Raw genomic sequence first — 56,212 nt, forward strand, 5'->3', positions numbered from 1 at the left:
GCCCCAGCTGCAGGGTGTTCTGCAGCGCAGCCGCGCGGCCTGTCGCCTGCGGGAACGGACGCAGTGCCTGGGCTACAACGATAGGGTAGATCGCCCCGTTGGCGATGGCCATCACGCAGAATGGAATCAATATTTCGGCCAGACCCGCGCCCGGAATAAAGCCAACGGCCCAGGTGCCGATGACGCTCAGCGCATAGAGCACCAGCAGCCACGGCAGCATCTGCTGGCCTTCCCATTTTTGCAGCGCCGCGCGACAGCCGTACCCGCCCACCAGGAACGCGATGGTCTGCGGAACGTAGCTCAGGCCAATGGCCGCCGGGCTATAGCCCATATCGTGCAGAATAAACGGCGAGCCGGTCAGCCACGCGAAGAAGCTTGCCGAGCAGGCGGCATAGATCAGGACATTCCCGCGATACGCTTTGGCGCTGAGCAGGGAAGTAAAGGTAATCGGCTTCGCGTCAGTATGCGCTTCTTTTTTATGCGCGGGCTTGAGGGCGAACGCCGGCAGCATCAGTACCAGAGTAATGGCAAACAGCGTGGCGAAAATGGCCTGCCAGTCGAAATGCGCGAGGATCCAGCTGCCCAGCAGGGGAGCGAGGGCAGGTGAGAGACCCACCAGCGGCATAATGGTGGCGAAAATACGGTTTGTGCGGTTAGCCGGGTAATAGTCGGTGACCAGCGCCTGCCAGGTCACGGCCGCGGCACAGACGCCCACGGCCTGAATAAACCGCAGCACCAGCAGCCAGGTGGCATCGCGTACCCATAACATTCCCAGGCAGCCTACCGCAAAAATGGCCAGGCCCAGCAACAGTACCGGTTTACGACCAAAGCGATCCGAGAGCGGTCCCCAGAGCAGCTGAGCGAAGGCAAAGCCGGCGAGGAATAAACTCAGGCTGGCGCTGATGGCGGCAGCAGGCGTTTGTAAATCTTCCTGCATGGCGGCAAACGCCGGCAGGTACATATCGGTGGCCAAAAAGCCCAGCACGCTCAAGCCGCCGAGCCAGACTAAAAAACCTTTCCTGGGTTGCATTATTTTATTCTCCTGAGGAGGCAGGTATACATTGGCGCTGAGTGTAGGGAGTGCAAAGCCGCTTGTGAAACGCTAATATTTGGCGGATGCATTCAAAAATTTTGCAGGCAGAAAATGTGGTCAGATTATTCTCTTGAAGTGGTCGATGCTGTTGCGCGTAACGGCAGCTTTAGCGGTGCGGCGCAGGAGCTGCACCGCGTCCCTTCGGCCATCAGCTACACGGTGCGCCAGCTGGAGGAGTGGCTGGCGGTTCCGCTGTTTGAACGGCGGCATCGTGATGTGGAATTAACGCCCGCAGGCGCGTGGTTTTTGAAAGAAGGGCGTTCTGTTATCAAAAAAATGCAGATCACCCGCGAACAGTGTCAGCAGATCGCTAACGGCTGGCGGGGACATCTTTCCATCGCGGTGGATAACATTGTTAAACCCGAGCGCACCCGGCAGATGATCGTCGATTTCTACCGTCATTTTTCTGACGTCGAGTTGCGGGTCTCGCAGGAGGTGTTTAACGGCGTCTGGGATGCGCTGGCGGACGGCAGGGCAGAGATGGCGATTGGGGCCACGCAGGCGATCCCGGTCGGGGGACGTTACGCTTTTCGCGATATGGGAATGCTGAGCTGGAAATGCGTGGTGGCAAGCGATCATCCGCTGGCGGCGATGGAAGGGCCGCTGAGCGATGACACGCTGCGCAACTGGCCGTCGCTGGTGCTGGAGGATACGTCCCGTTCATTGCCCAAGCGTATCACCTGGCTTCTCGACAACCAGCGGCGGGTGGTGGCCCCTGACTGGGAATCGTCGGCGACGTGCCTCAGCGCCGGGCTGTGCGTCGCGATGGTGCCCGTTCATTTCGCGCGTCCGCGCATCGATACCGGAGAGTGGGTTGAGCTGACGCTGGAGAATCCGTTCCCGGATGCGGCCTGCTGCCTCACATGGCAGCAAAATGATGTCTCGCCTGCGATGGCCTGGCTGCTGGATTATCTAGGAGACAGCGAAACGCTGAACCGGGAATGGTTACGGGAGCCAGCGTAGCTGGCCCCCGTAAAGCGATTAACGACGGTAGTCGCGGAACGGACCATCCGCAACGGAACGGCGTTCGATAAGACGCGGGTGAACTTCAATGGACTGCGACTCTTCACGCTTGTTGACGATTCTGTCCATCAGCATGTTAAAAGCCGTTTCGCCCAGCGAGTCTTTTGGCTGGTGAATGGTGGTCAGCGCCGGGGTGAAGAAGCGCGCGTTACGCACGTTGTCATACCCGATCACGGAAATATCCTGCGGTACGCGCAGGCCCAGCTCGTCGGCAGCGCAGAGCGCGCCCATGGCCATGATGTCGCCTCCGCAGAACACGGCGGTCGGACGGTGCGGCTGGGAGACGATCTGCTGCATCGCGCGGTAGCCCGATTCCGGCTCAAAGTCGCCCTGCACAATCCAGTTTTCCGGCACGTTGATCAACGCTTCTTCCATCGCTTTCATAAAACCGGCCAGACGGCCCGCGCCGGTGTTGCGCTCCAGCGGACCGGGGATCACGCCAATCTCGCGGTGACCGCGTTCGATCAAATAACGACCGGCCATATAGCCGCCTTCAAAGGCGTTATCGATAACGGAATCGGTGAAGTCTGCGCGCGCTTCGCCCCAGTCCATCACCACCATCGGAATATGGCGATACTCTTCCAGCATCGACAGCACTGACTCCGGATACTCGGAGCACATTACCAGCAGGCCATCAACGCGCTTTTGCGCCATCATCGACAGGTAGGCACGCTGTTTTTCAATGCTGTTCCACGCGTTGCCCAGAATCAGGGTATAGCCTTTCTGGAAGCAGTTCTTTTCGACCGCTTCAATGATCTCGGCAAAATAGGCCGCTTCACTGCTGGTTGCCAGCAATCCAATGGACTTGGTGTGATTAACCTTGAGGCTACGTGCAACCGCACTTGGCGAATAGTGCAGCTCTTTGATCGCTGCCCAGACGGCGTTGCGCGTCTCTTCCGCCACAAAGCGGGTTTTGTTAATTACATGTGATACGGTTGTAGTGGAAACGTTTGCGCGTTTTGCTACGTCTTTAATTGTTGCCATTAAATGTCACTCCAGACCATATCCTAAGCTCCTGAAAAACTTGAAGGTAAACGTTTGCCTTCTCTCACCCTTATCTCGCAATGTTGAATTGCGGCACGCCGGGAAAACGACACGGGACGTCAGGAGGGGGTCAATGGCCGGTACGCTAATAAATTTAGCGTGGAATTTTGTCCTATCTTGATGAAAAGGGGAAGAGGTAAAGTGGTTATCAGTATAAATCCAGGAAGATTTTTGACGTAATCTGTGCAAAAATGAGCAAGCTCACTTTTCGTGTGGGGATTAAAAGGAGAAAAATTGATGAGTTCCGATCTTAAGTTTTCGCTGTTCACCACCGTTGTTGTGCTGGCTCTGATTGTTGCGGCCGGTCTGACGGCTGCGCTGCACTGATTTACGCGGAGGGAGAGCCTTCTCCCTCCCGACTCCCCGGATTGTTACTTCTCTGGCAAAAATCTTTTGCCATTTTGTTAACTTCTCATTTTTTGTGATTGATGTCATGCTTTCCGCTTCTTTGTTCTGTGTCACCACATGACACGGCATTCGGAGTTGACGCATGAAAATCAATTTTCCCCTGCTGGCCCTGGCGATTGGCGCTTTTGGGATTGGCACCACTGAATTCTCCCCGATGGGGTTACTGCCTGTTATTGCCCGGGGCGTAGATGTCTCTATCCCTGCGGCAGGGATGTTAATTAGCGCCTACGCTATCGGCGTGATGGTCGGGGCGCCGCTGATGACGCTTCTGCTTTCGCACCGCGCGCGCCGCAATGCGCTGATTTTCCTGATGGCGATTTTCACCCTGGGCAACGTGCTTTCGGCCATTTCGCCAGATTACACCACTCTGATGCTATCGCGTATTCTGACCAGCCTTAATCACGGCGCATTCTTCGGGCTGGGATCGGTCGTGGCAGCCAGCGTGGTGCCAAAACACAAGCAGGCGAGCGCCGTGGCGACCATGTTTATGGGGCTAACGATTGCCAACATCGGCGGGGTGCCTGCGGCAACCTGGCTGGGGGAAGCGATCGGCTGGCGTATGTCCTTCCTGGCGACGGCCGGACTGGGCGTGATTGCGATGGTGGCGCTGTTCTTCTCCCTGCCGAAAGGAAGCGCCGGAGAACGTCCGGAAGTGCGTAAAGAGCTGGCTGTGCTGATGCGCCCGCAGGTGCTCTCCGCGCTGCTCACAACCGTGCTGGGGGCAGGGGCGATGTTTACCCTCTACACCTATATTTCTCCCGTCCTGCATGACATCACCCACGCAACGCCTCTCTTTGTGACCGCGATGCTGGTGCTGATTGGCGTGGGCTTCTCGATCGGCAACTATCTCGGCGGGAAATTTGCCGACCGTTCCGTGAGCGGGACGCTTAAGGGCTTCTTAACCCTGCTGATTGTCATCATGGTTGCCATTCCGTGGCTGGCGCGCAATGAGTTTGGGGCCGCGATTGCGATGGTCGTCTGGGGAGCCGCCACTTTCGCCGTGGTGCCGCCGCTGCAGATGCGCGTGATGCGTGTCGCGCACGAGGCGCCGGGACTTTCATCTTCCGTGAATATCGGTGCGTTTAACCTGGGTAATGCCCTGGGCGCCGCGGCCGGTGGGGCCGTGATTTCAGGTGGTCTGGGATACAGCTTTGTGCCGGTGATGGGGGCGATTATTGCCGCGCTCGGCCTGCTGCTGGTGATGATGTCGGGTCGTAAACAGCCTGAAGCAGCCTGCGCTGCGGAATAAACCAAAAACGCAGAAGGGCGAACCCTTCTGCGTGTCTCTTACGCGGCGAAGTTCTTCGCGACAAAGTCCCAGTTAACCAGTGCCCAGAAGTGCTCCAGGTAGTTCGGACGCGCGTTGCGGTAGTCAATGTAGTAAGCGTGTTCCCATACGTCCACTGTCATCAGCGGCTTAGCGCTGGTAGTCAGCGGGGTACCCGCGTTTGAAGTGGACACGATAGCCAGTTTGCCATCCGCCTCTTTAACCAGCCACGTCCAGCCAGAACCGAAGTTCTTGATGGCTGCATCGGTAAATTTCGCTTTGAAATCCGCGAAGCTGCCAAATGCGGCGTTGATAGCGGTAGCCAGTTCACCGGCAGGTTCACCGCCGGCATTCGGCGCCAGGCAGTGCCAGTAGAAGGTGTGGTTCCACACCTGAGCCGCGTTGTTAAAGACGCCACCCTCTGAGCTGCGGACGATCTCTTCCAGCGTTTTGCCTTCAAAATCGGTGCCCTTGATCAGATTGTTCAGGTTGGTGACGTACGTCTGGTGATGTTTGCCGTAATGATATTCCAGGGTTTCCGCAGAAATGTGCGGTGCCAGGGCGTCTTTTGCATATGGTAGTGCAGGTAATTCGAACGACATTGCTTCTCTCCTTATTGTATTTTGTGTTGCCAATAACCACACAGACAACATGGACAGGATAGCAAATTGAAAGGGTATGCAAAAGAGGAACTTACCCTGCCACGGATGTGGCAGGGCAGGGGTTAGCGAATGGTTTTCGGCGTCATCACGCGACGCGCGCCGACGTAGTGGCGTACCCAGTAGTCTTCACTGAGAGAGGTGATCTGAATATCCTGGCCGCTACGTGGAGACTGGATGAACTTCCCGTTGCCGACATACACGCCAACGTGGTCAGCCGTGCCGCGACCCTGAGTGCGGAAGAACACCAGATCGCCGTTTTCCAGCTCACCGCGGTCAACCGGTGAGGCATCGCGCAGGTGGTACATCTCATTGGCGGTACGAGGGATGCGGAATTTGACAAGATCTTTATAGGCGTAATAGACGAGGCCGCTGCAGTCAAACCCGGTACGCGGCGAACTGCCACCCCAGTGATAAGGTTTGCCAATCTGGCCCATCAGTTTGTTCATCGCGGTTTTTTGCGCTTTCTGTACACGCACTTTATGCACTTCAGCTATTTTCGTGACCTTCGTGCATTTCGCCTTGTGGCCTTTACGCGTGATGCATTTTTCAGTAACGAGGTTAGCAGCGGTTTGCGAAGCTTTACTTTTAGCGGAGTGGGCAGTGCGGGAAGGTTTTGTTTTCGTCTTGCTGGAAGCGGTCTGTTTCGTCTGAGCCGGTGTTTTTTTCTTGTCGTTCTTAGCGGTGGTTTTTTTCTTACGTTCTGTGGCTTTCACCAGATGGTTTTTTTGTACAGCAGAATGCCGCGCCTGCTGAGAGGCGTTTGCCACTGGCGTGAAAGTGAGTGAAGTAAACAGTAAAGCACAGAGCGTGATCGAGATTTTATTTATCCGCGCCACTGGGCAGTCCCCTGATAAATGCAGGTCATCAATAATACCCGCGTGTGATTTACAAAGCCCGTCGATTCTAATCTATAAAAACCCAGAAAGTTAATAGCATTTTTCAATCTACAATCGTGTTTCGTTAGCAAGTGCAAAAAAATTCATCGTTCTGTCGCACATTTGCCCACTCCCTAAGCAAAACCCTGACCGCCGCAGGGGTAAACACCATTTGCAATGCAACTTTTCGTGACTCGGGGTAGAATGTATAAACGTGACAAAAATGTTATTTTCCGATGCCAGTCTGAACCGCTACAATGTCAGACGAATGCCGTAACAGAAGTTAAAGGAAGCAAGACATGAGCACCACTATTGAAAAAATCCAGCGCCAGATCGCTGAAAACCCAATTCTGCTGTATATGAAAGGTTCTCCGAAGCTGCCAAGCTGCGGCTTCTCCGCACAAGCGGTTCAGGCGCTGTCAGCCTGTGGTGAGCGTTTTGCTTACGTTGATATCCTGCAGAATCCGGACATCCGCGCTGAGCTGCCTAAGTACGCTAACTGGCCGACTTTCCCACAGCTGTGGGTTGACGGTGAGCTGGTTGGCGGCTGCGATATCCTGATTGAAATGTATCAGCGCGGCGAACTGCAGCAGCTGATCAAAGAGACGGCGGCGAAGTACAAAACCGAAGAGCCGGACGCAGAGTAATTTTCTGCGCAAATAAAAAAGCGACCTGATAAGGTCGCTTTTTTTTATTCTTCGCTGTCGCCCATCGGCAGCGGCCAGCCGCCCAGACGCTTCCAGCGGTTGACGATCTCACAGAACAGCTCTGCGGTGCGCTCCGTGTCGTATAAAGCGGAATGCGCCTGCGTACCGTCAAAAGGTATACCCGCCGTGATGCAGGCTTTTGATAACACCGTTTGTCCCAGGGCCAGGCCGCTCAGCGCGGCGGTGTCGAAGGTCACAAAAGGATGGAAGGGGTTGCGTTTAAGCGCGGCGCGCTCGGCGGCGGCCATGGTAAAGCTGTGATCGAAGGTGGCGTTATGGGCCACCATAATGGCGCGGCTGCAGTTACTCTCTTTCATGCCTTTACGCACCATTTTGAAAATGGCGTGCAGCGCATCATATTCACTGACTGCACCACGCAGCGGGTTATGCGGATCGATACCGTTAAACGCCAGCGCTTCCGGCTGTAAGTTTGCCCCTTCGAAAGGTTCAACGTGGAAATGCAGCGTGGTGTCCGGTGTAAGCCAGCCCTGTTCATCCATCTTCAGCGTGATGGCGGCAATTTCGAGCAGCGCATCGGTTTTAGCGTTAAATCCGGCTGTTTCTACATCAATGACAACGGGATAAAAACCACGAAAACGGTCGCACAGACCGCTAAATTGAGCGTTATCGGACATCAGGGTCTCTTACCAGGGGAAAAAAGCAGAGCGCATTATGGCAAATTTTGCAGGGTGATGCAGTAAAACTACGGGCGCATGTTGCGCCCTGAGGGATCAGTTGCCCAGACCGCGACCCGCGTCTTTGGCTTCAATCAGCTCGATTTTGTAACCGTCCGGGTCTTCCACGAACGCAATCACGGTGGTGCCACCTTTTACCGGGCCCGCTTCGCGCGTAACGTTACCGCCGTTGCTGCGAATGCGCTCACACGCTTCGGCCGCGTTGTCCACTTCCAGCGCGATGTGGCCGTAGGCGGTGCCCAGCTCATAGCTGTCTACGCCCCAGTTGTAGGTCAGCTCGATCACCGCTTCATCCGTTTCCGGACCGTAACCCACAAACGCCAGCGAGTATTTGTATTCCGGGTTTTCGCTGGTGCGCAGCAGCTTCATGCCCAGGACGTTAGTGTAGAAATCAATGGAACGTTGCAGGTCGCCAACGCGCAGCATGGTGTGAAGTAGGCGCATAATTTCCTCATTAACCAATGGAATAGACTGTCTTTTTGAACAGAAACGATGTTTTAGTATAGCGGCGAAGTATCGCCGCTATCAATGAACAACGGCGAGATTACAGAGAAGGGTAGTCGGTGTAGCCTTCCGCGCCGCCGCCGTAGAAGCTTTCCGGGCGCTGCGGGTTCAGGGCCGCTTTTTTCTGCAGACGGGCAACCAGATCCGGGTTGGCGATATAGTCGCGGCCAAACGCGACGGCATCGATCAGCCCTTTGCCGATCAGATCTTCGGCTTTCTCCGGGGTATAAGCCCCCGCACCGATGATCACCCCGTGGAAACGCTCGCGCACTTTCTGACGGAAAGCGTCCGTGTAAGGCTTACCGCCAGCCCAGTCCGGCTCGGACATGTGCAGATAGGCGATGCCGCGTTTAGCCAGTTCTTCGATCAGGTACAGGGCATCGGCTTCTTCGTTCGGACCGTTGTCGACGTTCTGGAAAGAACCGATTGGAGAGACGCGGATCCCGATACGATCCGGGCTCCACTCCTGGCATACGGCGTCAACCACTTCCAGCACCAGTCGAGCGCGGTTTTCAACGCTGCCGCCGTACTGGTCGGTGCGGTGGTTAGACGACGGTGACAGGAACTGGTGCAGCAGGTAGCCATGCGCGGAGTGCAGCTCAATCAGGTCAAAACCGGCTTCACGGGCGTTGGCCACGGCCTGGCGGAAGTCGTTCACGATACCCGGAATTTCATCCAGCTCAAGCGCGCGCGGCATAGAGGTATCCACGCGGATCGCATTGCCGTTTTCATCACGCAGGGACGTACGGGTATTTGCGCTCAGGGCCGAAGCGGAGACCGGAGCCTGGCCGCCAGGCTGAATGCTGCTGTGGGAGATACGACCGGTATGCCACAGCTGGACCGCAATGCGACCCTCTTCAGCGTGAACGCCCGCGGTGATTTTCTGCCATGCGGCGATCTGTTCCGGGCTGTGAAGACCTGGCGCACCCGCATAGCCTTTAGCCTGAGCGGAAATCTGCGTGGCTTCCGTGATGATCAGGCCAGAGCTTGCGCGCTGACGATAGTATTCACCCATCAGTGGGGTTGGGATGTCGCCCGGCTCAATGCTGCGCAGACGGGTAAGCGGAGCCATAAACACGCGGTTTGGCGCAGTGACGGCACCCACTTTCAGTGGGGTAAATAATTTTTCAGCTGACATAAAGACTCCTGAGTAGACCAGTCGACTAGTAGTTGGGTAAATAAAAACGCCTGCTAAATGCCAGGCGCAGTAATGCTGTTTTTCACATGTGCCAGCGCGCTTTCCAGCGGCACGGCATTGCGCGAAATTTTTGCCTGCAGGTTAGCGCCTAGCCAGAGCGCATATAATACCTGCGCCTGGGTTAACGGTTCGCCGGAAAAGGCCAGCGTTTTTTCATCGCGGCCTTTCTCCAGCGCCTTGGCCAGCAGGGCGATAACGCCGCGGGCACCTTTATCCATCGCCGTGCGCATATCTTCAGAAAGATCGCACACTTCTGCAGACAGTTTAACGGTCAGGCATCCGCTAATAATGCCCTGCTGACAGAACTGGTTCAGCGTTTCCTGATAGTAGTTCAGAACACGATCCCGGTAGTTACCTTCACCCGACGCAAAGTGGGTCGCCAGACGCTGGTGGTAGCCAGCATAATGACGTTCCAGCATCGCTACGCCAAAAGCCTCTTTGGACCGGAAGTAGTGATAAAACGACCCCTTCGGGACCTCAGCGGTTTTTAATAGCTCGCTCAACCCCATACCGGTAAACCCGCGATGCATGCAAAGTCGCTCGCCGGTTGCCAGTAAATGTTCGCGGGTATCGTGTTCAGTATTTCTGCTCATGGCCGCACTCTAATAGACCGTTCGGTCTAATGCAAGCGAGTTTACTGACGACATGCGCTCAGTATATCCAGCTGCGGTTGATAAACCGTTGATTTCACGTCCATCATACCCAATACGGTTGAGAATAAATTGTCCTGGGAAACCGCATTTTTTGCTGCATGGTCACGCAAACACTGTTCGTTGATGCCAAAGTTTTTCGCGTAATCCGGTGACAGCCAGAACATAAACGGAATATGCGTTTGCTGCTCCGGCGCCAGCATATAAGGCGTACCGTGCAGATAAATACCGCTTTCGCCCAGCGATTCACCGTGATCTGAGAGATAAATCAGCGCGCTGTTCATGCTAGACTGGCGCGCTTTCAGCGCATCAATGGTTTTGCTGACCATGCTGTCGGTATAGAGGATGGTGTTGTCATAGGTATTGATCAGCGCCTGATGATCGCAATCCTGAATTTCATTGGTGTCGCAGGTTGGGGTGAATTTACGGAAGTTGTCCGGGTAACGGCGATAGTATGCCGGACCGTGGCTCCCCATCAGGTGGATAACCAGCACCGTATCTTGCTTCACGCCATCCAGCACGTTATCCAGACGGTAGAAGTTCACATCGTCAATACAGGATTTGTCTTTGCAGAACTGATCCAGCTGCCACTGCGTCATATCGGTATGTGGCACGCGATCGCAGGCACCTTTACAGCCGCCGTCGTTGTCGCGCCACAGCAGGTTGATACCCGCATGCTTCAGCACATCGAGCAGACCTTCCTGATGGTGAGCCAGGTCGGCATCGTATTTGCTGCGCGTCATGCCGGAGAACATGCAGGGAACGGAAACCGCGGTTTCGGTACCACACGAGGAGGCCTGCGGGAAGTTAATCACGTCCTGCTTTTTCAGTTCCGGGTTGGTTTCGCGCCCGTAACCGTTCAGGGAGTAGTTTGCCGCGCGCGAGGCTTCGCCGACGACAAGCACCAGAACGGTTTTCTTCTGTTGACCGGTAATCAGTGGCCCTTTATGGGCATCTTCACCAATGCGCACCAGCGTTTGATCGCCGGCAAACCAGCGCATCTTGCTGTACTTCACCACGGCGCTGACATAGTTCGCCGGGGTGACCATTTTGACGATGCTTTTGTTATTGCGGAACAGCGATGCGTAATCTTTATAAAACAGCGCGGCAATCAGGATAATCACCAGCAGAGCACCGAGCATCGCGGCAACGCGCGTCAGCAGCGCGTACCACCATTTACCGGTACGAATGCGGGTCAGAGCCAGCACCACGGAAGGCACAAGGCCAGCAATAACAATCCACAGAATCATCTGCGGCGTCACCAGGGCTGTCGCTTCCTGAGAGTTGGTTTCGAACACGTTCACTATCATGTTCTGATCGATCACCGCGCCATAGGTGTACATAAAGTAGGTTGCCGCAGCGCATCCGATCGTCAATACAATCAGCAGCGGCTTACGGATATAGGGGATATTCAGCAGGCTAAAGACAATCACCCAGCCGCAAAACAGCACCAGCGGTACGGACGCGGCAAAGAGGATGTCGTGCAGGTGCGAAGGGGCAATAATGGCCCAGCTGCGCTGGATAAACAGCCCGTTGATTAGCGTAAAAAAGAGTGCACAGCTCAGAGTAAATTTAATATCGTTACATTGTAACTTTTTGATTAACCACATCGATCGGTAAACCCGTTATTGTCATGATGGGCCGAGTATAGAGAGGGAAGATTAGTGAAACCTTAATGCCACAAATCTGTGATATAGGCCTTGCACGTGGTGCGATTAACGTCTTCACTGTAGGTGAGAGGAGCTTTCGGGAGGTGAGTGTGGCAGAGCAGCTGGAGTTTTTCCCCATCCAGAGCCCGTGCCGGGGTATTTGTCAGGTCGATGAACGCGGATATTGCCGCGGGTGCATGCGTACCCGCGATGAGCGTTTTAACTGGCAAAACTTTAGCGACACGCAAAAGCAGGAGGTGTTACGCCTCTGCCGACAGCGTCTTCTGCGCAAAATACGCGCAAACAAAGCGGGTGAAACCGAAGAACCCCAGCAACCTTCACTTTTTTAACACGGTAATTGCGTATACTCATGACATTACGTCCTTGAGGAAAATGTTATGGTTCAGCGAATTACTCTTGCCCCGCAGGGGCCAGAATTCTCCCGTTTTGTTATGGGCTACTGGCGCCTGATGGACTGGAATATGTCCCCCCTCCAGCTGGCGAGCTTTATTGAAGAGCACCTTGATTTAGGCATCACCACAGTCGATCATGCGGATATTTACGGTGGCTACCAGTGCGAGGCCACGTTCGGCGAGGCGCTTAAGCTGGTTCCAGCCCTGCGCGATCGCATGGAGATCGTCACGAAGTGTGGGATTGCCACCACGGCAAAACCTGAACACGCCCTCGGTCATTACATCACCGACAGCGCACATATCATCAAGAGCGCCGAGCAGTCGCTGGTCAATCTGGCGACCGATCGTATCGACCTGCTGTTAATCCACCGCCCAGACCCGCTGATGGATGCTGATGAGGTAGCGGAAGCCTTCCTGAACCTGCATCAGAGTGGGAAAGTGCGTCACTTCGGCGTTTCTAACTTTACCCCAGCACAGTTTGCGCTGCTTCAGTCTCGTCTGCCGTTTACTCTGGCCACCAACCAGGTTGAGATCTCCCCGGTACACCAGCCGCTGCTGCTGGATGGCACGCTCGATCAGCTGCAGCAGCTGCGCATTCGCCCGATGGCGTGGTCCTGCCTGGGGGGCGGACGTTTGTTTAATGATGATGAGTTCCAGCCGCTGCGCAACGAGCTTGAAACCATCGCCCGCGAACTGAACGCGGAGAGCATCGAACAGGTGGTTTACGCATGGATCCTGCGCCTGCCGTCAAAACCTCTGCCTATTATTGGCTCCGGCAAAATAGAACGCGTGCGTTCTGCGCTGGCCGCTGAAGAGCTGCAGATGACCCGTCAGCAGTGGTTCCGCATCCGTAAGGCCGCGCTGGGTTACGACGTACCATAAACCGCCTGAAGGTGACTTTCCGGTGAAATCTTTGCCCCTGGTATACACTTAAGGGGCAAAAAATAACCCGCGGAGGTCATATGAAGCGTTTTGCTCTGGCACTGGTCACGCTGGTTGTTTGCGCAGGGGCGCAGGCAGCCAGCGACGAAGTTGAAATGAATCTCGTCACCCCACAGGGTGTGGGTCAGTCCATCGGAACGGTGAAAATCACCGAAACCGATAAAGGACTGGAGTTTGCCCCCAACCTCAAAGCCCTCCCTCCCGGTGAACATGGTTTCCATGTTCATGCCAAAGGCAGCTGTCAGCCCGCTTTAAAAGAAGGTAAACCGTCTGCGGCGGAAGCGGCAGGAGGGCACCTCGATCCTCAGCATTCCGGCAAGCATGAAGGCCCGGATGGAATGGGGCATTTAGGCGATCTGCCAGTGCTGGTGGTGAATAACGACGGTAAAGCCACAGACCCCGTCGTCGCACCGCGACTGAAAAAGCTGGATGAGGTGAAAGGCAGAGCGCTGATGATCCATGTCGGCGGCGACAATATGTCCGATCGGCCTAAACCGCTTGGCGGCGGCGGGGCACGCTATGCGTGCGGCGTGATCTGATCCCCAATCGTTCCCGGTGGCGGTGCCTGTTCCAGCTGCGACAGCGAGCAGTGCAGGCGCCAGATTATCGAGGCCAAATCACGGGCTGCGGGCAGATGATGCTGTGCCAGCGTATCGCAGATCCGCTGCAGTTCATTCAGCGTGGCTTCGAGTGGCCGCTGCTGGACACCGCGCTCGCTCATTACATCGCGCAGCAGGGAGATGCAAACATCACGAACCTGCGACAGTGGATCGGAGCGCGTTTCCCACGCGCGAAGCTGCCAGACCACGTGCGAGCAGTTCAACAGCACCACGCCCCAGCGCAGCAGCCAGCGTCGGGACAGCGCGTCCTGGCTGTTATTCAGCTGGCTGACGTGATGATAGACCAGCGATTCATACTCGTTTTCACCCAGATGCGGTTTACGGCTGAGCTGGTCGACAAAACCTCTGCGTAACTCCCGAATATGCCTGCGGCTCTTGCGTGCATCGGAGCCGGGACGTAACACCGCAAAAGCCAGCCACGCTAGCCCCACGCCCAGGATCTTCGCCAGGTTGTCATTGAGAAAATCGGCGTAATCATAAACCGGGGGATTCGTCACGGAGATAAACGAGCCCATAAAGACAATCAGCTGTCCCCAGAGGCCCGCCAGCTTAGGCATTTGCAGCTTCAGAAGCTGCATGGTGGTCAACAGGGGAAACAGGAACAGCAGGAACTGCCACAGATCGCTTATCTGCACCATCAGGCCAAACTTCACCACAAAGCTGAACAGCGACAGCAGCACCAGCGTGCGCAGCAGGAGCGTAAGCGAGTTGAACGGCGAGGCCGCGACGGAGTAAAGCACGCAGCTGATGGCGGCAAGCGTCAGGGCCGCCGTACCGGACTCCCACTGCGTGGTAATACTCCACGCCCCCACCAGCATCAGCGCACAGAAGGTGCGAAAACCGCTCCACAGCGCTTCCAGATAGTCGGTATGGCGCGCGAGTGCCGGGCTGCCGGGGACGTTGAACTCCGTCAATGGGGTCGCGTTTTCGATGGCCGTAATCCAGCGGCTGCTGCGCAGGTACAGACGGCAGAAGTAATTCAGGCGCTGCCAGAAGGCGCGATGGCGGTAGTCGTACTCATCAGCCGGGGCGAGCGGAGCGATAATCCGCGCTACGGTGTAAATGTCCGCATCCGGGCGCGCAAGGGCCGCGAGCAGCGTTTCAATCACGGCACGGGTGTTTTCAGGCGGCGTTGGCCAGTTGAGCAGCATCCGGCGAAGGCTGGAGATGGCGCTGGTCATGCGCAGCTGCTGGTGCAGCAGATAGTTAAGAAGTGTGTTCTGGCGGCGAAAGCGGTAGTGGCTCCAGAACGCCTGAATGCGCAACAGATTCATCGTCAGGATCTGTCCGATAACCTTTTCATGCGCGAGGCGGATATTGTCGCTGGTATCCGGTTGCCACAGCAGGCTCGCGTGTTCCAGTAACCGGGTATGCATGGTTTTCAGCGCGGTGATGAGCGCGGTGCCGTCGGATGTGCTGGGGAGGATCATCATCATGAAGCCACCGCTGAGGATCCCGACAATCACTTCACAAACGCGCGCCTGGGCAATATCCCACAGCTCGGTGGTGTCGAGCACGTTAACCACCGGAAAGGCGATAATGGCGGCGGTATAGCCCGCCAGCTGAAACGCGTAGGCGACGTTATTGGTAAAATGGGCGCAGGCCCAGGTACAGCAGCCCAGCCATGCGGCCATGCTCAGCAGGAACAGCCACGGATCGTTCAGCGTATGGCCGGCGATAATTAACGCCGCGGTGGCGCCCAGCAGGCTGCCTGCGATGCGCCCAAGGCTTTTACTGATCACCCCGCCGACCGTCGGAAAACTGACCACCGCCGCAGACGTCATCGCCCAGTAGGGCTCATCCAGGTTCAGGTAATAAGCCACAGTTAGCGCAAGACACATGGCAATGCCGTTACGCAGCGCGTAGCGCCACTGGGGACGCGTCGCTTTCATCCACGGCGTGTTTTGCCAGGAGAGCCCCTGCAGCTTCATTAGCGGGTTCCGATAGAGACAGTGCAGGTGGTGCCAGACACCAGGGTAATGTCCTGCGGTAAACGGTCAAACTCAACGCGAACCGGAACGCGCTGGGCCAGACGCACCCACGGCACGTTCGGCTTTATGTCCGGCACCAGACCGGAATCCGTTTCGACGCTTTGATCGTAAATAGCGCGGCCAATGCTGGATACGTGACCCTGTAACTTCTGCGAGCCGCTGTAAAGCGTAATGGCGGCAGGCGATCCCTCGCGAATATGGCGAAGCTTGGTCTCTTCAAAATAGCCCACCACGTAGAAGGAGTGGCTGTCGACGAGGGCAAAAACGGGTTGTCCCGTGGTGGCATAATTCCCCACGCGAGCGGAAAGGTTGGTTACCCACCCGTCAACCGGCGCGGTAATCACCGTTTGGGTCAACTCCCACTGGGCCTGCTTCAGCGTGGCTTCGGCTACGTTGACGCTCGCCTGCATGGCCTTTACGGTGATGTTGGCGGTGTCTAAATCTTCCGCTGAGATGTAGTTTTGCGACAGGTGGCGGCGGCGGTTGGCCTCGTTGTTAGCCTTTGCCAGATCCGACTGGGCTTTAGCCAGCTGCGCCTGGGCGTTCAGAATCGCAATGTGGTACGGGGTGTCGTCGATGCGGAATAAAATGTCTCCCTTTTTGACGAACTGGTTATCCTTAACCAACAGCGCCGTAATACTTCCCGACACCTGAGGGGTAATGCTGACCTGCTCAGCGCGAACTTTGCCGTCACGCGTCCAGGGCGATTGCATATAAAAATTCCACATCCACCAGCCCGCCACCAGCGCAAGGGCAAGGACAAGCAGGGTGGAAAAGTACTTTAGCGTTTTAAGGGACATATTCACCACACAGTCAAAACGGCAAGGCCCAGGCATACGGAAAGGGCAAACAGGGAAAGATCCATCAGCATGGGATGCCAGATTTCGCCGGAGTACATCCAGTCGCGGAGCAGGCGATGCGCGATGAGCCAGAGCATAAAGCCGACCAGAACGGCCTTAAACAGGGGAGGAAAATAGACTGACGCACCGAAGATCAGATCCTGAAGGGGTAAACCCTCTGAGCGATGAAAAAACGTCACGGGCAGAAATCCTTTGCAGTGAACAGAATGCCGCATCGGCTTGTCTTAGTATGATGAAGCATCACAATTCAGTGTAAGTCATACTTTTAAGTTGGATGAATGCAGTATTGCATTTGTTTTGGCAATACAAATGCTGCACACTATTCTAAAATCAGTATAATAACTTAGCAAGCTAATTATAAGGAGATGAAATTGGAATCGCCATTAGGTTCTGATCTGGCAAGGTTGGTACGCGTCTGGCGTGCTCTGATTGACCATCGCCTGAAACCTCTGGAACTCACACAGACGCATTGGGTCACGCTGCACAACATTCACCAGCTGCCGCCCGATCAGTCGCAAATTCAACTGGCAAAAGCGATAGGCATTGAGCAGCCGTCGCTGGTGCGCACGCTTGACCAGCTGGAAGAGAAGGGGTTGATCTCGCGGCAAACCTGCGCCAGCGATCGTCGCGCCAAGCGGATTAAACTCACCGAGAAAGCGGCGCCTATCATCACGGAAATGGAAGCCGTGATTACGAAGACGCGCGGTGAGATCCTGTCAGGCGTTTCACCGGCGGAGCTGGAAATGCTCATCAGCCTCATTGGGCGCCTCGAGCAAAACATCCATGAACTGCAGTCGCGCGACTGACAAACAACCAGGCCTTGCAGCAGCAAGGCCTTTTTTTTATTTAAAGACCACCACGCGGTTACGGCCGGTCTCCTTCGCTTCATACATCGCTTTGTCGGCATTTTCCACGCACGTTTCTGCGGCTACTGCGGCTGACGTCGCCGTAAACACCCCCATGCTGATGGTGATTGGCTCAGGTAGTTGACCGCCGCTGCTGGCGTTATCGAAGCTGCTCAGATTTAACCGAATGCGTTCCGCCACCTGGTACGCCGCGTCTGATGAGGTGTTGGCCAGCATCAGAACAAACTCCTCACCACCGATACGGGCCGCGATGTCCTGGGGGCGCACGGAATCCATCAGCAGATTAGCAACAAACTGCAGGACCTTGTCGCCCTGAAGATGTCCGTACGTGTCGTTGATACGCTTGAAGCGATCGAGATCGCTGACGATGACGGAAACCGGACGGCTGGGTTTGGCGATATCCAGCGCCTGCTTTAATGATTCATAAAAATAACTGCGGTTATACAGGCGCGTGAGCGGGTCGCGAATCGAGTTCTGGTAAGACTGCTGGTATTTTACGTGCGAGTCGCGATACAGCCTGAAGACATCGTAGAGCAGAACAAAAATAATCAGCAGCGTGGCGGCCGTTTCAAATAAGCGGGCGCGATACCAGGAGATACCTTCGGCATGTCCCCCCATCAACAGCATTGAGAGCGTGACGATATAGCAGACGCACAAAAAATTACCGCCCACCCAGAATAAATTGCGTACGCGCGTAATAAACATCAGAGTTGCTAATGTCACTACCCACAGAGCAATTAATGAAATATTAATAAACTGGCTCCAGAGAACCATAAACTGACGCGTTTCATTATCAACCAGGTCAATTGATAAGAGTTGTGAATGACTGGAATAGAACCAGGCCAATCCCACCGCACAGACCGTAAAGAGAAATTCGCCGCTCACAATCGCGATATGTGCTAATCGTGAAAGGGGAGAATTGCGCATGGTATAAAGTATTGCCGCAACGATGATGAGCACCGCCATTATTAGATGGCGGAACATATAGTAGATCATCGCATCGTTGTAGTTCACGACGTTAAACTGGTAGAGGTCCAGCCAGGCGGGAAAGCTGGACAGCGTTCCGACCATCAGCAGTGCGGAGCCCGCAAAGGCGAAGGCGAATGCCACCAGATACAACCGTTTTCTGTCGCACCAGTATTTCATCGCCATGAAACAGGCAATAAACAGGTGGAACACCAGCAGAAAAATGGTAAGCGTAGGGAATAGCAGCGGTGAAAAGGAGGGAACCCATTCAACGAGTTTTAAAAACAGAGTTTGTAATATCCCGATGACAACAATGCAACCAAGGCAGAACGCGATATAACGACTCTTTAAAGAACGACGATTCGCAAGCATATACGTTTTTAACGACTTTATAATGAATGAAGGTAAGAAGATTGCGAAGAGTTTAATAAATTAGCGCGCTAAATACTTTGCGCAGAAACAATATATGACGTGGTAAATAATAGGCGTGATGAATATATTTTGTAAATATATTTTTGGAAGTGATATATATTGTAAATGGATGTGGCCTAATGACCACATCCATTTTTAATTAACGTGGAGAAACGGTCACCTGACTTCCGTTGCTTGCCAGAACAACGCGCTGGCCTGCAGAGAAGCGAGTGCTGCCTTGTTTCTGTACAACCATGATCGTGCTGCCGTCGTCTTTACGAATTTCCAGCTCTACGCCCTGGGTTTTGTTCATCGCACCCTGAACGCCCTGGCCGGCTACGCCACCCGCAACGGCGCCTGCGGCTGTTGCCAGCGAGCGACCTGTACCGCCACCGACGGTATTACCGAGGAAACCACCCAGAACGGCACCGCCGATTGCACCCATTACGTTGCTTTCATCACCACCCTGGATCTGTACAGGACGTGCGTTAACAACGGTACCGTAAGTCACGTTCTGAACCTGTTTCGCTTCAGAAGCGCTGTAAACGTCGCCAGAAAGTGAACTGTCATTCACACAGCCAGCCAGAGTTAAACCAATCAGCGAAACGCCCAGTACACGTAAAATCATTTGAATCTCCTGTTCACCAAAAACGCCCAATTGGGGGCATCCGTTATGGCTAAATTATATGGCATAAGGAGCCATAGTTCATATCTTTGCACTAACAATAAGAAAATTGTACTTGAATTTGACTTAACGAGACATAAACAGGATCTGCCTGTGCTACCCGTCTGACATTGTTAAAAAATATTATCGCCGGATGGCAAAGCGGCGCCGTTTATGGTTGAGTGGGTATCCTTAGCCCACGCAACGTAAGGAAAGCGCATGAAATCGGGTCGCTACATTGGTGTGATGTCAGGCACCAGTCTGGATGGGGTAGATGTCGTACTGGCCGCCATTGACGAAAACATGGTGGCGCAGCAGGCGAGCCTGACCTGGCCAATCCCCATTTCACTGAAAGAGGATATTCTGAGTATCTGTCAGGGGCAGCAGCTTACCCTCTCCCAGCTTGGACAGCTTGATGTTCGCCTGGGGGCGCTGTTTGCGGATGCGGTGCAGGCTTTGATGCAAAAAGAACATCTTCGCCCGCAGGACGTGGTGGCCATCGGGTGTCACGGACAAACGGTCTGGCATGAGCCAGGCGGAGATGCCCCGCATACCCTGCAAATCGGCGATAACAACCAAATTGTGGCGAAGACGGGCGTGACGGTGGTTGGCGATTTCCGTCGTCGCGATATCGCCCTTGGCGGGCAGGGCGCGCCGCTGGTACCCGCGTTCCATCAGGCGTTACTGGCGCACCCTTCAGAACGGCGTATGGTGCTCAACATTGGTGGGATTGCCAACCTGTCGATGCTCATCCCGGGGCAGCCCGTACGCGGCTATGATACCGGCCCGGGCAATATGTTAATGGATGCCTGGATCTGGCGGCAGTGCGGACAACCGTATGATAAAAACGCTGAGTGGGCGAGCGGGGGGAAAGTGATTATTCCGCTGCTGCAGTCGATGCTGAGCGATCCATATTTTGCCCTGCCAGCCCCTAAGAGCACGGGGCGTGAATACTTCAACCTGGGCTGGCTTGAGCGTCAGCTGGCGCCATTCCCGGCGCTCGCGCCGCAGGATGTCCAGGCGACGCTTGCCGAGCTGACGGCCGTGTCGATCTCCGAACAGGTTCTGCTCAGCGGCGGATGTGAACGCCTGCTGGTGTGCGGCGGAGGAAGCCGCAACCCGCTGGTGATGGCGCGTCTTGCGGGGCTACTGCCGGGTACCGAAGTGACCACGACCGATGAGGCCGGCATCAGCGGGGATGATATGGAGGCGCTGGCCTTCGCCTGGCTTGCCTGGCGCACCATTGCGGGACTGCCGGGCAACTTGCCGTCGGTAACCGGCGCGCGTGAGGCGAGCGTCCTCGGGGCGATTTTCCCGGCAAATCCTCGTCATAATCAGAGTTAACTGAAATTCAGCGCGGCGCGTCGTCGTTAGAATGGAACGAAACAGGAGGGCAGCCATGCCCTCCAGGACCAGGAAAGTCTTCGGAATACGCCCATGAAAAAACTTCTTCTTATTGCCGCTCCTTTGTTGCTGTCAGGATGCAGCGTCTACAACCAGCTCCTTGAGCGCATGCAGACCGATACGCTGGAGTATCGCTGTGACGAAAAACCGCTGACCGTAAAGCTGAACAATCCACGCCAGGAAGCCAGTTTTGTTTATGACAATAAATTGCTGACGCTGAAGCAGGGGATGTCAGCCTCCGGCGCGCGTTATTCCGACGGTATCTACGTCTTCTGGTCGAAAGGCGACAGCGCCACGGTCTACAAACGCGACCGCATTGTGCTGAACAATTGCCAGCTCGAAAATCCGAAGCGTTGAGATTTTTACAGGGGCGGCGCACAATAGCGCCACCCACTCTCAATGTCAGCTAACGCCATGTCAGATAACGACGAACTGCAGCAAATTGCGCATCTGCGCCGTGAATACACTAAAGGCGGCCTGCGTCGCCAGGATCTTCCCGCTGAACCCCTCGTGCTTTTTGAACGCTGGCTGAAACAGGCCTGCGAAGCGAAACTCGCCGACCCCACGGCCATGGTCGTCGCAACGGTGGATGAAAACGGTCAACCGTATCAGCGCATCGTATTGCTCAAGCATTATGACGAGAAAGGGCTGGTGTTCTATACCAACCTCGGCAGCCGCAAGGCGCACCATTTAGAAAACAATCCGCGTATCAGCCTGCTGTTCCCCTGGCACATGCTGGAGCGTCAGGTAATGGTCACCGGCAAGGCGGAACGTCTCTCGACGCTGGAAGTGGTGAAGTATTTCCACAGCCGCCCGCGTGACAGCCAGATTGGCGCCTGGGTATCCAAACAGTCCAGTCGAATTTCTGCTCGCGGCGTGCTGGAAAGTAAATTCCTGGAGCTGAAGCAGAAGTTCCAGCAGGGGGAAATTCCTCTGCCAAGCTTCTGGGGCGGGTTCCGCATCCCGATTGAGCAGATGGAGTTCTGGCAGGGGGGCGAACATCGCCTGCATGACCGCTTTTTATACCAGCGCGAGAATGGCGGCTGGAAAATCGACAGACTGGCACCATAATCCCCGAAATTTGTTGATTTAAGCGCTAGCGCACACCGCGCTTGCGCTTTATTCTATGGTCCTTTCGCATCAGGCGAAAAGTCGTGTACCGGCAAAGGTGCAGTCGTTTATACATGGAGAATTTGATGGCAAGCAGTAACTTGATTAAACAATTGCAAGAGCGGGGTCTCGTGGCCCAGGTGACGGACGAGGAAGCGTTAGCAGAGCGACTGGCGCAAGGCCCGATCGCGCTCTATTGCGGCTTCGATCCCACCGCTGACAGCTTGCATTTGGGGCATCTTGTTCCATTGTTATGCCTGAAACGCTTCCAGATGGCGGGCCACAAGCCTGTTGCGCTGGTGGGCGGCGCGACCGGCCTGATTGGTGACCCAAGCTTTAAAGCCGCTGAGCGTAAACTGAACACCGAAGATACCGTGCAGGAGTGGGTGGATAAGATCCGCAAACAGGTTGCACCGTTCCTCGACTTCAACTGTGGTGATAACTCTGCTATTGCCGCGAACAACTACGACTGGTTTGGCAGCATGAACGTGCTGACCTTCCTGCGCGACATCGGCAAGCACTTCTCTGTTAACCAGATGATTAACAAAGAGGCCGTGAAGCAGCGTCTGAACCGTGACGACCAGGGTATCTCCTTTACCGAGTTCTCCTACAACCTGCTGCAGGGTTATGACTTTGCCTGCCTGAACAAGCTGCACGGCGTTTCCCTGCAGATTGGCGGTTCCGATCAGTGGGGTAACATCACCTCCGGTATCGACCTGACCCGTCGTCTGCACCAGAACCAGGTCTTCGGTCTGACCGTTCCGCTGATCACCAAAGCCGACGGCACCAAATTCGGTAAGACTGAGGGCGGCGCAGTATGGCTCGATCCGAAGAAAACCAGCCCGTACAAGTTCTACCAGTTCTGGATCAACACGGCGGATGCCGATGTTTATCGCTTCCTGAAGTTCTTCACCTTCATGGATATCGCAGAGATCAATGCTCTGGAAGAAGAAGACAAGAACAGCGGTAAAGCGCCGCGCGCGCAGTACGTGCTGGCGGACGAAGTGACCAAACTGGTTCACGGTGAAGAAGGTCTGGCTGCGGCAAAACGCATTACCGCTAGCCTGTTCAACGGTACCCTGAGCGATCTGAGCGAAGCGGACTTCGAACAGCTGGCGCAGGACGGCGTGCCGATGGTTGAGATGGAAAAAGGGGCTGACCTGATGCAGGCGCTGGTGGACTCTGAGCTCCAGCCTTCGCGCGGTCAGGCGCGTAAAACCATCGCGTCTAACGCTATCACCATCAACGGTGAGAAACAGGCCGACCCGGAATACACCTTCGTTGACGGTGACCGTCTGTATGGCCGCTACACGCTGCTGCGTCGCGGTAAGAAAAACTACTGCCTTGTCTGCTGGAAATAATTAACAGTCTCCAGGGGCGTGGGAAACCACGCCCCTTTTGTTTTTTCAGGGTTTGGTAAGAAAAAATGAAGAACATCCTCGCCATTCAGTCCCACGTTGTTTTTGGACACGCTGGCAATAGCGCCGCGGAATTCCCGATGCGTCGCCTCGGCGTCAACGTCTGGCCCCTTAATACCGTACAGTTCTCTAACCACACGCAATACGGCAAATGGACCGGCTGCGTAATGCCGCCTTCGCACCTCAGCGAGGTTGTGCAGGGGATTGCCGATATCGACCAGCTTAAACGCTGTGACGCCGTGCTGAGCGGCTACCTCGGCTCAGCGGAGCAGGGGGAGCATATCCTCGGCATCGTACGCCAGGTGAAAGCCGCAAACCCGGCGGCAAAATACTTCTGCGACCCCGTTATGGGCCACCCGGAGAAAGGCTGCATCGTGGCGCCTGGCGTTGCAGAGTTTCATGTCCGCCACGCGCTGCCCGCCAGCGATATCATTGCGCCAAACCTGGTCGAACTCGAAATTCTCTGCGAGCATCCGGTTAACAGCGTTGAAGAGGCGGTAAGCGCGTCTCGTGAGCTGATCGCTCAGGGGCCGGAAGTTGTGCTGGTAAAACACCTCGCGCGCGCAGGGCTGAGCCAGGACCGTTTTGAGATGCTTCTGGTGACGAAAGATGACGCCTGGCATATCAGCCGTCCGCTGGTGGATTTCGGCCTGCGCCAGCCGGTTGGGGTCGGGGATGTCACCAGCGGTCTGCTGCTGGTGAAATTGCTGCAGGGGGCGACGATGCGCGACGCGCTGGAGCACGTTACCGCGGCGGTGTACGAAATCATGATTGCGACGAAAGAGATGCAGGAATATGAACTGCAGGTGGTTGCGGCACAGGATCGTATCGCGAAGCCGGAGCACTATTTCAGCGCAACCCGGTTATAACCGGCCAAAAATTGTAGGCCGGGTGAGCGTCAGCGCCACCCGGCAACACAGGCCGCTCGGTTAGTTCAAACCTTCCGCTTTCAGCGCCGCAGCCACCGCAGGGCGCTCTGCCACGCGTTTCATATACCATGCAATATGGTCTAACCCTTCCAGGTTCAACTTAACCGCGCGCGCCCAGCGCAGCACGGTAAACAGATACGCATCGGCAATCGTGAAGCGCGAACCACAAATCCACTGTTCGTCTTTCAGCGATTCGTTAACGTACTGCAGCTTTTTCTCAAGAAGCGCACGCAGGGTCGGTTTGAACTCCTCTGGCGTATCCGGGCGGAACAACGGCGTAAAACCTTTGTGCAGTTCGGTCGCAATGTAGTTCAGCCATTCCAGCGTCTTATAGCGAGAAATGGTACTGACCGGAGCCAGCAGCTGGCGATCGGGCACGCTATCGGCCAGGAACTGCATAATCGCGACGCCTTCGGTCAGCAGAGTACCGTCATCCAGCAAGAGAGCCGGAACTTGTCCCTTGGGGTTAATGGCAAGAAAATCATCGCCATTTTCCAGACGCTTTTTCATCAGATCAACGCCGTCCAGCGTGAAATCTTTGCCGCTCTCGCGCAGGGTGATGTGGGAAGCAAGAGAGCACGCGCCCGGTTTGTAGAACAGTTTCATCGGTAACTCCTTTTTGCTGAGGTTTCAGCTATGTTAGTGCGCCAACGGACAAAAAAAAAGCCGCTAATATGCATTAGCGGCTCGTCGTTTCTCAATAATCTTACGCGGTAGCGGTTTTGGTCGCTTCAGCCGTCTTGTCGTCGTCCTGAGTCATACGATTCAGTTTCGGCGCGGTCAGCAGCATCAGAACTGCAATAACCGCAGTAGCGATACCAATCTGCATGAACACGGTGCCGTAGACGTTCAGGGAGACCAGTGGGTCAGTGACGTTTTCAGGCACAGCCATCAGGTTCGCAATTTTACCCGCAATGATTGCCGCACCGGCAGTGGTCAGGAACCAGCTACCCATAATGAAGCCCATCAGACGCTGCGGCACCAGCTGTGCAACCATCGCCAGACCCAGACCGGAGATCATCAGCTCACCGATAGACTGCAGCGCGTAGCTCAGGATCAGCCAGTTAACGGACACGATACCCGCGTCGGTGGCAAATTTGGTACCCAGCGGCAGCACCAGGAACGCGCCGGAGCACAGCACCATACCGATCGCAAACTTGTGCGGCATCGGCAGACGGTCGCCCATCTTGTTATAGATAGCGGCCAGAATCGGGCTACCAATCATGATCCAGAACGGGTTCAGCGCCTGATACTGTTCCGGTTCGAACGCGATGCCCAGAATTGAGTGCTCAACGTTACGAATGGCGAAGAAGTTCAGTGAGGTTGGCATCTGGCTGTACAGCACGAAGAAGATAATCGCTTCCAGCATCAGAATGAACGCCACAATCATCTTGCGACGGGCAGCACCCTGCATGGCGAAAGCTTCTTTCGCAAAGATAACCACGATACCCAGCGCAACCACGCCCAGAACGGCACGGGCGATACCCTGGTTGTGCAACAGCCAGGTGGCAATTGCCGCGAGGACAACAACGCCCACGATGGTGGCCAGCAGTTTGCCCATATGAACAGGCTCGAAGTCAGGTTTTGAACCGTAGTCTTTAACCCAGCTGCGGCAGAACAGGAAGTTCACCACGGTGATCAGCATACCCACGAAGCTCAGCGCGAACGCCACGCTCCAGCCGAACTTAGCTGCGAGCCATGGGGTTGCCAGCATCGAGAAGAACGAACCGATGTTGATGGACATGTAGTACATGGTAAATGCACCGTCCAGACGCGGATCGTCTTTGCTGTAGCAGGTAGAGAGCAGGGAGGACGGGTTTGCTTTGAACAGACCGTTACCGACGGCAATCGTCGCCATACCCATATACACGACAGCGGCATCGTGCCCTGACCATGCAACCAGACCATAGCCAATCGCCAGGACGATGGCGCCCAGCATGATGACACGTTTAGTCCCGAGGACTTTATCACCCAGCCAGCCGCCAATTGCGACCAGACCGTACACCAGAGCACTAAAGGAAGAGAACAGCGTGATGGAATCGGCTTCGGACATACCCAGCTGTTTTACCAGGTAAACCGCCATGATCCCTTGCAGGCCGTAATAACCAAAACGCTCCCATAACTCGATAGAGAAGATGAGATAGAACGCTTTAGGCTGTTTAAAAGCGTTAAGACTTACGCTTTCATCTGTTGGTTTATTGTTTGCAGTAGACACATATACCTCTTTTTTTACATCCCATATTAACGGGGGTGTTCATAGCGTGATGGCCGTAGTCCATACGCCTTATAGTTATATTGGGAGGAGAAACGGCGGGTAATGTTCACTATCCTGCCCCATCTGGCAATACGTTTGTAATAATCTGTTACATATATCTGAAGTGGTATAATCGTCGGTTCATATAAATGTTATTCAGCGTTAAATTTCATACGATGATTAAAGGTAGTTTTTTCGACTGGCAATAACCCACTTCAACCGGCCTTTGGCGATATGTTCTGCTATTTGCCGTTTATCGCAGTGATATAGCCCATATTCTGAAAAATAGCTGGTCTTATCTTCGGTAATGGAAGGAGAGTATCTTGTCAGACAAAGGGTTTAGGCGGGTTTTGACAACAAAAATTCAACATGAAGTTATCAGGGTGATCGCGATCACAGATGTATAGAAATTTTTGGCTATGAAAAAAGTATTAACCTGTTTGAGCGTTAAACAAACGAACAAGTGACAGGTCAGAGGGAACGAAAGACGGACAAATAACGGCCAAAAGAAGGATGCCTGGTAGCCCTTCTTTTGGTAAGGGATTGTGACGATCAGGGATACACTTTTTCTTTGTATTCGCAGAGATCTTCAATAATGCAGGAGCCGCAGCGAGGCTTACGGGCAATACAGGTATAGCGACCGTGCAGAATCAGCCAGTGATGGCAATCAACCTTAAATTCGGCCGGAACCACCTTTAACAGCTTCTCTTCGACCTGCTCAACATTTTTCCCCGGCGCGAAGTTAGTCCGGTTAGACACGCGGAAAATATGCGTATCCACGGCGATGGTCGGCCAGCCAAACGCGGTGTTGAGCACCACGTTCGCAGTCTTACGCCCCACGCCCGGTAAGGCTTCCAGCGCGGCGCGATCTTCCGGTACTTCGCCCCCGTGCTGTTCCAGCAGGATCCGGCAGGTCTTAATGACGTTCTCGGCTTTGCTGTTAAACAGGCCGATGGTTTTGATATAGGACTTCACGCCTTCCACGCCCAGCTCCAGCATGGCTTTTGGCGTATTGGCGACCGGATAGAGCAGGGCAGTGGCTTTATTGACGCTCACATCGGTCGCCTGCGCAGAGAGCAACACCGCGATCAGCAGCTCAAACGGGGAGGTAAAGTTCAGCTCCGTCGTCGGATGCGGGTTCTCGTCCCGCAGACGGGTCAGGATCGCAATGCGCTTTTCTTTATTCATGAAGCCTTCTCGGGTGTCCCTTCCAGAACGCTACGCTCAGCCGCGCGGCGCTTACGTTTCTCATCAATCAGGTATTTTATCGCCAGCATCATGCCAAGGCCAATAAACGCGCCAGGGGGCAGCATTGCCAGCAGGAATGGCGTATCGGTGTGGAACACTTCAACGCGCAGCGCTTTGGCCCAGCCGCCCAGCAGCGCATCTGCGCCGTCAAACAGCGTGCCGTTACCGAGGATCTCGCGCAGCGAGCCCAGCACGAACATGGCGCAGGTGGCACCCATTCCAATGGAAAAACCATCCAGCGCCGACATGGCGGGGCTGTTTTTCACCGCGAATGCTTCCGCACGGCCAACGACGATACAGTTGGTGACGATAAGGGGAATAAAGATCCCAAGCGACTGGTACAGGCCGAATGCGTAAGCGTTGATGAGCATTTGTACAACGCTAACAACAGACGCAATGATCATGACGTAAATCGGAATACGAATTTCCGACGGCGTCCAGCGGCGCAGGGCGGAGATGGAGAGGTTGGTCAGGGTCAGCACCAGCGTGGTTGCCAGACCCAGACCGAGCGCGTTGGTGGCGGTGGACGTTACCGCCAGCAGTGGGCACATCCCCAGAAGCTGGACCAGCGCGGAGTTGTTCTTCCACAACCCCTGGACAATAACCTCTTTAACCTGGCTCATGATTACTCCCTACAGGCCGGAAGATTGTTGATTTGCGCGGGCAGCGTTTCGGCATACAGCCCGGCTCGTTTTACGGCGTTCACCACGGCGCGCGGCGTGATGGTCGCGCCGGTGAACTGGTCGAACTCGCCGCCATCTTTCTTCACCGCAAACGCGGTATCCCCTTCGCCATGGATAACTTTACCGGCGAAGTGCAAAATCCAGTCGCTAAGACGTGTTTCAATTTTATCGCCTAGGCCCGGCGTTTCATGATGCTGCGTCACGCGGGTACCCAGTATTGTGCCGGAGAAATCGCTGCCGACGAGCAGTTGAATGGCGCCGGAATAGCCGTCGGGCGCCGTCGCTTCCATCACCGCGCCTACCGGTTTATCCCCTTTGCGGGCAATAAAGAGGCGGTGAGAGCCTTTCCCAAGCTGCGGCGCGTCTACCACAAAGCAGCTCTTTTGCAGGTCATTATCGTAGAAATCTGATGGGATCACCTGATCGAACAGCGCCTTTTGCTGCTTTGAAGCCTGCTCTTCGATGGTCGTTTTGGTTAACGAGTTAACCAGGGCCGTCAGCCCGGTCAGGACTGCGGCGAAGACAGCCAGCGTGACGCCGTGTTTTTGCATCGTTTTTAACATGGCGAAACCCTTAGCGATGGCCGTACACGCGCGGGCGCGTGTAATAGTCGATGAGCGGAACGGTAATGTTGGCGAGCAGGACGGCAAACGCGACGCCGTCCGGGTAACCGCCAAAGCTGCGGATCAGCCATACCAGCAGGCCTGCCAGCGCGCCGAAGATCAGGCGGCCGCGGTTAGTCGTTGACGCCGTAACCGGGTCCGTCAGGATAAAGAAGGCGCCCAGCATGGTCGCACCGGAGAGCAAATGCATCTGCGGGCTGGCGAGTGATTCAGGAGAGAATACCCAACCCAGCGTGGCGCAGACCGCCAGCGTCACGAGGAAGCTGACCGGAATATGCCAGCGAATGGCTTTCTGCTGCAGCAGGAACAGGCCGCCCAGCAGATACGCCAGGTTGACCCACTGCCAGCCTGCACCCGCCAGCATGCCGCTGTAAATCGCGGATTTCATAATCTGCTCAACGCTGTGCCCGGCATGCAGGGACGTTTTAAAGGTATCGAGAGGCGTCGCCTGGCTGATGCCGTCCACGCCCATGCGCAGCGCGTTCATATCAGCGCCGAGCGCCGTATGGCCGGTAAAGATAACGTGCAGGGCATCCATAAAGCCCGGAACCGTGGCCGCAATCTCGTGCGGCGGCAGCCAGCTGGTCATCTGCACCGGGAAGGAGATCAGCAGCACCACGTAGCCAATCATCGCCGGGTTAAACGGGTTATGGCCGAGCCCGCCGTACAGCTGTTTGGCAATGATCACGGCAAAGACGGTACCGAGCACGACCATCCACCACGGGGCAAACGGCGGAATACTGATGGCGAGCAGCAGGCCGGTCAGCAGCGCGGAGTTGTCAGCCAGAATGCGTGACACCGCCATCTTACGCAGCTTCAGGACGAGTGCTTCCGCCGCGACGGCGCTGGCGCAGCCCAGGGCTATCTGGAACAGGGTTCCCCAGCCGAAAAACCAGCACTGAACGGCAATGCCCGGCAGCGCGGCCAGGCAGACCAGCATCATAATGCGTGATGTCTGACGCTGGTTGTGGGTGTAGGGGGAACTTGCGATTCTGAAAACCATTTAATCCTCGTTTACGGCTTGCTGTGCGGCTTTCTTCGCCTGAACGCGCGCAATGGCGGCGGCGACGGCGGCCTTGCGCGGGTCATCGTTGGCGGCCTGCGGCTGCTCTTCCTGCTGCGCTGCCTTACGGGCTTTGGCGCGGGCAATCGCTGCTTCTACGGCGGCTTTACGCGGGTCGACCGGTGGTGCTTCTGCTTCTGATACTACCGTTGGTGCCTGCTGAGCAGCCTTACGGGCTTTAGCCCGTGCAATCGCCGCTTCTACGGCGGCTTTACGCGGGTCGACCTGTGGTGCTTCTGCTTCTGATACTGCCTCTGGCGCCTGCTGCGCAGCCTTACGGGCTTTGGCCCGGGCAATCGCTGCTTCAACGGCGGCTTTGCGCGGATCGACCGCATCCTGCTCGATGACCACGCTTTGCTCACCCGATTTGCGGGCTTTGGCGCGCGCAATCGCCGCTTCAACGGCCGCTTTACGCGGGTCGATCTCAGTATCTGCCTGAACCGTTTGCGCTTTTTCCGCCTGACGCGCGCGAGCCGCAGCCTTTCGCGCTTCGCGGGCGGCAATCGCTTCGCTGTTATCCGGTTTTTCTCCGGCCTGGATCACTACCGTCTGGGCGGCATCGACTTTTTTCTCACGAACGCGCGCCAGTGCGGCGTTGATCGCATCCTCATCTTTCCCGGCAGGCTGAACGGCGGCCTGCTTATGGCGTTCCTGACGGGCGATTTTTTCGCGCTCCAGTCGCGCCTGACGCGCTTCGAAACGTGCCTTGGCTTCCGCGGCGCGTTTTTCTTCCATGGAAATGGCATAAATCTCGGCCTTCTCCTGACGGAAGTATTGCACCAGCGGAATGTTGCTTGGGCAGACCCAGGCGCAGGCGCCGCATTCAATGCAGTCGGCCAGGTTATGGGATTTTGCCTTGTCGTGCAGCTGGCCTTTGCTGTACCAGTACAGCTGCTGCGGGAGCAGATCCGCCGGGCAGGCATCGGCACAGGCGCTGCAGCGGATGCAACCTTTCTCTTCCTGTTCTTCACCCATTTCGGTTGGGGAAGGGGCGAGCAGACAGTTCGTGATTTTCACTACCGGAACGTCCAGCCACGGCAGCGTAAAGCCCATCAGCGGGCCGCCCATGATCACCATCTGGTCGCTGGTCGGGCAAAATTCAGCCTGTTCCAGCAGATGGCGCACCGGCGTACCCAGACGCGCCCAGACGTTGCCCGGACGGGAAACCGACTCGCCGGTCAGCGTCACCACGCGCTCGGTCAACGGCTCGCCGTCAATCACCGCGCGTTTCACCGCATAGGCGGTGCCGACGTTTTGCATCAGCACGCCGATATCCGAAGAGCGTCCGCCGTGCGGAACCTGCTTGCCGGTCAGAATTTGCGTCAGCTGTTTTGCGCCGCCAGAAGGGTACTTGGTCGGGATAACGCGCAGGCTAATATCGTGACTGCCCGCCAGCACGGCGCGCAGCATCGAGATGGCCTGCGGTTTATTGTCTTCGATACCAATCAGCACTTCCCGCGGCTTAAGAATGTGCGCCAGGATGCGGATGCCTTCCACCACCTGAGCGGCGCAATCCTGCATCAGACGATCGTCGGCGGTGATATAGGGCTCGCACTCGGCGGCGTTGATAATCAACGTCTGGATATTATCGCCACCGCCGCGCAGCTTAACGCCGGTCGGGAAGCCCGCGCCGCCCAGCCCGGCGACGCCGAACTGATGAATACGCTCGATAAGCGCTTCGCGGCTCTGGCTGCGGTAATCGCTCCAGCCGTCACGTTCAATCCAGCGGTCTTCGCCGTCGGCTTCAATGATCACGCTCAGCTCCGATAGAGCGGACGGATGGGCCACCGTATGAGGGGCAATCGCCACTACTTTACCGGAGGTAGGGGCGTGTATCGGCAGCATACGTCCACGGCCAAAGGTCAGCGGCTGACCGCGAAGAACCGTATCGCCTTCTTTCACGCACAGCTCGCCCTCAGCGCCAATATGCTGTTTGAGCGGCATGACGTAACGCGTCGCCAGCGGAATTTGACGCAGCGGCGTGCCGTTGGACTGGGTTTTCATCTCCGGCGGATGGATACCGCCGTCAAAGTCCCAAATCTTCTCTTTTCTGAAAGCAGAAAATAACTTAAGCATGTTGTTCCACAGGAATGATGCGAACCGGAATGGTTTGAAGATCCCACTTCCAGCTTTCGGTAGTCGTTTCAACCGGGCGCAGCTCAATACATTGCGTCGGGCAGGGGGCCACGCAGAGGTTACAGCCGGTGCACAGATCCGCCACGACGGTGTGCATGGCGCGGGTGGCGCCAACAATGGCGTCAACCGGGCAGGCCTGAATACATTTGGTACAGCCGATGCAGTTTGCCTCGTCGATCACGGCGAGGGCGCGAACCGGCTCCTGCACCTCCGCATCGCCATCAACGGGCTGCGGATCGACGTTAAGCAGGGCCGCGATTTTCAGCATCACCGCTTCGCCGCCGGGGGCGCAGCGGTTAATGTTTTCACCCTGAATTCCTACCGCTTCGGCATAGGGACGGCAGCCCGGGTAGCCGCACTGCCCGCACTGGCTTTGCGGCAAAAGCTCATCAATTTTTTCAACAACAGGATCGTCCTCTACGGCGAAACGGCGGGAGGCGTAACCCAGGATAAGGCCAAACACCAACCCCAGGACGCTGATAGAGGCGATGGCAATCCAGATAGCATTCATTACAACTTCACCAGACCACTAAAGCCCATAAAGGCCAGAGACATTAAACCAGCGGTCACCAGCGCAATCGCGTTACCGCGGAAGGGAGCAGGGATATCCGCTGCCGCCAGACGCTCGCGAATCGACGCGAAGAGGACCATAACAAATGAGAAACCGACGGCGGCGGAAAAACCGTACAGCGCCGACTGCATGAAGTTATGGCCAAGGTTGATGTTCAGCAGCGCAACGCCGAGAACGGCACAGTTGGTGGTGATCAGCGGCAGGAAGATACCCAGCAGGCGATAGAGGGCCGGGCTGGTTTTACGCACCACCATTTCAGTAAATTGCACAACAACCGCAATGACCAGAATAAAAGCCAGCGTACGAAGATAGATTAACCCCAGCGGGATGAGGATCCAGGTATCAATCAACCACGCGCAGATGGACGCCATCGTCATGACGAAGGTTGTCGCCAGCCCCATGCCCATCGCCGTTTCCAGCTTTTTGGACACGCCCATAAACGGGCACAGGCCAAGGAACTTCACCAGAACGAAGTTGTTAACCAGCACGGTGCCGACAAAGAGCAGTAAGTAATCGGTCATTATTTAGCCTGAAATAAAAAAGCCGCCTATTATCGGACAAACTCACGCAGGCGACAACAGGTTATCTGTAAGGTTATTACGGGTTCACGAAGGTGTTTTTTACCCGCATCGAACGCTTGAAATAGGGGACCAGCAGCGCGGCGGCCAGTAACGGGAAAAGCAGCTGACGAACGGCCAGAGCGTCTGATACGGGCGAAAAAGCAAAGGCTTTCACCGCCAGCAGAACCGAGATCAGCAGCCAGATAATGTAGTGTTTAGGTACACTTTTGCGGCGCTTAAAGAAGGCGATGGTCAACCACAGGGTGTAGTACCACATTCCAATTGCGAAAACGAACGACACAAACCACATCGCAATATTCAGCACGCTTTGCGACATCAGTGTCTGGATGGCGTGAGGGGTAATCAGTGCGGTGGTATACAGCAGCAGCGCAAGCGATGCGCTTAATAAGGCAACCAGCAGCCATGCCAGTGGGGCGATTAACCAGCCTCCAATGCGTTCTCCAGGCGTTGCGGTCATGAACTCTCCCATAATCTGCGCGAAATGTTGTACAGCCAGTTTGCAGGGCGGAGAGTATATAACATTTCGCGCGGATGGCTACTTTCTTATAAAACGTAACGCCATACGGACTTAGGCACTTCACCCACGTTGAATAAACGACCTCCGGAAACCAGCTCCGCACGGCGATGGTCAGCGGCGCGATACATATTAATGATGTCCTGATTATCCGACAGGGTGTAGTTCAGATGGTCAAACAGTTTTTCCAGGCTCTCAAGCGAATTGATCTTGCGAAATTTTAATAAATAGTCCTGAACTGTCATATTAATAAGTTTCCATATAAAAGTGAGTAATACCAGTTAAGGTAATTCGTTCGAATAATAAACGGATTAATAAAGACGTAAACAGCCCACTCAGGTAACGCGACGAAATTAGGAGTTTTCTTTGCTGAAATTCAGGCATCAGACGATGCCTGGAAGAGAAGGTTAACCGTGTTCACCAGGGCTGGCAATAAGTAACTGACATATTATGTCACTCTTTATTGCAGTAACCGGTTACTTAGGTTGGGCGACTGTGACAGGCTCCGGCGGCTGGTAGTTATCGATATGGCTGGCAACACCCAGCAAAATGACCGAAACCCCAAGAACAATCCATCCCGCTAATTCAATGATTCGATTAATAATTGACGTCATGATTCGTAGTTGTACTTTATCCATAAATACAGGTCGCAAATGTTACAGCGACGTTTCCCCGACGGCAAGCGCTTTGGGAACGGTTCCCTTAAACAAAATCAGTGGGTTAATACTATGTAACAAAAACAACCCGTACAACCTGCTATTTTAAGTCATATGGCACATTATTAATCTGTGGTAATGCCAGGCTAGCCAGTGTGAAATAAGAACGTCATAAAAGAGGACGGCACTATGAGTGATAATATCCGAGTTGGGCTTATCGGCTATGGGTACGCGAGCAAAACGTTTCATGCGCCTCTGATAGCCGGAACGCCAGGGATGACCCTGGCTGCGGTATCCAGCAGCGATGCCGCTAAAGTCCATGCCGACTGGCCTTCCGTGCCGGTTGTCTCTGAGCCAAAACACCTTTTCAACGATCCGAATATCGATTTAATCGTTATCCCCACCCCGAACGACACCCACTTTCCGCTGGCAAAGGCCGCGCTGGAGGCCGGTAAACACGTGGTGGTCGATAAGCCCTTTACCGTCACGCTGTCTCAGGCTCGCGAGCTGGATGCGCTGGCAAAGAGTCTCGGCAGGCTGCTGTCGGTGTTTCATAACCGCCGCTGGGACAGCGACTTTCTGACGGTAAAAAGGCTTCTCAGTGAAGGCACGCTAGGGGAGATCCTCTTCTTTGAATCGCACTTTGACCGCTTCCGTCCGCAGGTACGAAACCGCTGGCGCGAGCAGGCTGGTCCAGGCAGCGGCATCTGGTACGATTTAGCCCCGCATCTGCTGGATCAGGCGGTCAATCTTTTTGGTCTGCCGGTGAGCATGACGGTCGATCTGGCCCAGCTCCGGCCCGGAGCGCAGACGACCGATTACTTCCACGCGGTGCTCAGCTACCCGCAGCGGCGGATTGTGCTGCACGGCACGATGGTCGCGGCCGCGGAATCGGCCCGCTACATTATTCACGGCACGCGCGGGAGCTACGTAAAGTTTGGCCTCGATCCGCAGGAGGACCGGCTGAAAAGCGGTGAACGTTTGCCGCAGGAAGACTGGGGCTATGATATGCGCGACGGCGTGGTAACGCGGGTGGAAGGTGAGGAACTGGTAGAGGAGACCTTGCTGACGATCCCGGGCAACTATCCGGCCTATTACGCGGGCATCCGCGATGCGCTGAACGGCACGGGCGAAAATCCGGTTCCGGCCAGCCAGGCGATTCAGATTATGGAGCTGATTGAGCTGGGTATTGAATCTGCCAAACATCGCGCCACGCTCTGTCTGGCATAATTTTAAATATTTTTGTAGGCCGGGTAAGGCGTAGCCGTCACCCGGCAAATGCTCAACCGCGAGCCACTTTATCTTTAAGCGCCTGCTTCTCTTCAGGCGTCAGGAAAGCGATCTCCAGCCCGTTGATCTGCGCTTGACGGATCTGCTCCCGGCTCAGCCCCGCCTGCGGTGCGGCGATGTTGTACTCGTGGATGATATCCACGCCCTGTACTGCCGGATCGTCCGTGTTCAGCGAGGCCAGCACGCCGTGTTCAAGGAACGTTTTCAGCGGATGATGCGCCAGCGTTGCGACGGTGCTGGTCTGAATGTTAGACGTCAGGCACGACTCAATCCCGATACGCTGCTCCGCCAGGAAATCCATCAGGGCGCGATCTTCTACCGCCTTCACGCCGTGACCAATACGCTCGGCGCCCAGCTCTCGGATGGCCTGCCAGATGCTTTCCGGGCCAGCCGCTTCACCCGCATGCACGGTAATGTGCCAGCCGGCATCGCGCGCGCGGTTGAAGTGGGAGAGAAACAGACTGCCCGGGAAGCCCAGCTCGTCACCGGCGAGATCGACGGCGGTGATGGCATCGCGATGGGCCAGCAGCGCTTCCAGCTCCTGCAGGCAGGCGGCTTCGCCGAACGTACGGCTCATAATGCCAATCAGACGGGCCTGAACGTCGAAGGTTTTACATCCTTCGCGGACGCCTTCAATCACAGCTTCCACCACGCCTGCAACGGGCAGGTTGTGGGTCATCGCCATATAGCCCGGCGAGAAGCGCAGCTCGACGTAATGCAGGCCGTTACGGGCCGCATCTTCAATGTTTTCAAACGCCACGCGGCGGCAGGCATCCAGCGAGGCCAGCATTTTCACGCCCCAGTCGAGTTTGCTCAGGAAGCTGACCAGGTCCGGTTCATTGGAGGTCACCTGTACGTGAGGGATCAGCGACTCAAGCGTCTGCGCAGGAAGCGTTAAATTGAACTGGCGGCCAAGATCGAGGATGGTTTGGGCACGAATGTTACCGTCAAGGTGACGATGAATATCAGTTAAAGGCAGGCGTGTATCAATCATGGTCGCACTCTTTTCTGGTTAAAGTGCGCCATATTATAAAAACAAAACGGGGTAAAAAGCTATTTGCGCAAGGGAATATCCCGTTGCGCAAATTGATTACAGGAGCGTGTTAATCCCGGCAATGAGGCGTTGCACCCCTTGTTCCAGCTTGCTGCGTGGACAGCCGGCGTTCAGGCGAACAAAGCCGTTTCCCTCTTTGCCGTAGGTATATCCCGGCATGATGGCGACTTTTTGCTGCTCGATTAGCACTTTTTGCAGCGCCCGATCGTCAATGTTCAGCGGGCGCAGGTCAATCCAGGCCAGGTAGGTCGCTTCGGGCGGCTGCCAGTTCAGTTTCGGAAAGGCGCGGTTTACTTCCTGCGCGATATACAACAGATTCTCTTCCAGATATCCCCGCAGGGCATCCAGCCACGGAGCTCCCTGCTGATAGGCGGCGATATGCGCCGTTAGCGCCAGCACGGAAGGAGATGATAGCCCGTCCCGGCCTTTTAGTGCGCTGAGATAACCGTTACGGCTTTCCTCATCACCAATAAGGCCGTAAGCGCCCGTCAGCGCCGGAATATTAAAGCTTTTCGAGCCGGAGGTGAGAAGCGCCCATTTGCCGCGCGCCACCGCGCTCCACGGCGTGTGACGATGCTCTCCCCACACCATGTCCATATGAATTTCATCGCTGATTACCGCCACGTCATTGCGTGCGCACAGTTCAGCCATCTGCGTCAGCTCGTCCCGCGTCCAAACCTTGCCGGTTGGGTTTTGCGGGCTGCACAGCAGCAAAATTTTGTTTTCAGGTTTTGCCAGGGCCGCTTCCAGCGCAGCCATATTTCCCTGCCAGCCTGCGGCGTGCTTTTCCATCTCCACGGGCACCACATGACGCGCATTCCCTTCAATAGCTTTGTAAAACGCGTCGTATGCCGGGGTGTGAACCACTACGCCGTCGCCGGGGTGTGACCAGAGACGAATCAGCTCTGACACCATGTAGATAACGGAAGGACCATAAACGACGGTTTCCGTATCAATCGTGCTGTTAAAGCGCTGCTGGAACCAGTGCGCGACGGCGGCGAGAAACTCATCGTTCTTCCAGCGGCTGTAGCCCAGCACGCCGTGATTAATGCGCTGATGCAGCGCGTCGGTAATGCAGGGCGCGGTGGCGAAATCCATATCCGAGATGGTGAAGGGCAGCAGATCGGCCGCGCCAAAGCGGTCGGCGACGTAGTCCCACTGCGTACACCAGGTGCCGTGTCGATCCACGACGGTAGAAAAATCAAACATGACGTGAGTCCTTAAAGTAAAACCCCCTCAAGAGAGGGGGCTGAGGCATCAGGCTTCTACTGTTCGCATCAGGGTAGCCAGCTCATCCTTCACCGACTGGACCTGCGGGCCGATAACCACCTGCAAATTGTGCTGATTTAACTGTACCACGCCGATGGCCCGGTTGGCTTTCAGGGCGTTGGTATCCACTTTTGACATATCCGCCACCGACAGACGCAGGCGGGTGATGCAGTTATCGAGAGAGGTGATGTTATCCGCACCGCCCAGCGCCGCCAGAATGGCCGGTGTGTTGTAGCCGGATTTGCCCACGGTCCCGGCAACCGCCTGTTCAACGCTGCTCGCCGTATCGGTATCGCGGCCAGGCGTTTTCAGGTTAAAGCGGGTGATGGCGAAGCGGAAGATGCCGTAGTAAACCGCAAACCAGATAGCCGCCACGACCGGCACCAGGTACCACTTGGTGGACAGGCCGTGCAGGATCCCGAACACCACGAAGTCGATCACGTTGCCGTCGGTGTTGCCGATGGTCACGCCCAGCACCGCCATCACGGTAAAGCCCAGACCGGTCAGCACCGCGTGGATGAGGTACAGCACCGGTGCGACGAACAGGAACAGGAATTCGATTGGCTCGGTGGTTCCGCCCACGACGCAGGCGATCACGCCGGAAATGAGCAGGCCTTTAATTTTATGACGGTTTTCCGGGCGCGCGCAGTGGTACATCGCCAGCGCGGCACCTGGCAGGCCGCCGAGGAAGGCAGGCATTTTACCCTGAGACAGGAAGCGGGTGGCGCTTTCCGAGAAGCCGTGGGTGGTCGGACAGCTCAGCTGCGCCTGGAAGATGGTCAGCGCGCCGCTCACGTCGTGACCGCATACCTCCATCGTACCGCCCGCTTCGGTGAAGCGAATCAGGGCCACCAGGATATGCTGCAGGCCAAACGGCAGGAGCAGACGCTCGCCGGTGCCGAAGATCATCGGACCGAAATCTCCCGCGCCGTTGATGATGCGGCCGATGCCGTTGATGCCCATCGCGAAGACCGGCCAGATCAGCGGAATGATCAGACCAAACAGGCCCATCACCACCAGGGTAACAATCGGCACGAAGCGGGTACCGCCGAAGAAGGCCAGGGCATCCGGCAGCCGGATATTGTGGAAGCGCTCGTGCAGCATCCAGATAATCACACCCGCGATCACTGCCCCGAGGATCCCGGTATCAATAGACTGGATGCCGATCACGCTCTGAATGTTGTTGGCTTTCAGCACGGCGGCGTCGGTGGTCGGCAGAATGCCTTTCGCGGTCAGCCAGAAGTTAACCGCCAGGTTCATCACGGCGTAACCCACAAACCCGGCAAACGCCGCGACGCCTTTATTTTCGCGCGCCAGGCCCAGCGGGATAGCAATACAGAACATCACGGGCAGGAAGCTAAACGCAAAGGAGCCGACTTTACTCATCCAGATGAAGATCGCCTGCAGCACCGGGGTACCGAGGAACGGGATCAGCGTGATGACGTCTTTACTGCTCAGCGAGCTGCCGATCCCGAGCATGATCCCGCAGAACGAGAGGAGTGCCACGGGCAGCATAAAGGTTTTACCCAGTTGCTGGAAAAATTCCCACAGCGATATTTTTTGTGCTGCTTTCGCCGTCATAAAACGACTCCTTTATTGTTAAAATCAGTTTGCCTGCTTCAATGCTGCGAGAAGATAAAACGTTTTATCAAAGTTTAGTGCGCGCTAAATCACATTCTCAGGCTTTGACTGGTAGTATAAAGATAACGTATTGATAAAACGTTTTACCGATCTCATTTCAGGGAGTCACGCCAACACATGGCTGTAGCGAAAAAAATCACCATCAACGATGTCGCGCTGGCGGCGGGCGTTTCCGTCAGCACCGTTTCTCTGGTGCTAAGCGGAAAAGGGCGCATCTCTCCTGCGACCGGTCAGCGGGTTAACGAGGCGGTTGAGCAGCTGGGTTTTGTGCGTAACCGTCAGGCGTCGGCGCTGCGCGGCGGGCAAAGCGGAGTGATTGGCCTGATTGTTCGCGACCTGACGTCACCTTTCTATGCGGAGCTGACCGCCGGGTTAACCGAAGCGCTTGAAGCGCAGGGGCGGATGGTCTTTCTTCTGCACGGCGGTCGCGAGGCCGATCAGCTTCTTTCCCGGCTCGATATGCTGCTGAATCAGGGTGTTGACGGGGTAATCGTCGCCGGAGCGTCGGGCGTGGGCAGCGAGCTGTGCGAGCGCGCCGCCGAAAAAGGCGTGCCGCTGGTGTTTGCTTCGCGCGCCAGCTACCTCGACGAGGCCGATACGCTGCGCCCGGATAACATGCAGGCCGCGCAAATGCTGACCGAGCATCTTATTCGTCGCGGACACCAGCGCATTGCGTGGCTCGGCGGGAAAAGCTCGTCCCTGACCCGCGCCGAGCGGGTCGGCGGCTACTGCGCGACGCTGATTAAATACGGCCTGCCGTTCCACAGCGAATGGGTCGTGGAGTGTGAATCCAGTCAGAAGAAAGCGGCGGAAGCGATAGGCGCGCTGCTGCGCAGCAGTCCGACGATCAGCGCCGTGATTTGCTACAACGATGTGATTGCCATGGGCGCCTGGTTTGGCCTGATCCGCGCCGGGCGTCAGAGCGGCGAGGGCGGGGTGGAAACCTTCTTCGGTCACCAGGTGGCGCTGGGGGCGTTCGCCGACGTTGGTGAAAACGCGCTAGACGATCTGCCGATCGTCTGGGCCACCACCCCTGCGCGAGAGATGGGCTACACGCTGGCGGACAGGATCATGCAGCGCATCGACAACACGGACGTTCAGGCCGGACACCAGATTGTGGCGGCGCGGCTGGTGACGGTGAAATAATATCAGGCGGGTTGCGTTAGCGGATTGAGCAACAGTTCGGCTTCCAGCGCTTCCACAAACTTTCGTACTTTAGCCGGGATCAGCCGGGAGGTCGGGTAAACCGCCCAAACGGCCAGCGATTCCGGGTGGGCATCCTCCAGGACGATCCGCACGAGTTTACCCTCTCTGAACGCCGGCTCTACGTACCAGCGGGATAAATTGGCGATCCCTAACCCTCCCAGGCAGGCTTCGAAAATGGCCTCAATAGAGTTCGCGGAGAATCGGCCCGACACCTTTTGTTTGTAGCGCTGTTCACCCTGTTCGAATGACCAGTGGACGGTATCTGACGTGGTCAGACAGCTGTGTGTCGCCAGATCGTTAAACGATTTTGGGTAGCCATTCGCGGCAAGATACGCCGCGCTGGCGCAGAGATCGCGAGGGTTGTGACACAGGCGATGGGCAACCAGCCGGTTATCGCGCAGCGGCGCAATGCGTAACGCCACGTCTATGCCTTTTCCGACAATATCAACCTGTTCGTCGGTGGCGAATAAATCGACCTGCAGGGCGGGATGTTGCTGCATGAACCGGGTCAGCATGGGAGCAACGATCTTACGGCCAAACCCCGCTGAGGCGGTAATGCGCAGTCGTCCGGAAAGGTGCGTCCCCTCGGGAAACAGATCGGCCAGCGCGTTATTTTTATCTTCCAGCAACGCCTGCGCATGGGGCAAAAAAACGGCCCCATCGCTGGTGGGTGAGAGGGAACGCGTGGTGCGGTGCACCAGCCTGACCCCCAGTTCAGCCTCAAGATTATTAAGAGACCGTGATGCCGCCATGGCGCTCACAGAGAGCCGACGCGCGGCGCCCGCCAGGCTACCCGCCTTGACGGCTTCGACAAACACTTCAACGTCTTCCAGTTTCATTGTATCGATTTTCGTTATTCTGACTTATCAAAGTATATATCTACATTATTTATCGTTACGCTGCCATAGTCTCTTCACAACCTGAAAAATATCAATCTGGAGTGAAGATGAAAAAGTTGAAAACGGTTCTGGCGCTCAGCGGCCTGCTCCTGGCAAGCACATCGTGGGCAGATGCCCCGGCGCAGGTTAAACAGCAGGTTCCGGGCTATTATCGTCTGGCGGTCGGGGAGTATGAGGTGACGGCGCTGTTCGACGGCTATAACGATCTTTCGCCAGCCTTGCTACACGGGCTCTCAGGCGAAAAGGTTCGCGAACTGCTGGCTCAACACAAAATTGATGCCGAACGCATGCCTACCGCCTTTAACGCCTTTCTGGTGAATACCGGTAAACACCTGCTCATGATTGACAGCGGGGGTGGCCACTGCATGGCGGAAACGGCCGGCCAGTTGGTCAGCAATATGAATGCATCAGGGTACCGTCCCGAGCAGGTTGATACCATTTTCCTGACCCACCTGCATCTTGACCACGTGTGCGGCCTGAGCGATGCAGAGGGTAAGGCGTTGTTCCCCAATGCCACCGTCTACGTACCGCAGGGGGAGGCCGACTACTGGCTTGATCCCGCAAAAGAAGCGAGCGCGCCGGCTAATGCGAGGGAGTATTTCGCTATCGCCAGGAATGCGCTGTCCGCGTATAAAGCCGCCGGGCACCTTAAAACCTTCGTCCCGCCAGCTTCGCCTGTCCCGGAAGTCCAGACGGCATATGCCATAGGGCATACGCCAGGCAGTACCGTTTATCGCTTCGCGTCGCAGGGGACGGCTATCAACTTCATTGGGGATTTGATTCATGCTCCTGCCGTCCAGTTCCCGCACCCTGAAGTGTCTATTCGCTTTGATGTCGATCCGAAAAAAGCCATCTCATCCAGGGGGCAGGAGTTTAACGCGCTGGCAAAAGACGGTGAGTGGATGGCCGCAGCGCATCTGCCTTTCCCCGGTATCGGTCATATCACCGCCTGGCAGCAGGGCTATAGCTGGAATCCTGTCAATTACGGTCCTTATCAGCGTGCGGCCAACGTGCCTCTGCTGAAATAAAGTGAGGTGACGAGCATGAAAAGTTACACCGTAACGGCAAACGGTATTCGTCAGTTTGTGGTCGAAGAGGGTGAAGGTGCACCGGTTATTCTCCTGCATGGTTTTCCTGAAACAAACTATGCCTGGCGCTACCAGATACCCGTACTGTCCCGGCACTACCGCGTGATTGCACCGGATTTACGCGGGTATGGCGAAACGGATAAACCTGCTTCTGGCTATGATAAGCGCAACATGGCGCGGGACATCCGGGAACTGATGCGAGTCCTGGGTTTACAGAAAGTGGTGCTGGTGGGGCACGATCGCGGCGCGCGCGTCGCGACGCGGTTTGCAAAAGATTACCCTGAGCTGGTGGATCGACTGGTGGTGATGGATAACGTGCCAACGCGTATTGTGGCGCGCGATCTGAATGCGTCGATTGCGCGTGCGTACTGGTTCTTCCTGTTTCATCTTGTGCCAGACCTGCCGGAAGCGCTGATTGCGGGTCGGGAGCATATCTGGCTGCGCCACTTTTTCTCGGACTGGACCTACAATCCGTCGACCATCAGCGGCGAGGCGTTTGATACCTATGTTAGGGCGTATCAGGCGCCGGGTGCCGTGCGTGGCGCAATGGCTGACTATCGCGCCAACGCAGAGGATGTGGCGCAGGATATGGCTGACGCTGAGGTGAAAATCACCTGCCCGGTAATGTCGCTGTGGGGTAATGATTTTCATGCGGTCGGCAAGCTTTTCGATATGGAAAGCGTCTGGGCCGAAATGGCGGAGAACCTGCGGGCGCAGGGGATTGATGAGTGTGGCCATCTGCCGCAGGAGGAGCAGCCAGAGAAAGTGAACGCGCTTCTGCTGGATTTCCTGGCGGGATGGAAAAGTTAGCGGGCAATAAAAAAACCCCTCATGTGAGGGGTTTTGCTGTTTACTGCTGCGGCGCCGCCGGTTCGGCTGGCGCTGCCGGTTCAGCCGGTTCCGGCATCCCCAGAGTCGGCATACCAAACATGCCGACGAAGTCTTCCAGCGGCATCTTGTCGCCGTTGAGCGTTACCTGGCCGTTGGCGTACTGCAGGCTGGTGGAGATCGTGTTGTTTTCCACTTTGGTGATGCGGAACATCTGACCCATGGCCGCCAGACCTTTCACCTGCTGGCTCGCCAGCTTGCCGGCGTCTTCATCGCCGTAGCCTTCCAGCTTCGCAATCTGGGTCATAAACTCGGTCGCCATATCCATCGGGATGGTCAGCTTGCTGTCGAGCGACTTAACGCTGCGATCCACTTCCTGCGCCAGCGTCTGCGGTTCACCCGTTGCGGTTGCCGGATCTTTCAGGAACAGCGACAGGTTAAAGCTGGTTTCGCCTTTGCTGTTTTTCCAGCTCAGCGGCGCAACGGTGATCACCGGCTCGCCTTTCAGCAGGACAGGCAGGTTGTTGAACAGTACCGCCATCGCCTGCTGCTGATACACCTCAGGGTTCTGCTGGAGTGCGGCATCGGTCAGCAGCGCCTGGCTCTCTTTGCTGTATTTCTGGCTAAACTCGTGCCACGCCTGGCCGTCGATATTGCCGATCTTCAGCGACAGCTTGCCGGTGCCCAGATCCTGATTCTGCACCTTCAGGCTCTTCAGCGTGTAATCCAACTGCGTGTTGATGCTTTTACCGTCTTTGGAAACGTCGGATTTGCCGTTGACGTCCATGCCTTCCAGCACGGCCATCTCTTTTCCTTCAACCGCAATGGCTACCTTGTCGAGAGAGAGTTTCTGATCGCCGATACGCTCCTGGAAATCGGTCATTCGGCTGTTGCCGTCGGCTTTCAGGTTGTTGAAGGTGAGCTGAACCTTTTGGTTATATTCGTTCACGGCATTGACCAGGCCGCTTTCCGCTTCACCCGTCAGGGAGAACACGTTTCCGTCGCGGTCGGCATCGAGTTTGAAGTGGCCGCCGCTAAAGGCGACTTTCTCATTCTCTTTCTCGTAGTTCAGCGCTTTCAGGGCAATATTGGAACTCGTGTCACCGGCATAGCTAATTCGGGTATTAATGTCGAAAGGCGATTCATTCTTCGCCAGGTCAAACAGCGGTTTGGTGACGTCGTTATTCACCAGCACGGTATGAACGGACGCCATCGACGGGATCAGGTTAAAGGACTTCAGCTGCGCCAGCGGCAGCGGACCGTGGCTCACCACCTCATCCAGCACCACGCTCTGGCCCGGTTTCAGCCAGCCGTTTTCAGCACCGGCAACCGGCTTCACCACCAGCTGCATACGGCTGGTAAACACGCCGCGATGATAATTCTGGTAGCTCAGCTCAAGGCCCGCCTCCGGCGCGCTGCGCTTAATCTCTCCGTTAGCCTGCGCCACCATCTCAGCCAGACGGCCTTCCAGCTGTTTCCCGGTAAACCAGGAAGCACCCGTCCAGACCACGCCTAACGCTACAATCACTCCAACCGCTACGACCGATTTTTTCATTGCGACTATCCCTAAAATGAAACCAGGCGGTAAAAACCGCCTGGAGATATTAAGCCTGCAACTAGCTTAGCAAGAGTTGTTAAAAAATTCAGTAAGTGCTTAAAGCTTATTGAAAACGCGCGCCAGACGACCGGTGCCGCTTACGCTGACCGGAGACTCATTGGCTGGAACAAATGCTGACTCACCGGGCTTAAGCACCAGACGCTGTTCGCCTTTGCGCAGCGTTGCTTCGCCCTCGGCGCAGAACAGAATCGCCGCGCTTTCCTGCGCGATGGCGGTTTCGGCCTGGCTCAGGTCGTGCAGGGAGAAAGCAAAATCTTCAACCGGAATCGGGAAGTCCAGCTCTGCGCCGTTTTTCACCGGCTGAGTCAGCAGCTCCGCGGCAGGTTTCGCCACAAACTTCACGTTGGCAACCAGCTCAGGAATATCGATGTATTTCGGCGTCAGGCCCGCGCGCAGCACGTTATCTGAGTTGGCCATTACCTCCAGCGCCACGCCCTGCAGGTAGGCGTGCGGGGTTTCGGCAAACAGGAACATCGCTTCGCCCGGGTTCAGCTTCACCACGTTCAGCAGCAGAGGGGAGAACAGGCCGCTGTCGTCCGGGTAGAATTCGGAGATCAGACGGATAGTCTCCCACGGTTCACCCTGCTGGCTGCCCAGAGCCGCTTTCAGTACCGCCAGCGCGTGAGATTTCTCTTCACCCTGCATATTCAGCAGGCTGGCAAACAGCTGGCTCAGCGCGTCCGCGTTCGGGTTTTCAAGGAAGTGGGCGATAGCCTTGTGGGCACCCGCGACCGGTTGCAGCAGGGAAATGGTCTCTGAAAACTCGCGGAACGCGTTCATCGCCAGGAACGGCGTCAGCGCGAACACCAGCTCCGGCTTGTGGTTAGGATCTTTGTAGTTACGCTCGGCGGCGTCTAACGGAATACCCGCCGCGTTCTCTTTCGCAAAGCCGATTTCAGAGGCTTTCTTGTTCGGGTGAACCTGGATGGAGAGCGGCTGGTCGGCGCACAGCACCTTGAACAAGAACGGCAGTTCCCCAAAGCGCTGAGCCACCTTGTCGCCCAGCAGCGCGGCTTTATCGGCATCAATCACGTCACGCAGGCTGCGTACCTGGCCGCTGGCGTCTTCAATTTTTGAGCTGCTCTTCGGGTGCGCCCCCATCCACAGTTCTGCCATCGGCAGGTTGTTCGGGTTCGCGATACCGTAGAGATCCGTTAACGCAGTTTTACTTCCCCAGGCGTAGTTTTGCACTGAGTTAATGAGTTTTTGCATTATCAAGCCCTGATTCAATTGTGGAATTAACTCCGGGTATTAAAGCAATAAACCTCATGGAAGTAACCTGTGGATGTAAAAAGTCGTACTAGTCTCAGTTTTTGTTAAAAAATTGTGTAGGATAAGCTGACTCGCTTTTAAGCCGGGCAGCGGAACATCTGCCCTGAATAAACAGACCGAAGCAGTAAGTGAGAGACCAATGTCGAATAAACCCTTCCATTATCAGGATCCTTTCCCCCTCAGTAAGGATCGGACCGAGTATTACCTGTTAACCCGCGATCACGTCTCCGTCTCTGAGTTTGAAGGACAAGAGATCCTCAAGGTCGATCCTCAGGCGCTAACGCTGCTGGCGCAGCACGCTTTCCACGACGCCTCGTTTATGCTGCGTCCTGCGCACCAGCAGCAGGTTGCCGATATCCTGAGCGACCCGCAGGCCAGCGAAAACGATAAATACGTTGCCCTGCAGTTCCTGCGTAACTCAGACATCGCCGCGAAAGGTATTCTGCCTACCTGTCAGGACACCGGCACGGCGATCATCGTCGGTAAAAAAGGCCAGCGCGTCTGGACCGGCGGCGGTGACGAAGCGGCCCTGGCGCACGGCGTCTACAACACGTACACCGAAGATAACCTGCGCTATTCGCAAAACGCGGCGCTGGATATGTATAAAGAGGTCAACACCGGCACCAACCTGCCAGCACAGATCGATCTCTACAGCGTGGATGGTGACGAGTACAAATTCCTCTGTATCGCCAAAGGCGGCGGTTCAGCTAACAAAACCTATCTCTACCAGGAAACCAAGGCGCTGCTCACCCCGGGCAAGCTGAAGAACTACCTGGTTGAAAAGATGCGCACCCTCGGCACCGCGGCGTGCCCGCCGTACCATATCGCGTTTGTGATTGGCGGTACGTCGGCGGAAAGCACGCTGAAAACCGTCAAGCTGGCCTCAACCAAATACTACGACGGCCTGCCTACCGAAGGTAACGAGCACGGCCAGGCGTTCCGCGACGTGCAGCTTGAGCAGGAACTGCTGGAAGAAGCCCGCAATCTGGGCCTCGGCGCGCAGTTTGGCGGTAAATACTTTGCCCACGACGTGCGCGTGATCCGTCTGCCGCGTCACGGCGCCTCCTGTCCGGTCGGGATGGGCGTGTCCTGCTCTGCGGATCGCAACATCAAGGCGAAGATCAACCGCGAAGGCGTGTGGATCGAAAAACTGGAAAACAACCCGGGCAAATACATCCCGGAAGAGCTGCGCAAAGCGGGTGAGGGTGAAGCGGTTCGCGTTGACCTGAACCGTCCGATGAAAGAGATTCTGGCGCAGCTTTCGCAGTATCCGGTCTCGACCCGTCTCTCGCTGAACGGTACGATCATCGTGGGCCGCGACATCGCGCACGCGAAGCTGAAAGAGCGTCTGGACAACGGCGAAGGGCTGCCGCAGTACATTAAAGATCACCCGATCTACTACGCCGGCCCGGCGAAAACGCCTGAAGGCTACGCGTCCGGCTCGTTAGGCCCAACCACGGCAGGACGTATGGACTCGTACGTTGACCAGCTGCAGGCCAACGGCGGCAGCATGATCATGCTGGCGAAAGGTAACCGCAGCCAGCAGGTGACGGACGCCTGCCACAAGCACGGCGGCTTCTACCTCGGCAGCATCGGCGGCCCGGCTGCGGTTCTGGCGCAGGGCAGCATTAAGAGCCTGGAGTGCGTGGAGTACCCGGAATTGGGTATGGAAGCGATCTGGAAAATTGAAGTGGAAGACTTCCCGGCGTTTATCCTGGTGGATGACAAAGGCAACGACTTCTTCAAGCAGATCCAGTCGTCCCAGTGTTCGGCGTGCGTGAAGTAATTCTGTAAATTGTCGGGTGGCGGCTGCGCCTTACCCGGCCTACGAGTCTGGTAGGTCGGGTAAGCGTCAGCGCCACCCGACATCAAAAAGAGCGCACAAAGCGCCATATCGTTTCTCAGAAGTCATCAATACTTATTCCTTAAGCATGTGAGCAATCCCTCTTTTGTTATCAAGGAGAAAGTAATGACCACGGTACGCCATGAGAAAGATTCGATGGGCGCCATCGACGTCCCGGCCGATAAGCTATGGGGCGCGCAAACCCAGCGTTCGCTGGAGCACTTCCGTATTTCGACTGAAAAAATGCCCGTCTCGCTGATTCAGGCGCTGGCGCTCACCAAACGCGCCGCCGCTAAAGTGAACCAGGATTTAGGCCTGCTGCCGGCAGAAAAAGCGACCGCCATCATCAACGCCGCCGACGAAGTGCTGGCGGGTAAGCATCCCGACGAATTCCCCCTCGCCATCTGGCAGACCGGTTCCGGCACTCAGAGCAACATGAACATGAACGAAGTGCTGGCGAACCGGGCCAGCGAACTGCTGGGCGGCGTGCGCGGCATGGAGCGTAAGGTCCATCCGAACGATGACGTCAACAAAAGCCAGAGTTCCAACGACGTCTTCCCGACGGCGATGCACGTGGCGGCGGTCATCGCTATACGCGAGCAGCTTATCCCGCAGCTTAACGTCCTGAAAGCCACGCTCAACGAGAAAGCGCAGGCCTTCCGCGACATCGTCAAAATTGGCCGTACGCACCTGCAGGACGCCACGCCGCTGACGCTCGGCCAGGAGATTTCCGGCTGGGTGGCGATGCTGGAACATAACCTGAAGCATATTGATTACAGCCTGCCGCACCTGGCGGAGCTGGCGCTCGGCGGAACGGCGGTCGGGACAGGGTTAAACACCCATCCTGAATACGCGGTGCGCGTGGCGGAGGAGCTGGCAAACATCACCGGTCAGCCGTTCGTCACGGCGCCCAACAAGTTCGAAGCGCTGGCGACCTGCGATGCGCTGGTCCACACCCACGGCGCGCTGAAAGGGCTGGCGGCCTCGCTGATGAAAATCGCCAACGACGTGCGCTGGCTGGCCTCGGGTCCGCGCTGCGGCATCGGTGAAATCAGTATTCCGGAAAACGAGCCGGGCAGCTCCATCATGCCGGGTAAAGTGAACCCGACCCAGTGCGAAGCCATGACCATGCTCTGCTGTCAGGTGTTGGGCAACGACGTGGCCGTCAACCTGGGCGGTGCGTCCGGCAACTTCGAGCTGAACGTCTATCGCCCGATGGTGATCCATAACGTACTGCAATCGATTCGTCTGCTGGCGGACGGGATGGAGAGCTTTAACGAGCACTGTGCGGTAGGGATTGAGCCGAATCGCGAGCGTATCAGCCAGCTGCTCAATGAATCCCTGATGCTGGTGACGGCGCTGAATACCCATATCGGCTACGACAAAGCCGCCGAGATCGCGAAAAAAGCGCATAAAGAGGGGCTGACGCTGAAAGCCTCCGCCCTGGCGCTGGGCTATCTCACGGAGGAGGATTTCGATGCCTGGGTGCGCCCTGAGGCGATGGTCGGCAGCCTGAAATAGTCATCCCGCCACGTACAGGTGCAGCCGCGGAATAATCAGCTGCAGCGGCTGCGCCTGAGGTCGGTAACGGTGCTGGACATTTTCAGCATCGTAATTCAGCAACTCACCAATATCCGGCACGATAGCTCCCCGGTCGGCATCATAAAGCGCAATCAGCGGCGTAGGGCAGGCATACTGAACCTGTTTTTGCTGGCCGGAATACCAGACGCGGGCGATAGGCTGCACCTTCACCGGGCGCTTTATCTTGAGGCGCGCGTCCGCCGGAAGCGAGGCGATGCTGTGGTACTCCTGCTCCAGGCGCTCAATCCACTGCTCGCGCGACCACGGTGCGACGGCGCGCGGCGTCTTCAGGCTTTTTTCCAGCTGCGCCAGAATCTCATCCCGGGTGAAGTTTTTAATGATGTGCTTATTCGCCCAGCCGAAGCGCAGCGTGGCGGGGTGACGCAGTACCGTCAGCGTGCGATAGGCGTTCAGGGTAATCAGCCCCGGAAGCTGACGGTGCACCCATTCAAACCGGGCGGCAGGGGCGAGGCCGGACTCTTCGGTAACGATCTTTTCAAAGGCCGCTTTCAGGGTGTTGATATGGGTAATCTGGCTTTCCAGCGCGTCACGCGTTGTCGCATCGGTTTGCAGGCAGATCACACCGGGCAGACGCACGGCGGCCTTACTGCTGCGGTTTTCTGACTGCTGCTGGATAAACAGGCGGCGATAGTGCTTCAGCGCCAGCTCAAGGGCGGCGCTGCCGATGTGCTGTTCAACCTCGATGGTGTCCAGCGGGTCGTGCTCGGCCCCTTTAGCCACCTCGGGCAGGGTAAAGACGCGCGCGGCCAGCAGGCGGCAGTTCTGCAAACGTTCGGTCAGGGTCAGGAGCTCGTGTTCTATTTCCCGAAACGTGCTGTTCAGCCGTTCTAGGAGATCGTAAGTCGCCATAAACACTCTCGTTAGTTACAACATACTTATCATATAGCACAGCACGCCGGGTCAGGCCAGCGTGCGGTTAAGGTCAGGCAGGGACGGGAAGGGCGATGTTATGATACACCGGCCAGCTAAAGCAGAAGCGCGCGCCGCCGAGCTCGCTCTCTTCGCAATGCACCGTGCCGCCCATCGCCTGCGCGATAGAGTAAACAATCGCCAGCCCCAGGCCGCATCCGCCAGTGGCGCGATCGCGGCTGGGGTCGAGGCGGACAAACGGTTCAAACACGGTTTCTCGCGCTTCCGGGGCAATCCCCGGACCGTCATCCTCCACCGTCAGGCTGGCCTGATTGCCCTGCAAATCCAGTCCGATCTGTAGCGTACTTTCGCTGTAGCGCATGGCGTTGTTCATCAGATTGTCCAGCACGCGCTCCATCAGGCGCATATCGAGCGCGCCGTAATCACCCGGCGTGACGCGCGTTAACAGCGTGCGCTGCGGGTTCACGCTCTGAACGTCATCGATGTGGGTTTGCAGCCACGCGGGCAGATCCGGCGTGCTGAGGTTCAGCTCGTTTTGCGGACGATCGAGGCGCGCGTAGGTCAGCAGCTCCTCAATCAGCGCCTCAAGCTGGCCGATGTCGCGGTTAAGCGCCTGAGACTCCGCGTCAGTCAGATTCTCGCTCATCTCCAGACGGTAGCGCAGGCGAACCAGCGGCGTGCGCAGCTCGTGCGCAATGCCGTCGATCAGCTGCTTCTTACTGGCGATCAGGGCATTGATGTTATCGGCCATCTGGTTAAAAGCCACGCCCAGACGTTCAAAGCTGGAACCGCTGTCGAAGTGAATGCGTTCGGTAAAGTGCCCCTCGCCAAAACGCTGCGCGGCGGATTCCAGTTTCAGCATGTCCTGCCAGTGCGGGCGCATCCAGATAAAAACCGGAAACGCGAGCGAAATGGCGATAAAGGCCATCAGCGCCATGTCCAGCAGACGCATCTGGTGGAGATAGTAGAGATAGGGCACCGGCCCGACGGCCAGCACGTAATGGCTGCGCGGTATGCGCTGGATAAAGGTGTATTTCTCATCCAGCGCGACGATGTCCCCGTCGCGCAGACGCTGCATAGCGGGCGGATCCAGATCGAAATCTTTCAACGGCTCGATGCGTAAATCGAACGACAGATTCAGGTCCAGCTCTTTGAGGGTTTTCGCCCAGTCGTGTGGGGGGATCTCTCTCAGCTCGCTGCGCATCAGGTAGAGCGAGCTTTTCATCAGATCGTCCAGCGACTGCCTGCCCGCACGTTCGGCGGTGAATTTATAGACCAGCCCGACCAGCATGGTCATGACCAGGAAGCAGACAAACAGTAAAAGATAAAACTGCACAAACAGCTTTTTCATTGGGTCTCACCGAAAAAACGCTATGTGCAGAATATACATGAAAACCCTTCGCGTTTTTCACGTCTGTCGCGCGTGTTACATGGCTTTCGCGCTGTTTTTTACCTTGGCGATGAGTTTTTCCGTCACGGCCAGGCCTTCTGCAATGTGCGTATCAATCACATCGGTACCGAATTCGTTAATTAAATCCAGGAGTATTTCGAAATACTGGATAAGTTCCAGCAGGTCAAAAAGCGCTTTTTGATCGGAGCGCGAGGGAGAGGCGCGCCTTAAAGCTGCCTGATTAACAATCCACTCGAGATTGGTTTTGATGGCTTCTACCTGATTGTAGCTATACATATGCCATAGGCTTAAATCCTCATTTCAAGATTGTATGGGAGAGATATCGTAACGCTTCGCGGTGAAAGCGAGTCTACATGCAGTCGGGGCGAGCTGAAGAAAGGAGAGTGGGAGACTTAATTATGGAATAGTTCGCGTGCTTAGCAAGTCAATTGTTGCGCAAACGGATAAATAAACGCGCGAAAGAGAGGGCATCGGTGTTTAATCCCTTCATTTCGCGCAGGTTATGCTAACCGGATAACGGAGTCAGGTTTCCCAGGCGTGCGGGGCAAACAGATAACCCTTGTTACGCACGGTTTTAATGCGGTAGGGCTCGGTAGCGTTATCCTGCAGCTTTTTGCGCAGACGCGAAATCGCCACGTCAACGCTGCGGTCCATTCCGTCATAGCTCACGCCACGCAGGTTTTTCAGCAGCGCGTCGCGGTCCATAATTTGCCCTGCGTGCGTTGCCAGCTCCCACAGCAGGTCAAAGTCTGCGGTGGAGAGGGCGATAAGCTCGCCGGAGAGCAGCACCTGGCGGTTAATAGGGTCGATAGACAGCGTACCGAAGCGCATCGCTTTGTGCGGCGTCAGAGAAGGCGCGGGCGCTTCGCGTTCGATGCTGGCGTGCTGGCGCAAATGCAGGCGCAGGCGGGCAAGCAGGACGGCAGGCGGTGTGGTTTTCAGAATGTAGTCATTTGCGCCCATCTCCAGCGACAAAATGTGGTTCATATCGCTGTCCAGTGAGGTGAGCAGAACGATAGGGCCCTCCCACCGGGCGCGCAGGTCACGGCAGAGCGTCATGCCGTCTTTGCCTGGCAGCATGATATCCAGCAGCACCAGATCCGGGTTTTCACGGACGACCACCTCTTCGGCACGATCGCCGCGAGGTTCAACAATGACGTCCATATCATGTTTACCCAGATAGGCGGCGATCAGTTGCCCGACCTCGGGTTCGTCTTCAACATAAACAATCTTATTCATACAGCGTCTGTTTTCGTGAAAAAAGCCAACATACACCGCGGAACCTTAACCTTCCATTAATCTTTCAAAATTAACGCCGGTTCCGTTATTCTGGCTCTTAATGTTATTTGATTGTTATAGGAAAAAGTATGGGGCTGGCGATCAAAGCCGCGCTGGGCGCGCTGGTGGTGTTACTGATTGGCATTCTGGCAAAAACGAAAAACTACTACATTGCCGGGCTAATCCCGCTGTTCCCGACCTTTGCGCTGATTGCCCACTATATCGTGGCTTCTGAGCGGGGCACGGAAGCGTTACGCACAACCATCGTGTTTGGCATGTGGTCTATCATTCCGTATTTTCTCTACCTGCTTTCGCTGTGGTATTTCACCGGTTTTCTGCGTCTTCCCCTGGCGCTGAGCGGGGCGGTAGTCTGCTGGGGACTCAGCGCCTGGGTGTTAATTTTCTTCTGGAGCCGCTTTCACTAGCGCAGCGGTCGGCCGCCGTCCACGGCAAAGGTTCTGCCGGTGACGTAGCAGCTGGTGAGCAGATAATCCACAAGATCGATGACCTCTTTCTCGCCCGGGGCGATTTTCATGAGCGACTTATTCAGCGCCTGCTGACGATACTCTGCATCATCGTTTTCGTTAAACAAAATCATCGCCGGGGCGATGGCGTTCACCTTCACCTCGGGCGCGAGCTTGCGGGCAAACGAGCGTGTCATATTATCCAGCGCGGCTTTGCTGGCCGCGTAGGCGATGTGCTTGTCGCTGCCTCGCTCAACCACATAATCGGTAAAGTGAATAATGTCGCCCGCCGCGTGCCCATGACCGCGGAGCAGATCCTGCAGCGCGTGGTTAAGCAGATAAGGGGCATTGACGTGGATCTGCAGCATGGCGGAGAGCGTTTCGCTGAGTGACGTACCGGGTTTTTCGGCTCGCCATGCGCTGGCGTTATGGATCACGGCGCGCAGTCCCGTCGTGGCGGCTTTTACCTTTTCCGCGAAAGACAGAATGCCTTCATCGGTCGAAAAATCAGCCTGAATGCAGACCGCCCCGGCTTTGCGTAACCCTTCAATCGACGGGTATTCCGTACGGTAGCTGACAATGACCGGATGGCGAAGGTTGAGAAAGTGATGGGCGAGGGCGAGGCCGATACGGCGGCCTCCACCGGTAATCAGTATTGGGCGAAGCGGTGCATTTCCCATCGTATTCTCCTTTACAGTTCAACAATGGGAAAGGCGATGCTAACCCATTAACATCCAGGTTGCCGGCAGGGCAGCAACCAGTAACAGTCCAATTAATGCCATTTCACGGCGTTTCAGCGCGTTCTCCAGCTGATGCGTGCGGCGGGCGTAGATAAACACCAGCAGACCCGGTGCGTACAGCACCACCGACAGCAGCAGATGCATAGGCCCGGAAGCATACAACAACCACAGGCCGTAAATACAGGCTCCGACACCCACGACATAATGCGCCGGGCGTGTGGCAATTTTTAACAGATACGCACCCACTAAGAAATAGGGTACCAGAATCATCTCCGAGGCGATGGTCAGCAGGGTGTTATAGTCAGAACCTGTGAGCCAGATCAGCACCAGACAGACCTGAACGCTGATGTTGGTCAGCCAGAGCGATGCCGACGGCGCGCTGTTTTGGTTTTGACGGGCGAACAGGCGTGGAAACGCCTTGTGCGTCGCGGCCAGGAACGGCACTTCAGCCGCCATGATGGTCCAGCTCAGGTAAGCGCCGCAGACGGAGACGATCAGCCCTGCGGCAATCACCACGTCGCCCCAGGGACCAAGCATTTTCACCATCAGGCCTGCCATTGACGGGTTACGCATTTCAGCCAGTTCAGGACGCGCCACCACGCCCAGCGACAGCAGCGTCACCAGCAAATAGACCCCCAGCGCGGCCAGTACAGCCAGCAGCGTGGCGCGGCCCACATCGCGCTTATTCCTGGCCCGGGCAGAAACCACGACCGCGCCTTCTACGCCGATGAACACCCACAGGGTAATCAGCATCGTGTTTTTCACCTGCTCCCAGACGGGAACGCCCAGCGCAACGCCGCTAAGATCAAGCTTGAAAACGTCCAGACGGAACGCAATAAAGGCCAGAACGATAAACAGGCCGAGCGGAACCAGTTTCGCCAGCGTCGCCACCAGGTTGATGCTGGCGGCCGTTTGTACGCCACGCAACACCAGCCAGTGGACGAACCACAGCAACACCGAGGCGCCCACAATAGACTGCCAGGTATTCCCGTCGCCAAAGAGGCGCAGCTCAGGCGTATCGGTAAAGAAACTGAGCGCCGAGAAGACGATTACAAGATAAGAGACGTTGGCGATAACGGCACACAGCCAGTATCCCCATGCGGAACAGAAGCCAATCAGCTCGCCGAAACCTTCACGCGCA

The 56,212-nt window shown here is 56.2% G+C and carries 58 protein-coding genes (2 of these 58 running past the window's edge); 20 read left to right on the forward strand and 38 right to left on the reverse strand.

All coding sequences use genetic code 11. The annotated features are described in order from the left end of the window. On the reverse strand, window positions 1–1,030 hold the 5' portion of the coding sequence (gene punC / locus SPG90_RS05260; RefSeq protein ID WP_322407995.1) for a purine nucleoside transporter PunC. It extends 161 nt beyond the left edge of the window; only the first 1,030 of its 1,191 coding nucleotides appear in the window; it begins with the start codon at window positions 1,028–1,030; the stop codon falls past the left edge of the window. Window positions 1,031–1,144: 114 nt separating this feature from the next. Here punC and punR point away from each other — a divergent pair, with 114 nt between their 5' ends. Further along, the gene (punR, locus tag SPG90_RS05265; protein WP_023311350.1) at window positions 1,145–2,056 is read left to right on the forward strand and encodes a DNA-binding transcriptional activator PunR; all 912 of its coding nucleotides are present in this window, start codon (window positions 1,145–1,147) and stop codon (window positions 2,054–2,056) included. Between the two features lie 18 nt (window positions 2,057–2,074). Here the strand turns inward: punR and purR are convergent, their stop codons facing one another. Then, a complete protein-coding gene (gene purR / locus SPG90_RS05270; protein ID WP_023335431.1) occupies window positions 2,075–3,100 on the reverse strand; it encodes an HTH-type transcriptional repressor PurR in 1,026 nt (341 codons plus the stop codon). A 297-nt stretch (window positions 3,101–3,397) separates the two neighbouring features. Here purR and SPG90_RS05275 point away from each other — a divergent pair, with 297 nt between their 5' ends. After that, on the forward strand, window positions 3,398–3,487 hold the full coding sequence (locus SPG90_RS05275; protein WP_008500596.1) for a YnhF family membrane protein: 90 nt from the start codon (window positions 3,398–3,400) through the stop codon (window positions 3,485–3,487). Window positions 3,488–3,650: 163 nt separating this feature from the next. After that, window positions 3,651–4,817 (forward strand): MFS transporter, encoded by a 1,167-nt coding sequence (locus SPG90_RS05280; RefSeq protein ID WP_045353824.1) that lies wholly within the window; start codon window positions 3,651–3,653, stop codon window positions 4,815–4,817. Window positions 4,818–4,855: 38 nt separating this feature from the next. Here SPG90_RS05280 and sodB read toward each other — a convergent pair whose 3' ends face one another. Continuing rightward, window positions 4,856–5,437, reverse strand: coding sequence for a superoxide dismutase [Fe] (sodB, locus tag SPG90_RS05285; RefSeq protein WP_023311353.1), 582 nt, complete (start codon window positions 5,435–5,437; stop codon window positions 4,856–4,858). A gap of 122 nt (window positions 5,438–5,559) precedes the next feature. Continuing rightward, entirely contained in the window at window positions 5,560–6,333 is a 774-nt protein-coding gene (locus tag SPG90_RS05290) for a C40 family peptidase (protein WP_023311354.1), read from the reverse strand. A gap of 338 nt (window positions 6,334–6,671) precedes the next feature. Here SPG90_RS05290 and grxD point away from each other — a divergent pair, with 338 nt between their 5' ends. After that, the gene (grxD, locus tag SPG90_RS05295; RefSeq protein WP_003832760.1) at window positions 6,672–7,019 is read left to right on the forward strand and encodes a monothiol glutaredoxin 4; all 348 of its coding nucleotides are present in this window, start codon (window positions 6,672–6,674) and stop codon (window positions 7,017–7,019) included. Between the two features lie 44 nt (window positions 7,020–7,063). Here the strand turns inward: grxD and rnt are convergent, their stop codons facing one another. The 5 genes from rnt to eptA all read right to left on the reverse strand — a co-directional run bounded on the left by rnt (window position 7,064) and on the right by eptA (window position 11,736). Next, window positions 7,064–7,714 (reverse strand): ribonuclease T, encoded by a 651-nt coding sequence (gene rnt / locus SPG90_RS05300; RefSeq protein WP_023311355.1) that lies wholly within the window; start codon window positions 7,712–7,714, stop codon window positions 7,064–7,066. 96 nt (window positions 7,715–7,810) lie between these two features. Then, window positions 7,811–8,218 (reverse strand): lactoylglutathione lyase, encoded by a 408-nt coding sequence (gene gloA, locus SPG90_RS05305; protein ID WP_013096923.1) that lies wholly within the window; start codon window positions 8,216–8,218, stop codon window positions 7,811–7,813. 100 nt (window positions 8,219–8,318) lie between these two features. Continuing rightward, window positions 8,319–9,416: an alkene reductase gene (locus tag SPG90_RS05310; protein WP_023311356.1), complete on the reverse strand. Its 1,098-nt coding sequence runs from the start codon at window positions 9,414–9,416 to the stop codon at window positions 8,319–8,321. A 53-nt stretch (window positions 9,417–9,469) separates the two neighbouring features. Then, window positions 9,470–10,069, reverse strand: a complete 600-nt coding sequence (locus tag SPG90_RS05315) for a TetR/AcrR family transcriptional regulator (protein ID WP_047174419.1) — start codon at window positions 10,067–10,069, stop codon at window positions 9,470–9,472. Window positions 10,070–10,110: 41 nt separating this feature from the next. Then, window positions 10,111–11,736, reverse strand: coding sequence for a phosphoethanolamine transferase EptA (eptA, locus tag SPG90_RS05320; protein WP_045401382.1), 1,626 nt, complete (start codon window positions 11,734–11,736; stop codon window positions 10,111–10,113). A 149-nt stretch (window positions 11,737–11,885) separates the two neighbouring features. Between eptA and SPG90_RS05325 the strand changes: the two genes are divergently transcribed. The 3 genes from SPG90_RS05325 to sodC all read left to right on the forward strand — a co-directional run bounded on the left by SPG90_RS05325 (window position 11,886) and on the right by sodC (window position 13,669). After that, window positions 11,886–12,125 (forward strand): DUF1289 domain-containing protein, encoded by a 240-nt coding sequence (locus tag SPG90_RS05325; RefSeq protein WP_008500587.1) that lies wholly within the window; start codon window positions 11,886–11,888, stop codon window positions 12,123–12,125. 48 nt (window positions 12,126–12,173) lie between these two features. Then, window positions 12,174–13,070 carry an aldo/keto reductase gene (locus SPG90_RS05330; RefSeq protein ID WP_047174418.1) on the forward strand — a complete coding sequence of 299 codons (897 nt, stop codon included), beginning with the start codon at window positions 12,174–12,176 and terminating at the stop codon, window positions 13,068–13,070. A gap of 80 nt (window positions 13,071–13,150) precedes the next feature. After that, window positions 13,151–13,669: a superoxide dismutase [Cu-Zn] SodC gene (gene sodC, locus SPG90_RS05335; RefSeq protein WP_047174417.1), complete on the forward strand. Its 519-nt coding sequence runs from the start codon at window positions 13,151–13,153 to the stop codon at window positions 13,667–13,669. On the opposite strand, the gene SPG90_RS05340 is transcribed toward sodC, so the two are convergent. The 3 genes from SPG90_RS05340 to SPG90_RS05350 are packed head-to-tail and all read right to left on the reverse strand — an operon-like array spanning window position 13,648 to window position 16,780. Next, window positions 13,648–15,681, reverse strand: coding sequence for an FUSC family protein (locus SPG90_RS05340; RefSeq protein ID WP_047174416.1), 2,034 nt, complete (start codon window positions 15,679–15,681; stop codon window positions 13,648–13,650). The two genes, sodC and SPG90_RS05340, sit on opposite strands and share 22 nt — an antisense overlap. Next, window positions 15,681–16,541, reverse strand: a complete 861-nt coding sequence (locus SPG90_RS05345) for an HlyD family secretion protein (RefSeq protein WP_047174415.1) — start codon at window positions 16,539–16,541, stop codon at window positions 15,681–15,683. The genes SPG90_RS05340 and SPG90_RS05345 overlap by 1 nt, the downstream gene beginning before the upstream one ends. A 2-nt stretch (window positions 16,542–16,543) precedes the next feature. Continuing rightward, window positions 16,544–16,780 (reverse strand): DUF1656 domain-containing protein, encoded by a 237-nt coding sequence (locus tag SPG90_RS05350; protein WP_023311364.1) that lies wholly within the window; start codon window positions 16,778–16,780, stop codon window positions 16,544–16,546. 186 nt (window positions 16,781–16,966) lie between these two features. Here SPG90_RS05350 and slyA point away from each other — a divergent pair, with 186 nt between their 5' ends. Then, window positions 16,967–17,407 (forward strand): transcriptional regulator SlyA, encoded by a 441-nt coding sequence (gene slyA, locus SPG90_RS05355; protein WP_024909359.1) that lies wholly within the window; start codon window positions 16,967–16,969, stop codon window positions 17,405–17,407. 36 nt (window positions 17,408–17,443) lie between these two features. On the opposite strand, the gene SPG90_RS05360 is transcribed toward slyA, so the two are convergent. Both SPG90_RS05360 and slyB read right to left on the reverse strand, forming a co-directional pair. Then, window positions 17,444–18,805 (reverse strand): GGDEF domain-containing protein, encoded by a 1,362-nt coding sequence (locus tag SPG90_RS05360; protein WP_047174414.1) that lies wholly within the window; start codon window positions 18,803–18,805, stop codon window positions 17,444–17,446. A gap of 199 nt (window positions 18,806–19,004) precedes the next feature. Further along, entirely contained in the window at window positions 19,005–19,472 is a 468-nt protein-coding gene (slyB, locus tag SPG90_RS05365; protein WP_023311367.1) for an outer membrane lipoprotein SlyB, read from the reverse strand. A gap of 255 nt (window positions 19,473–19,727) precedes the next feature. On the opposite strand from slyB, the gene anmK reads away from it, so the two are divergent. The 5 genes from anmK (at window position 19,728) to pdxY (ending at window position 24,309) form a co-directional block, all read left to right on the forward strand. Next, a complete protein-coding gene (anmK, locus tag SPG90_RS05370) occupies window positions 19,728–20,852 on the forward strand; it encodes an anhydro-N-acetylmuramic acid kinase (RefSeq protein WP_045401368.1) in 1,125 nt (374 codons plus the stop codon). A gap of 93 nt (window positions 20,853–20,945) precedes the next feature. Beyond that, a complete protein-coding gene (gene mliC / locus SPG90_RS05375) occupies window positions 20,946–21,269 on the forward strand; it encodes a C-type lysozyme inhibitor (protein ID WP_023311369.1) in 324 nt (107 codons plus the stop codon). Window positions 21,270–21,326: 57 nt separating this feature from the next. Then, complete coding sequence (gene pdxH / locus SPG90_RS05380; protein WP_024909355.1) at window positions 21,327–21,983, forward strand: pyridoxamine 5'-phosphate oxidase; 657 nt, start codon at window positions 21,327–21,329, stop codon at window positions 21,981–21,983. 125 nt (window positions 21,984–22,108) lie between these two features. Next, window positions 22,109–23,383 carry a tyrosine--tRNA ligase gene (gene tyrS, locus SPG90_RS05385; protein WP_023311370.1) on the forward strand — a complete coding sequence of 425 codons (1,275 nt, stop codon included), beginning with the start codon at window positions 22,109–22,111 and terminating at the stop codon, window positions 23,381–23,383. Window positions 23,384–23,448: 65 nt separating this feature from the next. Next, window positions 23,449–24,309, forward strand: a complete 861-nt coding sequence (pdxY, locus tag SPG90_RS05390) for a pyridoxal kinase PdxY (protein ID WP_023311371.1) — start codon at window positions 23,449–23,451, stop codon at window positions 24,307–24,309. A 60-nt stretch (window positions 24,310–24,369) separates the two neighbouring features. On the opposite strand, the gene gstA is transcribed toward pdxY, so the two are convergent. The 12 genes from gstA to blr all read right to left on the reverse strand — a co-directional run bounded on the left by gstA (window position 24,370) and on the right by blr (window position 34,644). Continuing rightward, a complete protein-coding gene (gene gstA, locus SPG90_RS05395) occupies window positions 24,370–24,975 on the reverse strand; it encodes a glutathione transferase GstA (RefSeq protein ID WP_322407996.1) in 606 nt (201 codons plus the stop codon). A gap of 100 nt (window positions 24,976–25,075) precedes the next feature. Continuing rightward, the gene (dtpA, locus tag SPG90_RS05400; RefSeq protein ID WP_023311373.1) at window positions 25,076–26,584 is read right to left on the reverse strand and encodes a dipeptide/tripeptide permease DtpA; all 1,509 of its coding nucleotides are present in this window, start codon (window positions 26,582–26,584) and stop codon (window positions 25,076–25,078) included. A 591-nt stretch (window positions 26,585–27,175) separates the two neighbouring features. After that, window positions 27,176–27,811 (reverse strand): endonuclease III, encoded by a 636-nt coding sequence (nth, locus tag SPG90_RS05405; RefSeq protein WP_008500570.1) that lies wholly within the window; start codon window positions 27,809–27,811, stop codon window positions 27,176–27,178. Next, complete coding sequence (locus SPG90_RS05410; protein WP_023311374.1) at window positions 27,808–28,494, reverse strand: electron transport complex subunit E; 687 nt, start codon at window positions 28,492–28,494, stop codon at window positions 27,808–27,810. The genes nth and SPG90_RS05410 overlap by 4 nt, the downstream gene beginning before the upstream one ends. A 2-nt stretch (window positions 28,495–28,496) precedes the next feature. Then, entirely contained in the window at window positions 28,497–29,117 is a 621-nt protein-coding gene (gene rsxG, locus SPG90_RS05415) for an electron transport complex subunit RsxG (RefSeq protein ID WP_126303194.1), read from the reverse strand. A gap of 10 nt (window positions 29,118–29,127) precedes the next feature. Then, window positions 29,128–30,180, reverse strand: coding sequence for an electron transport complex subunit RsxD (gene rsxD, locus SPG90_RS05420; protein WP_045353851.1), 1,053 nt, complete (start codon window positions 30,178–30,180; stop codon window positions 29,128–29,130). Beyond that, a complete protein-coding gene (gene rsxC, locus SPG90_RS05425; protein WP_322407997.1) occupies window positions 30,181–32,316 on the reverse strand; it encodes an electron transport complex subunit RsxC in 2,136 nt (711 codons plus the stop codon). After that, the gene (gene rsxB, locus SPG90_RS05430) at window positions 32,309–32,887 is read right to left on the reverse strand and encodes an electron transport complex subunit RsxB (RefSeq protein ID WP_322407998.1); all 579 of its coding nucleotides are present in this window, start codon (window positions 32,885–32,887) and stop codon (window positions 32,309–32,311) included. Before rsxB ends, rsxC begins: the two co-directional genes overlap by 8 nt. Further along, window positions 32,887–33,468 carry an electron transport complex subunit RsxA gene (gene rsxA / locus SPG90_RS05435; protein ID WP_014883581.1) on the reverse strand — a complete coding sequence of 194 codons (582 nt, stop codon included), beginning with the start codon at window positions 33,466–33,468 and terminating at the stop codon, window positions 32,887–32,889. Before rsxA ends, rsxB begins: the two co-directional genes overlap by 1 nt. A gap of 76 nt (window positions 33,469–33,544) precedes the next feature. Beyond that, window positions 33,545–33,985 (reverse strand): DUF2569 domain-containing protein, encoded by a 441-nt coding sequence (locus SPG90_RS05440; protein WP_126303196.1) that lies wholly within the window; start codon window positions 33,983–33,985, stop codon window positions 33,545–33,547. An 86-nt stretch (window positions 33,986–34,071) separates the two neighbouring features. Next, complete coding sequence (gene ydgT, locus SPG90_RS05445) at window positions 34,072–34,287, reverse strand: transcription modulator YdgT (protein WP_013096896.1); 216 nt, start codon at window positions 34,285–34,287, stop codon at window positions 34,072–34,074. A gap of 231 nt (window positions 34,288–34,518) precedes the next feature. Continuing rightward, window positions 34,519–34,644 carry a division septum protein Blr gene (gene blr, locus SPG90_RS05450; RefSeq protein WP_168112406.1) on the reverse strand — a complete coding sequence of 42 codons (126 nt, stop codon included), beginning with the start codon at window positions 34,642–34,644 and terminating at the stop codon, window positions 34,519–34,521. A 243-nt stretch (window positions 34,645–34,887) separates the two neighbouring features. Between blr and SPG90_RS05455 the strand changes: the two genes are divergently transcribed. Then, window positions 34,888–35,928 (forward strand): oxidoreductase, encoded by a 1,041-nt coding sequence (locus SPG90_RS05455; protein ID WP_032657704.1) that lies wholly within the window; start codon window positions 34,888–34,890, stop codon window positions 35,926–35,928. A gap of 52 nt (window positions 35,929–35,980) precedes the next feature. Here the strand turns inward: SPG90_RS05455 and add are convergent, their stop codons facing one another. The 3 genes from add to malX form a co-directional block, all read right to left on the reverse strand. Further along, window positions 35,981–36,982, reverse strand: a complete 1,002-nt coding sequence (gene add / locus SPG90_RS05460; protein ID WP_045353860.1) for an adenosine deaminase — start codon at window positions 36,980–36,982, stop codon at window positions 35,981–35,983. A gap of 96 nt (window positions 36,983–37,078) precedes the next feature. Then, entirely contained in the window at window positions 37,079–38,251 is a 1,173-nt protein-coding gene (locus tag SPG90_RS05465; protein ID WP_194400960.1) for a MalY/PatB family protein, read from the reverse strand. A 48-nt stretch (window positions 38,252–38,299) separates the two neighbouring features. After that, window positions 38,300–39,892: a maltose/glucose-specific PTS transporter subunit IIBC gene (malX, locus tag SPG90_RS05470; protein WP_029740306.1), complete on the reverse strand. Its 1,593-nt coding sequence runs from the start codon at window positions 39,890–39,892 to the stop codon at window positions 38,300–38,302. Between the two features lie 177 nt (window positions 39,893–40,069). On the opposite strand from malX, the gene SPG90_RS05475 reads away from it, so the two are divergent. Further along, window positions 40,070–41,098 (forward strand): Mal regulon transcriptional regulator MalI, encoded by a 1,029-nt coding sequence (locus SPG90_RS05475; RefSeq protein ID WP_023311457.1) that lies wholly within the window; start codon window positions 40,070–40,072, stop codon window positions 41,096–41,098. 2 nt (window positions 41,099–41,100) lie between these two features. Here the strand turns inward: SPG90_RS05475 and SPG90_RS05480 are convergent, their stop codons facing one another. Beyond that, window positions 41,101–41,997 carry a LysR family transcriptional regulator gene (locus SPG90_RS05480; protein ID WP_047174682.1) on the reverse strand — a complete coding sequence of 299 codons (897 nt, stop codon included), beginning with the start codon at window positions 41,995–41,997 and terminating at the stop codon, window positions 41,101–41,103. 107 nt (window positions 41,998–42,104) lie between these two features. Between SPG90_RS05480 and SPG90_RS05485 the strand changes: the two genes are divergently transcribed. Both SPG90_RS05485 and SPG90_RS05490 read left to right on the forward strand, forming a co-directional pair. Beyond that, window positions 42,105–43,085: an MBL fold metallo-hydrolase gene (locus SPG90_RS05485; RefSeq protein ID WP_045401343.1), complete on the forward strand. Its 981-nt coding sequence runs from the start codon at window positions 42,105–42,107 to the stop codon at window positions 43,083–43,085. A gap of 15 nt (window positions 43,086–43,100) precedes the next feature. After that, window positions 43,101–43,955, forward strand: coding sequence for an alpha/beta fold hydrolase (locus SPG90_RS05490; RefSeq protein WP_045401340.1), 855 nt, complete (start codon window positions 43,101–43,103; stop codon window positions 43,953–43,955). A 40-nt stretch (window positions 43,956–43,995) separates the two neighbouring features. Here SPG90_RS05490 and SPG90_RS05495 read toward each other — a convergent pair whose 3' ends face one another. Both SPG90_RS05495 and manA read right to left on the reverse strand, forming a co-directional pair. After that, a complete protein-coding gene (locus SPG90_RS05495; protein WP_045401337.1) occupies window positions 43,996–45,528 on the reverse strand; it encodes a YdgA family protein in 1,533 nt (510 codons plus the stop codon). A 99-nt stretch (window positions 45,529–45,627) separates the two neighbouring features. Beyond that, window positions 45,628–46,803, reverse strand: a complete 1,176-nt coding sequence (manA, locus tag SPG90_RS05500) for a mannose-6-phosphate isomerase (RefSeq protein WP_126303202.1) — start codon at window positions 46,801–46,803, stop codon at window positions 45,628–45,630. Window positions 46,804–47,002: 199 nt separating this feature from the next. On the opposite strand from manA, the gene fumA reads away from it, so the two are divergent. Together fumA and fumC are read left to right on the forward strand one after the other, a co-directional pair. Next, window positions 47,003–48,649, forward strand: a complete 1,647-nt coding sequence (gene fumA, locus SPG90_RS05505; protein WP_023311463.1) for a class I fumarate hydratase FumA — start codon at window positions 47,003–47,005, stop codon at window positions 48,647–48,649. A gap of 183 nt (window positions 48,650–48,832) precedes the next feature. Then, a complete protein-coding gene (gene fumC, locus SPG90_RS05510; protein WP_045401331.1) occupies window positions 48,833–50,227 on the forward strand; it encodes a class II fumarate hydratase in 1,395 nt (464 codons plus the stop codon). Here the strand turns inward: fumC and tus are convergent, their stop codons facing one another. The 4 genes from tus to rstA all read right to left on the reverse strand — a co-directional run bounded on the left by tus (window position 50,228) and on the right by rstA (window position 53,828). Then, a complete protein-coding gene (gene tus / locus SPG90_RS05515; RefSeq protein WP_045401327.1) occupies window positions 50,228–51,157 on the reverse strand; it encodes a DNA replication terminus site-binding protein in 930 nt (309 codons plus the stop codon). A 73-nt stretch (window positions 51,158–51,230) separates the two neighbouring features. Then, window positions 51,231–52,529 carry a two-component system sensor histidine kinase RstB gene (gene rstB, locus SPG90_RS05520; protein WP_045401324.1) on the reverse strand — a complete coding sequence of 433 codons (1,299 nt, stop codon included), beginning with the start codon at window positions 52,527–52,529 and terminating at the stop codon, window positions 51,231–51,233. A gap of 75 nt (window positions 52,530–52,604) precedes the next feature. Further along, a complete protein-coding gene (locus tag SPG90_RS05525) occupies window positions 52,605–52,865 on the reverse strand; it encodes a hypothetical protein (RefSeq protein ID WP_045401321.1) in 261 nt (86 codons plus the stop codon). 246 nt (window positions 52,866–53,111) lie between these two features. Beyond that, window positions 53,112–53,828 (reverse strand): two-component system response regulator RstA, encoded by a 717-nt coding sequence (gene rstA / locus SPG90_RS05530; protein ID WP_021241154.1) that lies wholly within the window; start codon window positions 53,826–53,828, stop codon window positions 53,112–53,114. Between the two features lie 128 nt (window positions 53,829–53,956). On the opposite strand from rstA, the gene SPG90_RS05535 reads away from it, so the two are divergent. Further along, window positions 53,957–54,292 (forward strand): GlpM family protein, encoded by a 336-nt coding sequence (locus SPG90_RS05535; RefSeq protein ID WP_023311470.1) that lies wholly within the window; start codon window positions 53,957–53,959, stop codon window positions 54,290–54,292. Here the strand turns inward: SPG90_RS05535 and folM are convergent. Continuing rightward, a complete protein-coding gene (gene folM, locus SPG90_RS05540; RefSeq protein ID WP_059446680.1) occupies window positions 54,289–55,011 on the reverse strand; it encodes a dihydromonapterin reductase in 723 nt (240 codons plus the stop codon). The two genes, SPG90_RS05535 and folM, sit on opposite strands and share 4 nt — an antisense overlap. Before the next feature lie 39 nt (window positions 55,012–55,050). After that, window positions 55,051–56,212, reverse strand: partial view of an amino acid permease gene (locus SPG90_RS05545; RefSeq protein ID WP_126303203.1) — the 3' portion only. Its footprint extends 221 nt past the window's final position; only the last 1,162 of its 1,383 coding nucleotides appear in the window; its start codon lies beyond the right edge, outside the window; it ends in the stop codon at window positions 55,051–55,053.

It is taken from the genome of Enterobacter sp. D2, assembly GCF_034427575.1.
GTDB lineage: Bacteria > Pseudomonadota > Gammaproteobacteria > Enterobacterales > Enterobacteriaceae > Enterobacter > Enterobacter cloacae_M.

Excerpts from the sequence above, each read along its gene's own strand:
- SPG90_RS05495 (WP_045401337.1), bottom strand. The coding sequence starts at position 45,528 with ATGAAAAAATCGGTCGTAGCGGTTGGAGTGATTGTAGCGTTAGGCGTG.
- SPG90_RS05440 (WP_126303196.1), bottom strand. The coding sequence starts at position 33,985 with ATGACCGCAACGCCTGGAGAACGCATTGGAGGCTGGTTAATCGCCCCA.
- SPG90_RS05330 (WP_047174418.1), top strand. The coding sequence starts at position 12,174 with ATGGTTCAGCGAATTACTCTTGCCCCGCAGGGGCCAGAATTCTCCCGT.
- tus (WP_045401327.1), bottom strand. The coding sequence starts at position 51,157 with ATGGCGACTTACGATCTCCTAGAACGGCTGAACAGCACGTTTCGGGAA.
- SPG90_RS05455 (WP_032657704.1), top strand. The coding sequence starts at position 34,888 with ATGAGTGATAATATCCGAGTTGGGCTTATCGGCTATGGGTACGCGAGC.
- rsxG (WP_126303194.1), bottom strand. The coding sequence starts at position 29,117 with ATGTTAAAAACGATGCAAAAACACGGCGTCACGCTGGCTGTCTTCGCC.
- rsxD (WP_045353851.1), bottom strand. The coding sequence starts at position 30,180 with ATGGTTTTCAGAATCGCAAGTTCCCCCTACACCCACAACCAGCGTCAG.
- nth (WP_008500570.1), bottom strand. The coding sequence starts at position 27,811 with ATGAATAAAGAAAAGCGCATTGCGATCCTGACCCGTCTGCGGGACGAG.
- pdxH (WP_024909355.1), top strand. The coding sequence starts at position 21,327 with ATGTCAGATAACGACGAACTGCAGCAAATTGCGCATCTGCGCCGTGAA.
- SPG90_RS05360 (WP_047174414.1), bottom strand. The coding sequence starts at position 18,805 with ATGCTTGCGAATCGTCGTTCTTTAAAGAGTCGTTATATCGCGTTCTGC.
- sodC (WP_047174417.1), top strand. The coding sequence starts at position 13,151 with ATGAAGCGTTTTGCTCTGGCACTGGTCACGCTGGTTGTTTGCGCAGGG.
- gloA (WP_013096923.1), bottom strand. The coding sequence starts at position 8,218 with ATGCGCCTACTTCACACCATGCTGCGCGTTGGCGACCTGCAACGTTCC.
- SPG90_RS05475 (WP_023311457.1), top strand. The coding sequence starts at position 40,070 with ATGGCTGTAGCGAAAAAAATCACCATCAACGATGTCGCGCTGGCGGCG.
- tyrS (WP_023311370.1), top strand. The coding sequence starts at position 22,109 with ATGGCAAGCAGTAACTTGATTAAACAATTGCAAGAGCGGGGTCTCGTG.
- rsxB (WP_322407998.1), bottom strand. The coding sequence starts at position 32,887 with ATGAATGCTATCTGGATTGCCATCGCCTCTATCAGCGTCCTGGGGTTG.
- pdxY (WP_023311371.1), top strand. The coding sequence starts at position 23,449 with ATGAAGAACATCCTCGCCATTCAGTCCCACGTTGTTTTTGGACACGCT.
- manA (WP_126303202.1), bottom strand. The coding sequence starts at position 46,803 with ATGCAAAAACTCATTAACTCAGTGCAAAACTACGCCTGGGGAAGTAAA.
- rstB (WP_045401324.1), bottom strand. The coding sequence starts at position 52,529 with ATGAAAAAGCTGTTTGTGCAGTTTTATCTTTTACTGTTTGTCTGCTTC.
- SPG90_RS05485 (WP_045401343.1), top strand. The coding sequence starts at position 42,105 with ATGAAAAAGTTGAAAACGGTTCTGGCGCTCAGCGGCCTGCTCCTGGCA.
- rsxC (WP_322407997.1), bottom strand. The coding sequence starts at position 32,316 with ATGCTTAAGTTATTTTCTGCTTTCAGAAAAGAGAAGATTTGGGACTTT.
- fumC (WP_045401331.1), top strand. The coding sequence starts at position 48,833 with ATGACCACGGTACGCCATGAGAAAGATTCGATGGGCGCCATCGACGTC.
- rnt (WP_023311355.1), bottom strand. The coding sequence starts at position 7,714 with ATGTCCGATAACGCTCAATTTAGCGGTCTGTGCGACCGTTTTCGTGGT.
- SPG90_RS05315 (WP_047174419.1), bottom strand. The coding sequence starts at position 10,069 with ATGAGCAGAAATACTGAACACGATACCCGCGAACATTTACTGGCAACC.
- rsxA (WP_014883581.1), bottom strand. The coding sequence starts at position 33,468 with ATGACCGATTACTTACTGCTCTTTGTCGGCACCGTGCTGGTTAACAAC.
- SPG90_RS05535 (WP_023311470.1), top strand. The coding sequence starts at position 53,957 with ATGGGGCTGGCGATCAAAGCCGCGCTGGGCGCGCTGGTGGTGTTACTG.
- fumA (WP_023311463.1), top strand. The coding sequence starts at position 47,003 with ATGTCGAATAAACCCTTCCATTATCAGGATCCTTTCCCCCTCAGTAAG.
- SPG90_RS05465 (WP_194400960.1), bottom strand. The coding sequence starts at position 38,251 with ATGTTTGATTTTTCTACCGTCGTGGATCGACACGGCACCTGGTGTACG.
- SPG90_RS05525 (WP_045401321.1), bottom strand. The coding sequence starts at position 52,865 with ATGTATAGCTACAATCAGGTAGAAGCCATCAAAACCAATCTCGAGTGG.
- SPG90_RS05410 (WP_023311374.1), bottom strand. The coding sequence starts at position 28,494 with ATGAGCCAGGTTAAAGAGGTTATTGTCCAGGGGTTGTGGAAGAACAAC.
- SPG90_RS05480 (WP_047174682.1), bottom strand. The coding sequence starts at position 41,997 with ATGAAACTGGAAGACGTTGAAGTGTTTGTCGAAGCCGTCAAGGCGGGT.
- SPG90_RS05275 (WP_008500596.1), top strand. The coding sequence starts at position 3,398 with ATGAGTTCCGATCTTAAGTTTTCGCTGTTCACCACCGTTGTTGTGCTG.
- ydgT (WP_013096896.1), bottom strand. The coding sequence starts at position 34,287 with ATGACAGTTCAGGACTATTTATTAAAATTTCGCAAGATCAATTCGCTT.
- punR (WP_023311350.1), top strand. The coding sequence starts at position 1,145 with ATGTGGTCAGATTATTCTCTTGAAGTGGTCGATGCTGTTGCGCGTAAC.
- rstA (WP_021241154.1), bottom strand. The coding sequence starts at position 53,828 with ATGAATAAGATTGTTTATGTTGAAGACGAACCCGAGGTCGGGCAACTG.
- SPG90_RS05310 (WP_023311356.1), bottom strand. The coding sequence starts at position 9,416 with ATGTCAGCTGAAAAATTATTTACCCCACTGAAAGTGGGTGCCGTCACT.
- slyB (WP_023311367.1), bottom strand. The coding sequence starts at position 19,472 with ATGATTTTACGTGTACTGGGCGTTTCGCTGATTGGTTTAACTCTGGCT.
- mliC (WP_023311369.1), top strand. The coding sequence starts at position 20,946 with ATGAAAAAACTTCTTCTTATTGCCGCTCCTTTGTTGCTGTCAGGATGC.
- purR (WP_023335431.1), bottom strand. The coding sequence starts at position 3,100 with ATGGCAACAATTAAAGACGTAGCAAAACGCGCAAACGTTTCCACTACA.
- gstA (WP_322407996.1), bottom strand. The coding sequence starts at position 24,975 with ATGAAACTGTTCTACAAACCGGGCGCGTGCTCTCTTGCTTCCCACATC.
- sodB (WP_023311353.1), bottom strand. The coding sequence starts at position 5,437 with ATGTCGTTCGAATTACCTGCACTACCATATGCAAAAGACGCCCTGGCA.
- add (WP_045353860.1), bottom strand. The coding sequence starts at position 36,982 with ATGATTGATACACGCCTGCCTTTAACTGATATTCATCGTCACCTTGAC.
- SPG90_RS05345 (WP_047174415.1), bottom strand. The coding sequence starts at position 16,541 with ATGTCCCTTAAAACGCTAAAGTACTTTTCCACCCTGCTTGTCCTTGCC.
- SPG90_RS05490 (WP_045401340.1), top strand. The coding sequence starts at position 43,101 with ATGAAAAGTTACACCGTAACGGCAAACGGTATTCGTCAGTTTGTGGTC.
- SPG90_RS05280 (WP_045353824.1), top strand. The coding sequence starts at position 3,651 with ATGAAAATCAATTTTCCCCTGCTGGCCCTGGCGATTGGCGCTTTTGGG.
- folM (WP_059446680.1), bottom strand. The coding sequence starts at position 55,011 with ATGGGAAATGCACCGCTTCGCCCAATACTGATTACCGGTGGAGGCCGC.
- slyA (WP_024909359.1), top strand. The coding sequence starts at position 16,967 with ATGAAATTGGAATCGCCATTAGGTTCTGATCTGGCAAGGTTGGTACGC.
- anmK (WP_045401368.1), top strand. The coding sequence starts at position 19,728 with ATGAAATCGGGTCGCTACATTGGTGTGATGTCAGGCACCAGTCTGGAT.
- eptA (WP_045401382.1), bottom strand. The coding sequence starts at position 11,736 with ATGTGGTTAATCAAAAAGTTACAATGTAACGATATTAAATTTACTCTG.
- grxD (WP_003832760.1), top strand. The coding sequence starts at position 6,672 with ATGAGCACCACTATTGAAAAAATCCAGCGCCAGATCGCTGAAAACCCA.
- malX (WP_029740306.1), bottom strand. The coding sequence starts at position 39,892 with ATGACGGCGAAAGCAGCACAAAAAATATCGCTGTGGGAATTTTTCCAG.
- SPG90_RS05340 (WP_047174416.1), bottom strand. The coding sequence starts at position 15,681 with ATGAAGCTGCAGGGGCTCTCCTGGCAAAACACGCCGTGGATGAAAGCG.